Genomic DNA, 57,671 nt, shown 5'->3' with positions numbered 1-57,671 from the left:
CCCATATGGATATGGATTGTTATAACCTATCTTTCTTGAAATTTCCGCTGCTGCTATCCACAGATCCCCAATAAAATCATGAATTTTCCCCTTTGGAAGACTAGTAGAAAAACCGGCAATACTTATGGAGTACTCAACATCCCCAAAGCGGTTAAAAATCGGAACAGCAATAGAGGCCGTCCCATCCTCTAATTCAGAATCACTGTAAGCAAAGCCATCTTCTCTAATTTGCTTGACTAAACGAAGAACTTCCTCTTTCGTTGCCGGTGTTTGGCTCGCATACTTAATGATTGGCTCTTCTAAAACTTCTTCGATGAATTCATCATTTAGAAAGGCAAGGATGACTCTAGAACATGCCCCAGCATATAAGGGAGCATGGCGCCCAACCCTTGTATATAATCGAACAGGACGTGTGCTTTCTACTTTTTCAATGTACACACCCTCGAACTGTTCTCTCGTGATGAGCTGAACGGCTTCATTAAACTGAGCCTGAAGTTTCTGCATATAAGGAAACGCTATATGGCGGATTTCAAATCGGGCTGCCACGCGTTCTCCCATTTCTAGGAACTTAATGCCGAGCCCGTATACCTCGCCATCAATGACTAGCCCCTCATGCTGAAAAGACATTTTTTTTAAGTATCCAAGCTCCACGAAGGTTCTTAAAAGTCGAAATACAGTTGGTTTTGGGACTCCTGTAAAATTCGATATTTCATCCAATTTCCAATATGGCTTTTCCTCCGTGAAAATATCCAATAGCTGAAGTGCCTTTTTAACAGTCTTGCTCATATAAATCTCCTAAGACCGCTTGATGTTCATTCGGTTCGTGATATAAATGACAAGAAACCATATGCTGGCTGTTAGCTGGCTGAAGTGAAGGCTTTGCCGTTTTGCAGACATCCATGCATGAGAAGCATCTTGGGTGGAATGTGCAGCCACTTGGCGGATTAGATGGACTTGGGACATCTCCTTTTAAAATAATCCGTTCTTTCTTCTGCAATGGATGCGGGCTTGGCAATGCGGATAAAAGGGCTTCAGCGTAAGGGTGAAGCGGCTTATCATATAAACTTTTCTTATCCGCAACTTCCACCATTTTTCCTAGATACATAACCCCGATTCGGTCGCAGAAATGTTTGACGACGCTTAGGTCATGCGAGATAAAAATATAGGTCAGGCCAAATTCCTTCTGCAAATCTCTCATTAAATTGAGAACCTGTGACTGAATGGATACATCAAGAGCGGAAACCGGCTCATCGGCGATAATTAGCTTTGGCTTTGAAATTAGCGCCCTCGCGATGCCTATTCTTTGCCGCTGGCCGCCTGAGAATGCATGGGGAAACCTTTCAAGCTGTGCCTTTGACAAACCAACTTGGTCAGCTACTTCAAGCACTCTTTTTTCCCGTTCGCTTCTGTCTGTTATACCGAAATTAATCAATGGTTCTTCAATCGTTTCTTTCACTTTCATTCTTGGGTTTAATGATGCATAGGGATCCTGAAAGATGATTTGGATATCCTTTCTTAACCTTCTCATCTCTGTTTTATTTAGTTCTGTGATATTTTTCCCTTGAAAAACTATTTTTCCGTTTGTCGGTTCAAGCAGCCTAAGAATGGTCCTGCCTGTTGTGCTTTTGCCGCAGCCGGACTCGCCAACAATACCGAATGTTTCCCCTTCCTTTACATCAAATGAAACTCCATCAACCGCTTTAACATGCTTCAAAGTCTTTTTGCCGAAAATCCCTCCCTTTATCGGGAAGTATTTCATTAAATTTTCTACCTCCAGGATGGTTCTTTTCTCCTCTATCACACGACCACCTCCGAATCCCCTTTTTCATAAAGCCAGCATTGTACCTTTGAGCCATCCGCTTCAAATAATGGCGGGTCGCTTTTGCATCGGTCATGCACAAGTGCACAGCGAGGGGCAAAGCGGCAGCCTATCGGCATTTTTCCTGGTGCTGGAACGACGCCCGGAATGGAAGAAAGATATTCCTTTTCTTCATTTACGTTTGGAAGTGATGATAGAAGGCCTTTTGTATACGGGTGCTTCGGAATATCGAAAAGGTCAACTGTAGATGCCTCCTCCACGATTTCACCGGCATACATGACGATGACCCTGTCACACATTTCAGCAACAACACCAAGATCATGGGTAATCAATATGATCGACATATTAAGCTGGTCCTGCAGGCTCTTCATCAATTCAAGAATTTGGGCTTGAATAGTTACGTCCAGCGCCGTGGTAGGCTCGTCGGCAATTAAGATCTCAGGATTACAGGAAAGAGCAATAGCGATCATCACCCTTTGCCGCATTCCTCCAGAAAGCTGGTGCGGATATTCATCAAGCACTTGCTCAGGTCTAGGAATTCCAACAAGCTTTAACATATTTAGCGCTCGTACCCTTGCTTCACCTTTGGATATATTTTCATGGCTTAAGACCATTTCCATGATTTGTTTTCCAATTGTATAAACAGGATTTAGAGAGCTCATTGGCTCTTGAAAAATCATTGCAAGTCTTTTCCCTCTGACTTTTCGCCATTCCCTTTTTTTGAGATCCTTAAAGCTGAGGTTTTTAGCCCGGATATCGCCATCCAGCCACTGGACACCTGGCGGAAGCAAACCCATAAGGGACAGCGAGGTCATACTTTTTCCGCAGCCCGACTCACCGACAATCCCAAGTGTTTCCCCTTTATCGAGATGAAAGCTTATACCGTTCACAATGGCAATTTTATGATCATCATCTACTATCCCGACTTTGAGTTTTTCAATCTCTAAAACTGTATCAGCCATTATGACACTCCTAACGATTTCATTTTATGAAATGCAATTTCATTTTTTATGTTAATTAAAATAATATTAAATAATTAAAATATTTTCAATAATTTTATTATAAAAATATTTTAAATTGTCGAATTTCCAGAAATGGTGACGTGTTGTATATCCATTCTTTTAATCGTTTCGGCAGGAATAAAGATAAGATTTTACAGGAATGGAATGACATCACGAAGAACATCCATGCTGAGATTGTGTTTTTAGATATGCCATTGCTCTTCACCACACAATATAAAGATAGTTTAGGAATTTTTTTGCAGATCTTGTTTTGCAGATTCTTTCTTGGATGGAGGAAGTAGAAAGGGAATGAATTCGAAAACGACAGCTTAAGGGAATTGATTTAGCTTTGCAAGATGGAATTTTAGTTAAAGAAAACTCACCGATTGGCGAGCCTTGGAAAAGTGAAGACAGAGGCTTAGTTGCACTTATCGCGTTCATACATGACACGTCCTCCCAAAAGCTTCTCTTTTGGTCGTGCGATGTGAATGCTATTGAAGCCCTCCTTGTCCTGTCCGTCGTACTTAGTTCCTAAGATTGGCAACTATGTCGAATCATCTTCTGCGCTGGCAATTTATATTTTCTTAAGTACGAAAAAAAGTCGAGCAAGGATGCCCGACTTTCTTTATTCCGATTCTTTTACTTTTGCATTAAAACTTCGAATTTTCATGATGGATCTGATTAAGAAGTACAAAATAAAGCATCCTAATAAAATTACTCCTGCCAAACTTAAGTTGATAAGCTTAAAAACAACGCTGATTAACGTAGCAATATAAATGCCGCTTAGAAGGAGGCTTATTTCTTTATTTTCATAATATCTTGTCAGCTTAGCACCAAAGGAAGATCCGATTAATCCCCCTGCTACAAGCAATAAGCTTACTTTATAATTAATAGGAACAGTGAAAGCATAGGATAAAAAGGCTGCTGGAACGATGAGAAAAATCGTAAACAAGCTCGTACCAACTGCTTTCTTTGGCTCAAAGCCTAAAAAGGAAACTGAAAGCGGCACAATAATAAATCCTCCGCCTACCCCTAAAGTTGTAGACACAAATCCTGCAAAGGCACCGATAAAAATCATTTTTATGGGAGATAGAGAAATAGGCTCCTCTACGATTGCGGTTGTCTTTTTCCCTTGTTTAAACATTTTCAACGCAAAATAAGATAATAACATGATATAAAATATCGGAATAACCAATTCATCCAATCCACGTTTTTCAAGAAAAATGACAAATGGACGTGCAAGCTGAGTAGATACCATACCACTCACTCCGAGGATCAGACCATTTTTCCAAAGAATATTCTTATAGCGAATATGAGTCGTAATTCCTGAAAATGATGTCCCTAGCGTAAATAATAAGCTTGTCGTCACAGCCTCAATCGGAGAAAATCCAAGCAACATGAGCAAAGGGGTCAAAATAAATCCCCCGCCTACCCCGAAAAAACCCGATAATACACTGATACACGCACCCAATAAAAAAAACAACATGATAGTCATATAAAGACTCCTAACTGAATCTGACCTTTCCTTCTATTGTAGATGATAATTTCACATTATGGGCTATTTTTTTAAGAGCCCCCTCGGACATCACTTGAAAATGATAATCTTCACTTAGTTTATTAAAAGAGAACATAATTATGTCTGAAATGATTCATGCTATTGAAGAATGGTTGATTATGTTTCCTTGATTTTTTTATAAATAATATTAATTTATAATTATTATAAATTAATATTGATTTTAATTTTATATTTGTTATAATAACTATATAAGAAAGAAAAATGAACTTAGGAGGAATTAAGAATGGAAAACTTATATTCAGCATTAAATGTTCAAATTGCAAACTGGAGTGTCCTTTATACGAAGCTGCACCGCTATCATTGGTTTGTAAAAGGTCCATTATTCTTTACACTTCATGAAAAATTCGAGGAACTTTACAATGAATCTGCTACAGTAGTTGATGAAGTAGCCGAGCGCCTTCTTGCAAGTGGCGGAACTCCCGTTGCGACAATGAAAGAATATTTAAGCATAGCAACGATTCAAGAATCCAATGGTGAAACAAACGCTGATGAAATGGTTTCTAGCTTAGTTGCAGACTATAAGCAATTAAAAGCTGAGCTAAAGGAATTAGCTGAGCTGGCAGATCAACATGATCATGATGTCATTAATGATCTTGCTGTAGGATTACTCGTAAAGCTTGAAGGACATATCTGGATGCTTAATGCTTATTTAGGAAAATAAGAATAAAAGCGCAATTGCCTTAATCGAGCCGCACGCCAATGGCGCTCATAGCTAGATTAATAAAAAATGCTAGAAGAGTCAGTGAGTTTAATCACTGGCTCTTCTTTATTAGCAAATAGGAAGGATAAAGTTAATTAGCGTTGATAAAATTTTTTTGGAGAAATGAAAAAGCTAAAGAGGAATTTCATTCTATATAGTGAACTAAATAAATATCTATTATATAGGATGTGGTGCTTTGAAAAATAATATTGTTCTGCTTGATATCATTTTTTACGTTGTCTTTCCGTTAATGGTGTGGAATTTTGGTCGGGATTGGATTGGGGATTACTTAGCCATGATCCTTTCAACTGTTCCGGGCATTCTTTACAGCCTCTACCGCTTCTTTGAGCTTAAGAAAGTAAATTTCTTCGGGATTTTTTTACTAACTAATTTAATCATCACTTTCCTTATCGATGTTCTTGCCGGATCCGCCATACAGCTGCTATGGAATAATGTTATTTATTCATTTATTTTAGGCTTCATTTTCATTGGAACCATTTTGGTAAGGAAGCCAATTTTCCTCTATATGGCGCTTGATTTATCCGAAATGCAAGGCAATGACCGTAATGAAATGAAAGCTCTCTTCTTTGGAAAAAAAATATTAACGATATTCAGATGGATTACTGCTGGTTTTGCTTTAAAATTTATTATTCTGGCAGCGATCAAAACTTGGCTTATTCAGCAATACGGAGTGGAAGCCTTTGATAAAGGAATTATCATAAGACAGATATTAAATTGGGGCTTTACCATTGTATCTTTGAGTGGCTTTTATTTTATCAACAAGGAGCTAGGAAAGAACTCTCCCTTCGAAAATAAAGAAACACCAAACAGTGAAAATTCGGCTTTTAGAAAGACTTAGCCTTCGCCAGGTCCTTTCGGTGAATGCTTAGTCTTTCTTATACGATCTTTATAGCAGATACAAAATCGATATTGCATTTCGATTTAATGGTTAATAGACCCAGACTTTCCAATTAGCCAAAATAACCGCCAAGGCTCTTTAAAAAAGTGTTATGATATTCTCATTGAACATCATTTTTAAGGAGCCATGAAAAAATGAACAACTTCAAGTATACACTATCGATTTTCATCGGTGCCTGCAGCTATGGGGTTTTGGCTTCAATTGTCAAAACGGGATTACAGGCTGGTCATACTGTTTATGAGCTAACAGGCAGTCAATATCTTTTCGGATTTTTGCTACTTTTACTTACTATTCCTTTTATCAAACGGGTAAAGATCTCCTTTAAACAGGCTGGGGCACTCATGATGACTGGTACTGCCTTAAGCTTAACTGGGATTTTTTATGGATTAAGCCTTGATCGTGTTCCTGCTTCGCTTGCCATTGTCCTCTTGTTTCAATTTACTTGGCTGGGAATCTTAATTGAGGCACTTTTTGAAAGGAAATGGCCGAGCAAAAATAAGATTATTTCTGCGATCTTTCTGATTCTCGGTACCATTTTCGCTAGTAACCTAATTTCTAGCAGCGGCCAGCCTATTCAATTTGATGGGCTGATTTATGGACTGTTATCTGCTATTACGTATGCCATATTTATTTTTGCAAGTGGGAAAGTGGCAACTGGAGTGCCTAGTATTCAGCGAAGCATTTTTATTACTTTGGGTGGCCTTCTGATTCTTGTATTCATTGCTGGCCCCATTCTTTTCAAAACTGGCATTCATTTAGATGGTTTATGGAAATATAGCTTATCGATGGCCTTTTTTGGCGCCATTTTCCCGATTGTTCTCTTTGCTATTGGCACACCGAAAATTGATGCAGGTCTTGCTACAATTATTGGATCAGCAGAACTCCCTGCAGCGATCTTTGCCGCCATGCTCATCTTAGGTGAAGAAATATCTAGAATCCAAATGTTTGGAATCGCACTCATCTTAATTGGGATCTCCATTCCACAGCTGCGTTTTCAAAAATTTTCTCGAAGTAGACTAGAAACATAATAAGTTCATAGGAGGGGAATTCCCTCCTTTTCTTATATATTCATTAGGAGGGGAAAAATCATGTTATTTCATGAGATCATTACATCCGAAGAGGAGCTTCGTTCCTTATTAGGCACTCCAGGTAAGAATGCCGCCAATAAAGTAATCAATCATTTAGATCATCACTGCAAAGAGTTTATTTCAAAGTCTCCGATTGTTTTTGTTTCTACCTCTAATGCAGATGGGCATTGTGATACATCTCCTCGCGGGGATTTCCCTGGATTTGTACATATAATGGATGACCATCATTTCGTTATTCCAGAACGGCCAGGAAATAAGCGAATGGACACACTAAGAAATATTTTAGAAAATCCATATATTGGCCTTCTATTTGTGATTCCAGGATTAGAAGAAACACTGCGAATTAACGGGAAAGCGGGCGTTATCAAAGATCCAGACATACTTGAAAATATGACCGCTTTCGGAAAAACTCCTTTACTAGGTGTTGCTGTTCAAGTTGAAGAATGCTATATCCATTGTGCGAAAGCCTTCAAGCGTTCCAAGCTTTGGCAGCCAGAAACATGGCTTCTACAATCAGACCTGCCCTATCCTCCCCAAATCCTCGCTGATCACATTAATATACAAGGAGTGGACGTTGAAAACGTGAAAGCTTCTTTGGAGGAAAGCTACGAAAAGAGATTGTATTGATTTCTATTTAGGAAACCTAAAAAATTTGTTCTTTTCCATCTGACAAATTTCTATTGACATTCTTTCTTAACAGGAGTAATTTAATAAAATCAAAAATAAAAAAATCCTTGCTGAATCTTATTTTCAGAACGGGGGAACCAATATGATAAACAGATTGTTTATCAGGGGTGAATCTTAGCATCTTGTTAAGAAGGGATCTCTCAATCCCTAATCCGTCAGCTAACCTCGTAAGCATATTGAGAGAAGGGCATCGCATTTGTGCAATGACCATTCTTACCTCTGGCCTAAGAATGGTTTTTTTTGTTTTCATTTTTGGAATTTTTAATCGGCATATTGGAGGAGTCATGATGGGGAAAGAAAAGGGTTTTATCGCCATTACAAGGAAGTATTTGAAAATTAGTCCACCCCAGCTTCTAGTACTTATTTTTGCTTTTTTTATTGTGTTGGGAACATGTTTATTAAAGCTTCCTTTTGCAACGGAAAAGTCCATTTCATGGGTTGACGCCCTTTTCACGACTACATCTGCTATGACAGTGACAGGCCTAACAGTAGTAGATACAGCATCGACCTATACCCTATTCGGTGAAATCGTGATTATGTGTTTAATTCAAGTGGGCGGACTTGGAATCATGTCCTTTGCTGTACTCATTTATTTGATGCTTGGGAGAAAAATCGGTTTTAAAGAACGACTTGTGATGCAGCAGGCTTTAAATCAGACCTCATTAGGAGGAATCATAAGCCTTGTACGCAACTTATTTTTATTTTCGTTTGCGATTGAAGCCTGTGCCATGCTACTGCTTTCCCTTCGCTGGGTTCCTGAATACGGTTGGGCAAAAGGTCTTTACTATAGCCTATTCCATTCTGTTTCAGCCTTTAATAATGCAGGGTTTGGACTTTGGGAAGATAACTTAATAGGATTTGTTGGAGATCCAGTCATTAACCTTGTTATTTCACTATTATTTATTACTGGCGGTATAGGTTTTACCGTATTAATTGATTTGAAGAAAACAAAGCGTTTCCGCGAACTTTCTTTACATTCCAAGCTCATGATCGTAAGCACATTTGTTATTAATCTTGTATCGATGATAATCATTTTTCTTCTTGAATATAATAACCCAAATACACTTGGCCCGTTGTCAGGATGGGAAAAGTTCTGGGCCACCTACTTTCAGGCAGTATCCCCAAGAACGGCTGGATTTAATACCATTGATTTAAGCGGATTAGAGGATACTACTGCCTTCTACATGATTTTTCTCATGTTTATAGGAGCAGGCAGTGCTTCAACAGGCGGCGGAATTAAATTAACAACCTTTATTATTATCATCCTAGCCGTCATCACCTTTATACGAGGGAAAAACGACATCGTCATCTTCAGAAAAACAATTAGTGATTCCTATATTGTAAAAGCATTAGCGATCACAATCATTAGTCTCCTTTTCATCATAATCGCTATTTTTACGTTGAGTATTACAGAGAATCAGCCTTTTATAAAAATTGCCTTTGAAGTCATGTCTGCTTTTGGCACGGTCGGTCTGACAATGGGACTTACAGGAGATCTAACTGAAATCGGCAAAGGAATCATCATATTCATTATGTTTCTCGGTAAACTAGGTCCTCTAACGCTCGTATTTTCATTTGCTCGCCGACAACAGGAACAAAAGATTCGATATCCGCGTGAGGATATTTTAACGGGGTGACCTGAAACTCCCACAGCTAAAGCAGTGAAAGACTTAGTGCTCATTAGTTTGCGATAAAGTGAAACTTCCATCAGTGGGGGTTTTTTGATCCCCCACTGATGGTTAGTTGCGGCCCACAGGAAGTGGGTCACGCAGACGTTGCCACACGATGTGGCGCTTTTAGTCTGTGTTCATTTTACGGGCTTTTACGGGCAGTTGTTCCCCACCTATCTTCCTCGCTTCTCTCTCAATCTTGAGGTGGGGGTCTTACTGCCCGTTAATGCGGGATAATTTGAACAGTTTGAGGATTATAGATTGGACACAAAACAGACAGAGAGTAGGTTCTCTGCCTGTTGGCATACTGGCCAATGGAAATTAAACTGGAATTAGTGGAAATAAGAATAGGTCAAACTGGAAAGCTGCTCGGACTGGATCTGTTGGATAAATGGCATTTACTCGTTGGAAAACCCCAGTGATCCCTACTTGTGTTCCAGGATGAATGGTGTGAATGATGGCATCTTCAAAATTTTCTCCTATCACTTGGACATCAAAGGCATTGACTCCGTTGTTGATGGCGAGAATAGTCCCAAACGGAAGGACGAAACCCGTTTGTTGAACGGCTGCCTCTCCATTAGATGCACCAGGTGTACAGGCAGGTTCATAACCATTGGCTTCATAAACCGTAACCGTAGTTTCTTGTGGAAAATTAAACTTATGTTTCAGTGTGAATTGCTGATGAATCAAACAACAATCTCCACATTTACAGCAAGATTGAATGTCATTATGAAATGGATTTTTTGCTTTATCGTTTTTAAAAGGAAATATTCCCAATAACTTCACCTCCTTTTCTAGTACTTGTTTCAATGTATTCAAGGCAAAGAGTAGGGTATAGATAGAAGTAATGGTATAGTTAAAGATTTTGTCATTGTCTAATTTGTTATTGAACAAACAGGTCCTTTTATGAATAAAACAAATAAAAAATGGTAAAGAGCTTGGAAAATTCTCCAAGCTCTTTTTTCAATGCTCATTGTAGTTTAATTCCTAAATCTTTCTATTTACTTACTAAATTTCATAGTATACACATGCTGGCTTTACTCAAAAAGGACACCCCATCCATTAAGATAGAGTGTCCTTATCCATTTACTAAATGCCGTAAAATCAGCTTGCCAATCTGTGATAATATCTGCTTTCCTTCATACGGATCCTTCAGCTGATCGATCAAAACTGCCGAATAGATGGTTTTATCTCCATAACGGATGATGGCACAATCATGCTCGACCCCTGGCAGTTCCCCCGATTTACTAGCGACTTGCAAATCTTCTAAATCGATCGTATTGAATAGCTTTTTAAATTGTTGTTTTTCCATAATGCTAAAGGCTTTTTGAGAGCTCTCTTTAGATAAAAAGAATTGCTGATCGATAATCTTCAAACAGGTAACCATATCATGAGCAGTTGTCCAATTATCCATTCCACTTTTTATTGCTTCAAAATCCATCATCTTTCGGTTTAGTTCCGTCCATTTTAATTTTATTTCTTTCATGCACTTATTAATCTCATTTTTTCCTACTCTATCTATTAATAGATTTGTAGCTGTATTATCAGAGACAACCATCATAAGTGCCATTAAATCGATGATCTTTATTTTCAAATCAGCCGATAAGGCTTGCAATACCCCTGCACCACCCACTTGATCTTTCGGTAAAACCGTAATTTCCTCTTGAAGGTCGAGCAGCCCTCTATCATTTTGTCGAAATCCTTCTATTAAAATAGGTATCTTAATCAAGCTTGCTGAAGAAAATTTTACTTCACTGTTTCTTTCTATTCGAGAATTGCCTGTTTCTAGTACGAAACCGATTCTTCCTTCACAGCAAGCAGCAACCTTCTCCATTGCTTTTTCCAATAAGGCAAAATTCATCTTAGTCTCTCGAACGGATCGTCACAGCTACTTGGGATCTGTTCGAATCACCTGTCACATTTTTATTGTATAGATGACATGCTACAAAATGATTTTCTTCAATTTCCTGGAATGAGGGCTTTAAGGTTGAGCAGGCATCCATTGCATACGAACAACGTGTTCTAAAAACACAGCCGCTTGGCGGATTAATGGGACTCGGAAGCTCCCCTTGTAAAATAATTCGTTCGCGTTTATCCTCTACATCCGGATCCGGAATCGGAATGGCTGATAAAAGGGCCTGTGTATAAGGATGAAGAGGGTTACTGTATAGATTAGAGCTTGCCGTTAATTCTACAAGATTCCCTAAATACATGACGCCGATCCTGTCACTAATATGCTTTACCATGGATAAATCATGGGCAATAAACAAATACGTTAAACCGTTCTTTTTTTGCAGGCCTTTAAGCAGGTTCACAACTTGAGCTTGGACGGAAACATCAAGTGCTGAAATTGGCTCATCTGCAATAATAAAATCTGGATCTAATGACAAGGCACGGGCAATGCCTATTCTCTGTCTTTGCCCGCCGCTAAATTCATGCGGATAGCGGTTCGCGTGGTCTCTATTAAGACCAACATCCTCCAATAATTGATAGACCTTCTCCATCCGCTCCTTTTTATTTGGATATAATCCATGTACCTCCATCGGTTCTGAAATAATCTCCCTTACGGTTGAACGTGGATTTAGCGACGCATATGGATCCTGAAAAATCATTTGCATTTTTCTATGGAAGCCAAACTTTTCTTTTTCCGTCATCTCGTGAACATTTTTCCCATCATATATGACCTCTCCCTCTGTCCGATCATATAATCCGATTATGGTACGTCCAGCTGTTGATTTTCCACAGCCTGACTCTCCAACAATCCCAAATGTTTCTCCCTTTTTGATATAGAAAGAAACATCATCAACTGCCTTTAAAATTTGTCCTTTCCCTAAAGTAAAATGCTTCTTGAGATGCTTCACTTCTAACAATGCTTCATTTGCCATGATTATTCCCCCGTCTCTTGCCAGTAGCGCCTTGCTGCACATAATTCCTTTTCATATACAGTATTTTTCAAGTCGATTATTTCAATGCTTTTGCCTGTATTGGGCGAATGAAGCAGTTTGCCTTCCCCATAGTAGATGCCGACGTGATGAATTCTCCCCTTCCCTTCTTCGTAAGCAAAGAAAAGTAAATCTCCAGGCTTTATTTCTTCCAATTCGACTCTTTTCCCAGAGTCAGCCTGATCATGGGCATCACGGGGAATGATATAGCCGTTTGCTTTGCACATAGAGTAGCTGAAGCCAGAGCAATCATAGCCATAGCTGCTCATCCCACTCCATAAATAAGGTAAATGAAGAAATTGTTCCCCGGCAGAAACGATCGCTTTTCCATCCCCTTTAGGAAGGCTTTGCAGTGAGTCATAAACACTCACTTCCTCCACTTTCAAGATGCCCTCACCTGTTGGGGTTTGAACTTGTACCCATTGTTCGTCCCTGCTAATTAGCGGGAGAATCGTCTGGTAGCTTAAAGTGATTTGGGGATTACGATAATAGTCATAAAGAAAAGATTTTTTGGCTGTCACAACAACAATTGGACGATCGTTTATCTCCCAATCCTCTCTCTGCATTAATTGATCCTTTGGCAGCCAGCCTGGATATCCTCCAATATCCTTAGAAGAGGACTGAGTAGGTACTAGAACATGAACCCACTCTTCTCTCTCTTCCAAAATGTGTACTTCCTCTCCGTACAAAACCTGTGACTGTACTAAATTTTGATTGCACAGCTCTAAGCTGGTCTCATACGTTAAACCCTTTAGCCAAAGGTCCACATCAGCTGGATTGGTGATAGCGAGCTGATCCAATTCCCTTGCTGAATCGAATGACGTCCATAGGGTAGCAACCGGAACAGCGATTAGCCATTTATCATTGATTGCCAAGTGAAACGCCTCCTCCTATATGAACATTCGTTATCCCCAAGCCAGGTTCTTTTGGAAGGGTAATTTTCCTTCCACTGTATCTTATTCCTCCCTCAACGACTTCCTTTGCCAGCATTAAAGGAGCATCAAAATCAAAACGAGTAATGTTTTTCTTACTTGCAGCAAAGTGAGCAGCAGCCGTAATGCCAATTCTCGTTTCGATCATACTTCCTACCATACATTCCATTCCGCAAACCTCTGCAAGCTGATTAATAATTTGAGCTTGATAGATTCCCCCTGATTTCATCAGTTTAATATTGATTAAATCAGCACTCCTTGTTTTAATGACTTCAAAGGCTTGCTTAGGCGAAAAAACACTCTCATCAGCCATAATCAGTGTATCAACATGATCCGTCACTTGCTTAAGTCCTGCGATATCCCATGCTTTTACAGGCTGTTCAACGAGTTCGATATTTAGATCTAGTTCTTCCATTTTCCGTATCGCTTGAATGGCTTCCTTTGGTTTCCAGCCCTGATTGGCATCAAGACGAATCTTTATTGCTTTTCCAATTCGATTTCTAATTTCGCGAATTCGTTCGATATCAGTTGCTATTTCATCTTTTCCAACCTTTACCTTTAGTACATCAAAGCCTTGCTGGACGTAGGAAACAGCATCTTCTCCCATCTCTTCAGGTCCATTTACACTTACGGTATAATCCGTCTCAATTTCCTGTTTATGCCCCCCTAAAAACTGATAAAGAGGGAGCTTGCATTGCTGTGATATACAATCAAATATCGCCATATCCACTGCCGCTTTAGCACTTGAATTGCCAATTAGAATCGATTGAATTTCTTGAAAAATAGACTCATAATTTAAAAGGCTTTGTTTTTCTAAAAATGGCTTTAATACATCATGAATAGCAGATTCAATACTGGAAAGGCTATCACCTGTAATAACAACGGTTGGAGGAGCTTCCCCCCAGCCGATAATCCCGTTATCACATGAGATTTTGACAATGATCGCTTCAGCTGTATTGACTGTCCGTAATGCTGTTTTAAATGGTTTAATAAGTGGGACTGCTACCCGGTATGTTTCTATTTTGTCTATTTTCATTTTTACCATCCTTTTTGTCCGCTTGCTCTACTGAATCCCACTTTCAATGATTAATTGTTTCTTTTCAGTGTTCATTTCCGCCTGAACGCCAAGAGGAATGGACACATGTGGTGAGCAATGTCCAAACTTGAATCCCTTCATTGCCGGCTTGTTTGCCAATTGAGTATAATGATCGATTACTTCATCTAAGCTCAAGGAAAGTTCTCTTTCGGGAACACAATTATTAAAATCTCCAATAATAAGGCCTGCTGCATCATAAAGCTTTCCAGCCATATGCAATTGATTCAGCATTCTGTCTATCGAGCGAGGCTCTTCATTAATATCCTCAATCAACAGCAGCGCGCCCTTAGTATCGATCTCAAATGGAGTTCCAATCGTACTTGCGATTAAAGACAAATTCCCTCCAGTAATCCTTCCGCTTGCTTCTCCTTCAATCAATGTTTCCAATGGCGAGATTTCATTCGTATATTGAATAGCGGTTGGCTCAAACAATTGCTTAAAATATTCCTTTGATAAAGGATGGACATCTTCTTTCCCAATATCTGATGCAAGCATAGGGCCATGAAAGGTGACTAGTCCTGTTTGCCCATGAATAGCTGTATGCAAAAACGTAATATCACTGTAGCCCCAAAAGATTTTGGGGTTATGCTTAATCAGCTCATAGTCAATGTTTGAAGCAATTCTGCCTGTTCCGTATCCACCGCCTGCACAGATGATGGCCTTAACCTCTTTATCCATAAACATTGAATGTAAATCTGTTAATCGATCTTCATCATTTCCTGCTAAGTATCCATATTGATCATATACATGCTTACCGATCTTTACCTCTAAACCTAACTCTTCAAGGAACGAGAAGGATCTCTGCAAGTTTTCTTGATTTGGAGGGCTTGCAGGAGCAATAATCCCAATTGTATCCCCTTTTCTTAGCCGCTGTGGTTTCATTAACATGCTGTCACATCCTTTTGTGAGAAAAGGGATGTTCGTTGGAACACCCCTTTTATTTTTAGTCTATGTTAAACTTTTCTGTTGATTTCCACTGCAGGCACTTAGCGATCGCGGGCGGTCCGGAAGCCTCCTCGTCGAAGAGCGCTCCTGCGGGGTCTCCCTTTGACTCGCTTCTCCCGCAGGACATTGAATAAGCTTCCTAGAATAATCAACGCACGAAGGAAATGCGAATGCATTTTCGAGGATCTCGCGCCTGCAGCGAGAATCAACAACTAAATAGCATTATCAACACTGAGCTTTAATACAGCCTATTTTTAAAAATTACAATTATAATAGACTTCTGGCTTAAGGTACTGCTGCTTTTAATTTTTATCTGCCCATTTAAGCTCCGTATATCCGACTGGGTGACGGACGATACCTGTAACAGCTTCATTTTCTAAAGTAACTTGGTTATAGAAATATAGAGGAACGATTGGCATTTCTTCAAATAAGATTTTCTCAGCTTTGTACATCATTTCGTAACGCTTTGCTTCGTCTGCTTCATTTTTTGCATCTTTAATTAATTTGTCGTATTCAGCATTACTCCAGCCTGTACGGTTCATAGAAAGGCCAGTTTGGAAATTTTCTAGGAAGTTAATTGGGTCTGCATAATCAGCAAGGAAGGAGCTTCTTGAAAACTGGAATTTTAAAGCCTTCTGTTCTTCACCAAATACATTCCACTCCATATTTGCAAGCTTCACTTCAACCCCTAGGTTATCCTTAAACATTTGCTGAAGCGCCTCAGCAATTGACTTATGTGTATCACTTGTGCTATACGTTAATGTTACTTCTGGAAGCGTAGTATAGCCTTCTTCCTCCATACCCTTTTTAAGAAGAGCTTTTGCCTCTTCCACATTTGTTTTCACAAGATCACCAGAAGTTTCACGGAAATCCTTTCCATTCGCATCATTAAATCCATAGGCAACAAAACCATATGCTGGTTTTTCTCCCTTTTTCGTTACAAAGTCAACAATTTGCTGCTGGTCAATGGCCATTGCAAAGGCTTTACGGATATTAACATTTTGGAATGGCTCCATTGTCACGTTAAAGCGGTAGAAATAATCTCCTGCTTGGTCCTCTACTTTTGGCTTTCCTTCTTTAAATAGCTGCTCACTTAAATCAGCTGGTACCGCAGATGTGTCAAGATTACCCGTTTGGAACATTTGGTATTCTGTATTTGTATCATCAACAATTGCCCAGTTGACTTTGTCTAGCTTCACTGTTCCTGCATCCCAGTATTGATCATTTTTCTCCATGACAAAATGACTGTCATGCTCCCATTCCGTTAAGTTGAAAGGACCATTTCCAACGAAGGATGCTGCTTCAGCAAACCATTTTGGATTTGCTGTTGCTACCTTCTCATTAATTGGGAAGAATGCTGGGTTCGTAATGACACTTAAGAAATATGCTTGAGGGCTTGTCAATGTTACTTCAAATGTTTTTGCATCCACTGCTTTTACCTTTACATTATCTGCAGGGCCTTCACCATTATTAAAGGCTTCTGCTCCTTCAATAAAGTAACCAAGGAACGCAGCAGGCGAGCCCGTATTAGGATCTAATAGCCGTTTCCACGCAAATACAAAATCACCAGCCGTTACATCGTCACCATTTGACCACTTCGCATTTTCACGAATATGGAAGGTATATGTTTTTCCATCATCTGAAACTTCCCATTTTTCAGCCGTTGCTGCTTCAGGATCATGGTTCTTGCCAAGGCGTGTTAAGCCTTCCATCAGGTTATTCAATGGACTCCATGAAACGGAATCAAAACCAATTGGCGGATCAAATGAGGTTGGCTCCATACTGTTGTTTAAATATAGAACCTTTTCGGCTGCAACCTCTTCTGTTTTCCCTTCGTCCTTATCCTTGTCTTTATCCTTTGGTTCATTCCCTGCATTCTGATTCGCTGTACATGCAGCAAGCACAAAAACCAATAGTCCCGTCAACAAAAGCGATAAAAACCTTTTCATTTCATTTCCCCCTTTTTTCCTAAAAATATCATGCTAGTTTTTTACTATCACAAGCTTATGATGACATCTGCTAGAAAAGAACTTTCACTGGATTCACTGCCCTAAACCCCGTATTTCAGGAAATCTCATCGTCATCTCTAGCTTATAAATACCTTCACTATTTCACACTTGTCAGTCTATTCATGGCACGTTCATCCTGAAGCCAGCAATCGACATGATGATCCTGACTTAGATGAGTTTTGAACGGATATGCCCGGTCACAGACTTCCATGGCATAGCTGCATCGTGCTGTAAAAGGACAGCCTGCCGGCGGAGAAAATAGGTCAGGAGGTGTACCTGCAATTGGCACTAATTCAGCACCCTCTAAATCGAGACGAGGAACTGAATTCAATAGACCCTTTGTATAAGGATGCTGGGGCTGGTAAAAAATCTCTCTCCTCGAGCCAGCTTCAACAATTTTACCTGCATACATCACGGCTATTCGATCTGCAACCTGAGCGACTACTCCAAGATCATGGGTAATAAGAATAATCGATACACCCGTCTTCTTTTGTATATCTTTAAATAAATCTAGAATTTGCGCTTGAATCGTAACATCGAGCGCTGTTGTCGGCTCATCGGCAATCAATACCTCAGGCTTGCAAACGAGAGCCATCGCAATGACAATCCGCTGCCTCATTCCACCGCTGAACTGATGGGGATGATGCTTAAATCGTTCATGCGGATTTGGGATGCCGACAAGGTCTAGCATTTCAAAGGCAACTTTTTTTGCCTCCTGCCTTGAAATCGATTTGTGCTGCAAAATTCCTTCTACAAGTTGTTCCCCAATTGTAATTGTAGGATTCAGTGCAGTCATTGGATCTTGAAATATCATAGAAATATCTGCACCACGAATGCTTCTCATCTGTGTTTCCTTTAATTTTGTTAAATCCTTTCCTTTAAATAGGATTGATCCATTTGTTATTCGTCCTGGCGGGTTCGGTATCAAGCGCATAATACTTTGCGAGGTGACACTTTTCCCACAGCCTGATTCGCCTACAATGGCTAATGTTTCGCCTTTATATAAATCAAACGTAACACCCCGAACAGCCTTCACTTCTCCCCCGTATGTTTTAAATGAAACATGGAGATCGATTACTTCGAGAACTTTTTCCATGATGTTTACCTCCTTAACTTCGGATCAAGTGCATCCTGGAGTCCATCTCCAAGCACATTAAATGAAAACATCGTCAGAGAAATAAAGAGCGCAGGGAAAAAGAGCCTCCACCAATGTCCTGATAGAATAGTAGATAAACCATCACTTGCCATTGATCCCCAGCTTGCAAATGGAGGCTGAATCCCCAAGCCAAGGAAGCTTAGAAATGCCTCTGCAAAAATAGCGGATGGAACGGTTAATGTCATTTGCACGATGATAGGACCCATAGTGTTTGGGAGCAGGTTTTTCCTTATAATTCTTGATGTTTTCGTTCCAAATGTCTTGGATGCTAATACAAATTCATAGTTTTTTATTTGCAGAACCTGACCTCTCACAATCCTTGCCATCCCGATCCATCCGGTTATAGTAAGGGCAAAAATGATGGTAAACAGTCCTGGCCCCATAACAACACTGATTAATATCACAATGAGCAAATACGGCAGTCCGTATAAAATCTCCACGATCCTCATCATGACATGATCTGCTTTGCCGCCTTTATAGCCAGCGACTCCCCCATAAACAACACCGATGATGAAATCAATCAATGCAGCAACAATTCCAACAAACAAAGAGATCCGAGCCCCAAACCATGTTCGGGAAAATACATCCCGTCCCAACTCATCTGTTCCAAACCAATGCTTGCTGGATGGAGGCAGGTTCTGATTCACAAGCTTTTGTTCGGTCATATCATGAGGAGACATCATCGGTCCAAAGATGGCCATAAAGGTAAGCAGAATAAGAAAAGCTAACCCCGCCATGGCTAATTTATTCTTTAAAAGACGCAGCCAAGCATCCTGCCAATAGCTCAAGCTTGGCCGAACAACTGCCTCCGCTTCTGCCTGATTACTCGCTTTCGCAACAAACCATTCATCAGGGATATCTGGTGCTATATGACGTTCTGGCTGTTTTCTTAATTCCATTTAGATTCCCTCCTTTTTATGCAGCTTAATTCGAGGGTCGAGGATGCCATAAGCAATATCTACTAAAAATAGCATCATGATTAAAATCGTGCTGTAAAAAACGGTTGTCCCCATGATAACTGGGTAGTCGCGTTGGTTAATACTCTCAACGAAATACTTTCCCATTCCTGGAATCGCAAATATTTTCTCAATCACAAATGTTCCTGTTAAGATGCTGGCTGCAAGAGAGCCTAGCACCGTAACAACTGGCAATAATGCATTTCGCAGTGCATGTTTAAACACAATTTTCACTGGTGATAAGCCCTTTGCTTTCGCTGTTCTTATATAGTCCTGTGTTAATACTTCGAGCATGCTCGCACGAGTCAGCCTTGCTATAATCGCCATTGGACCAGTTGCAAGTGCTAAAGTCGGGAGAATCATATGCTTTGGACTTACCCATGTAGCGACCGGAAGTATTCCCCATTTAACTGCGATTACTTGAATAAGCAGTGTGGCCATAACAAAGTTTGGAATCGATATACCAAGAACGGCTATCGTCATCGCTACATAATCGATAATGCCATTATGGCGAAGAGCTGCAATAACACCGAGTGCAATTCCTGAAATAACCGCAACGATTAAAGTCACGATGCCAAGCTCGAATGAAACCGGAAATCCCCTTCCAAGCATTTCATTGACAGTTTGCGATGATTTTTTAATTGATGGTCCAAAATCAAAGGTTACGACAGATTTCAAATACATTCCGTATTGAACATAGAGCGGTTTGTCGAGATGATAGAATTTTTCCAGGTTCTTTTGAACGGTTTCGTTTGTTGCCCTTTCCTCGTTAAAAGGAGAACCTGGTACGGCATGCATGAGGAAAAAAGTTAACGTAATGATGAGCCAAAGTGTGATGAGCATGGCAATGAGGCGCTTTACAATGTATGTAGTCATCAGATAACACTTCCTAACAGAATGAAGTTCTCATTGCTAATTCAACCATGACAAGCATTGCTCTATAAGCTTCAAGAATGTCCTTTGCCTGATAACGAACAATCGTTGTGTTTTCCTCAATCTCCGTTCCAGGCATGAGACCTGCCCATTCCGCCTGTCCGAAATTGGCAAATTCAATTCTTAATAGTGGATGATCAGGTGGAACAAGCGGTTTGACGAGATTTTTATTGTTTAAGGCTTCAGCTGTTTTTTCCTTTAAAAGCTCACCAGCCTTTGCAGGTGTTAAAGATTTAACCGCTGAACGAGTAATCGTTTCCTTTACAACAGCTGTCGTTACATTCGGTATAAGCTGTTTGGCCTCCATTGCCGCCCGGTCATCACCTGCTACCATTAATACAGGAACACCATAGTAGCCGGCAACGTATGCATTAAGCCCCATCTCACCGACAGCTACATCATTGATGTACATGTTTCGGACACCAAAAATCATCGAATGGGACATAACTCCTCTCATCGAAGCTCTAGCATGGTAGCCTATAAACATAGCCCCCGTAAAAGTAGAATCCAAATTTTGCACCATGGAATACGGCTTCACATCTCCTACTATTACTTGAGCTTCAGGGTGAAGCTTTTCTATTAACAGATTATTCATTTTCGAATGGCTATCATTCACAACTACTTCTGAGCATCCTTGATCAAATGCTGCTGTTATGACATGATTCGCTTCTTCTGTCATAATCATGCGGCTTCGTTCGTAGTTATGCTTAGAAGAGTCAACATGTGTGTGATCAGCTAAGCCCGTAATTCCTTCCATATCGACAGATACATATAACTTCATATTTAGACCCCCATTTTTAAATTTTTTACTTTGTTAAACTCCCCTGTTGATTTCCGCTGCAGGCACTCGCTTTCCGCGGGCGGTCCGGAAGCCTCCTCGTCGCTATCGCTCCTGCGGGGTCTCCCTTTGACTCGCTTTTCCCGCAGGAGTCTCGCGCCTTCCGCTCCAATCAACAACAAAATAGCATTATTAACACAAAGCTTTAACACAGCCTAATTTTTTCCTTGTTAAACCATAATGCTGTTTTTAGAAAAGCCTATGAGGCAAGCGTTCAAAAAATGCTCCAAAGGGCGTTTCAAAAATTTGTCCGTACACCCCACAGGCAATTTCAACAATAGACTTAAAGCAAAGTTATTTTTCTAGCGGTTTTTAAAGAAAACTCGCAGATTGGCGAGCCTTGGAAAGGCGAAGACAGAGGCGTAGTTGCACTTATCGCGCTCATACATGCCACGTCCTGTGGCATTCGCCCGACTAGGACATCCTCGTAAAAGCTATCGCTTTTCCTTCGTGCGATGTGAATGCTATCGAAGCCCTCCTTGTCCTGTCCGTCGTACTTAATTCCTAAAATTGGCTACTACGTCGAATCATCTTCTGGCTGGCAATTTATACTTTCTTAACGTGTAAATGTAAAAAATCCAGCTGTCAGAGAAAAACAATCAATCTCTAACAGCTGGATTTCATCTGCACCAAACAGAAAAAGCAGCTTATTTATTCAATATTTGTGTATATTTAATATTTGCATTCTTAAATGCAACCATTAAAGCCTTTTGCGATGAGCCAAAATAACGGTGTTCAATCTCCTCGATCATCCGATCCACTTCTAAAATGGATTTCCCAACGAACAATGATTTAATAAATAAGGAGGTCAAAGCAATCGTTGCTGAGCATTCTGCATCGACAATTCTATCTGTATCCCTATCAATCACAAGCCCGATAAAGAAGCCATTATACTTTTGCATGATTGGATTATTCAAGGATGTTTTACTATCTCCAATAATATAAACCGTATTCGGCTGAAACATAAAAAATGCCTCCTGCAGAGCAAGGATATTACATGAGGTGTTTATGTGGATAACATAAACATTCATTGTAATGCATAGCCCTTATATGGATTGTAATACAACAGAGGCAGGCTGACAACTACTTTATTTGATTTTTCTAAATATTTTATTAATTATTTAAGCTCCTGCTTTACCTTCTCAAGTGCATGTTGAAGAAGCTCCTCACCTGTTATCAGCGCTTCTCCGCCACCTTGTACAAATATGTCGTTTCCTCCGCCTTTTCCATTAATCAAAGGCAGCAATTCGCCGCTTAGCTTCTTCATACTGATTGGGGGATTGGACCCTTTCGCACAGACAAATTGAAGTTTTTCATTTATTTCATTAACTAAGATTACTAATACTTCAGCAGAATGAGCCGTAATGGAACGCCCTAGCTTTTGAAGCTCCTGAATGGACCGATTTTGAAAAACCTCACTAATCATTTTCCAGCCATCTGATTGTCGAGCTTTCCCAAGCAGCTCCTTCGCTTCATACTCTAGTAGGGCTCCCTGTAATTCTTCTAGTGATTTTTCAATATTTTTCCCATGGTCAATGAGCCGTTTTGCTGCTGCCGCAAGCTCTTGTTCCGGTGCATTTAATAGCTCTGTTAGACTTTTCGTTACTCTTTGCTTTTGATGAAGCTGAGTTAGTACACGCCCTCCGCAAACAAACTGAATACGAATTTTCTTTTTCTGTCTCTCCCAGTCCAAGATTTTGATAGATCCCACTTCTGCCGTTGATTTCGGATGTGTCCCACCGCATCCGTTATAATCAAAATCAGGAATGATAACAAGACGGATATTTTCGGATACTGCCAGCTGCTTCCTCAGGCGATAGCTGGAAATCTCGTCTTCTGTTACCCATTTTGTTTCAATTGGCCGATTTTCTAAAATTATTTGATTCGCTAATTTCTCCGCTTCCCAAGCTTGTTCTTCTGTAAGCTCTTCGCAATTTAAATCAATCGTTAAAAATTCTTTTCCAAGATGAAAACTAATCGTTTCCATTCCGAATAATTCTACAAAAGCTGCCGTTAAGATATGCTGTCCCGCATGCTGCTGCATATGGTCAAAGCGCCTGCCCCAATCAATTTCACCAGCAATTAAGTTAGCAGAATCACTTAAATTTCTCTCTACATAGTGGCGGATTTCACCGTCTATTTCTTCCACATCGAGGACCTTCACATCATTCAGAGTGCCAGTATCATAGGGCTGTCCTCCTCCAGTTGGATAAAATGCTGTCTTATCCAATACAACATACCATCTGCCTTGGTCATCCTTCTCCTGTTTAAGTAAATCTGCTGTGAAAGACTTTATATATGAATCCTTGTAAAATAGCTTGCTATCCAACGATTTAATCCCCTTTATCTTGATTTTGAAACAACTAACCGATTGTTCGTTTTCCTCTTTCATAGTACTGCTTCATTTCTCTCTCAGGAACCATGCTTCCACCTGTTCCCCAGATGATGTGTGTTACATTTTTCAAATGAGTATCCAGAATATGATTTCTCAAATACTCCTTCCCCGCCTCCGAGCTGAATAATTCTACATAGCTAGAAAAACCCGCAAGAGCTGATGGCTCTAGGAAAATTTCCTCCGTATCAGCAAGTATAGTCAAGAGAGTAAATAGTTTTTCATCCTCGACAGTGCTAATGCCACTAATCTTATTTTCAATTACTTTTCCAATAAATGCAGATGGTCGTCCTACTGCAAGTCCGTCTGCTTCCGTTTTGTTATCAATACCAAAGTCCTGAACCGCTACTTCATCATGAAGCCCGGTCATTAAGCCTAGCAGCATACATGGAGAATGGGTTGGCTCTACGAAGAAGCAATGGACGTTATCTCCAAATACAAGCTTAAGTCCGAATGTGACTCCGCCTGGTCCGCCTCCTACTCCACAAGGCAAATAAACGAATAAAGGATGCTCTTCATCCACCCTCCTATTCTGTTCCTCTAGCTGCTTCTTCAAACGGAGAGCTGCTACTGAGTAGCCAAGGAAAAGATGCTTCGAGCTTTCATCATCGACAAAATACATATTAGGATCGTCACTAGCCTGCTTTCTCCCTTGAGCAACAGCTTCACTAAAATCCGATGCATGCTCTACTACGGTCACACCTTTTTCTCGCAGCAAATCTTTTTTCCACTGTTTGGCGTCAGCTGACATATGAACAAACACCTTGAAACCAAGCTTCGCACTCATAATGCCAATGCTTAACCCCAAATTCCCTGTGGAGCCGACAGCAATGGAATAGCCCGAAAAAAATTCTGTAAAATCAGGCTCGGCTAATCGGGAATAATCATCTTCCAATGTTAGTATTTGATGCTTTAATGCCAACTCCTCGGCGTATTTCAATACCTCATAAATTCCGCCTCTTGCCTTGATCGAACCTGAAATTGGGAGATGACTATCACATTTTAATAATAATTGACCGGGTAACTCATTTAGATAGAATTTCTCTATTCTTTCTTGCATCTTTGGAATGGAGACAAGCTGTGATTCAATAAATCCATTATCTTTTGCTGTTTCTTGAAAAACCTTTGCTATATATGGAGCAAATCGAGCAAGTCTAGCTTCTGCATCCCTGACATCCTCCATCGTTAACGAAGAAGGATCTTCAGTAAATTTATACTTCGGATTCATCCAAAATACTTCTTTTAGCTCCGTCATATCAGATAGCAACGGAAATTCATTTTTCCAGTCATCTATCGATTTCCCATGAATAACGTCTGTTTTCATCTAAATCATCTCTTTTCTGCATTTTTTTAATTACTCAATGTTTAAAAGAAAGGACCTAATTCTCAGTAACGATCTGGCCTGCGATCGTCAAAAACAGGAATTCTGTTTCGAATCGAATCGATTTCATCTAAGTCAACCTCGCCAGTAACAAGCTCTTCTTGATCGCTTCCCTCTGCGATGACCGCTCCCCATGGATCGATAATCATAGAATGGCCAGCAAATTTGTTGTTCTTGTCCTGACCACTTCGATTACAAGCAATGACATAGCTCTGATTTTCAATTGCACGAGCCCTTAATAGCGTTCGCCAGTGATCCAATCTTGGCTCTGGCCATTCGGCCACCACAAACATCATTTTTGCTCCTTTTAAAATCGGCTTTCTCATCCATTCTGGAAAGCGAATATCATAGCAAATAAAACTCGCTGCCCCTTCGCCCTCTATCATAAACAAGGCCTCATCTTGCCCTGCTTTCAAATATAAGTGCTCATCCATCAGCTGGAATAGATGAAGCTTGCTATATTCATGGACAAGCCTGCCCTCCTTGTCTACTACGTACATCGTATTTAAAACTCCATCAGCCGTTTGGTTAGCTACAGACCCGCCAATAATATGCATTCCATGCCTTTTAGCTTGCTGCTGAAGGAATTGAATAATCTTCTCTCCCTTTTCATGAGCAATTTCATTTAAACGTGTTAGGTCGTATCCCGTCGTCCACAGTTCTGGGAGAACGACAACCGTGCAATTCTCACTGGCTGCTTTCTCAAACCATTTTTCAGCGAGCTCCATATTTCGCTTTGGCTCACCGAAAATAATATCCATTTGGATACATCCAACCTTCCACTTCATGTTTAACCACTCCTCCTTTAACGCTATCAACCTTATCTTTCGTTATAACATTTTCTACTACAGTTGAAAAGAAAAAGAGGAAGCTGACTTTTATAGCCATCTTCCTCTTTCTGTTAAATTCTTTTATAAAATCAAATATGCAATCGGCGTTACGAAAATAATGGTTAAAATAACTCGCTGTATCCAAATCACAACAAGCTTTGGAATGGAGATTGGAATCTCAGTTGAAACGATACACGGAACAACTGCTGAGAAAAAGATAATAGAAGAAACGGATACAACGGCAATAACGAATTTAACAATTAATGCTGACTCCGTAACTAATAGGGCCGGTAAAAACATTTCTGCAATTCCAAGTGCACTTGCTTTTGCTGCCAGCATAGGTTCTGGCAATTGAAGCAATGCTGTAAAAGGATAGAAAATATAGCCGAGCCAATCAAATAATGGTGTATATTCTGCAAGGACTAGTCCTAATAACCCAATAGACAAAATGGATGGCAAAATGGCCATTGCCATTAGCAAGCCGTCCTTTAAATTTGTCTTAATATTATCAAACAAGGTAGGCGAAGCAGCAACTGTTGCCTTTGCTTCTTCCCATGCTCTTGCAAATCGACGGCCGCTTACTTTTACCTCTGGCTGTGGTGTTGACCCCTCATAATATTCATCCTTCATTTTAGATAAAGGCCAAATTCTTACCGTAACGGCTGTGACTAAAAATGTAACAACAAGCGTCACCCAAAAATAGGTGTTCCACATATCCATTAAGCCTAATGTTTTGGCAACAATGACCATGAATGTAGCGGAAACGGTTGAGAATCCTGTTGCAATAATGGCCGCTTCTTTTGCTGTGTATTTTCCTTCTTTATAAATCCGGTTCGTGATTAGCAATCCAAGTGAATAGCTGCCGACGAATGAGGCAACTGCGTCAATAGCTGATCTCCCCGGAGTTTTCCAGACAGGGCGCATAACAGGCTGCATAAGGACGCCGATAAATTCCAACAGACCATAACTGACAAGAAGTGCCAGAAACACTGCGCCAATTGGCACTAGCAAACCAACTGGTACCACAAGCTTATTGAAAAGAAACGGTCCCATTGAAGGATCAAATAACCATGCTGGTCCGAAATTAAATACAAGCATAATCCCCACAAATAAACCAATGACCTTAAACATAGAAAAAATGATATTAACCGTCGACTTTTTCCATGTTCCAGATAGAAATGGATAGATAGAGCCTGCTGCAATAATGATTAAGGCATAGTATGGCAATGCCGGTGCAGCATGTGTTTGAATATAGGAAACAATGTGGTCAAGCATAATGGAGTTTTTCTCCCCAATGGTGACAGGAACGAAAAACATAAATGCTCCAATAAAACTATAAATGAAAAATTTCCACATATCAGGAGATTTTCGTAATGTCTGTGGGTTAGACCCTGTTGCTTGCATACTCACCTGTTGATTCGCATTCATATTTAATCTCCTCCCCATTCCCTTTTTCGTGTATGAATAATGGCTTATGTTGTTTTTTGGCAAACTCGACCGGTGACAAATTGCAGCCATGCATAGACACCAGTTTTAACAGTTTCTGCGACGCTTGAATCCTTGCTTGGATCCAAACAGACGAAATCGATATGTTTAACCCCTTTGTGCTTGCCGATTTCAAGTAATGCATCGAATAATTCTGTTGCTGTCATGCCACCTGGAGTGGATGCAGGAACACCTGGAGCCATTGAAATATCAAGTACATCCATATCAACAGTTACGTAAACACGATCAACTTTTGTTGATAGATTTTTTAGCGCTTGTTGAATCGTTTCAACCACTCCATGCTTGCGTGCTTGCTTCAATGTCACCATCTGAATTTGATGCTCTTTTGCATAATCAATTAGAGGCTTTGCATTGAAATAGCCGTGGAGCCCGATATTAATGACATGTTCCCCTTTTACAATGCCACCATCTATCAATTGTCGGATTGGCGTCCCATTCGCCGGCCCTAACTCAGCAGGATCCCTTACATCTAAATGAGTATCTAACTGCAGGATCCCTATCGTTTCGTTCGGAAAAGCATCCTTAATTCCGCGGACAGAACACGCTGTTGTTGAATGATCCCCCCCGATCATACAAGTCACAGTCTGTGCATATTCCGTCACTAAAGAAGCTGTTGCTTCTTGGATACGCTGATGAGACAACATTATATCCGTTGTATGCATAGCGACATCCCCTGCATCCGCAATTCGATGAGGAGACAAGTCCACATCTTCATCTAAATTGTAGGTGGCAAAACCTTTCCACATCCGCCGAAATTCAGATGGATATAAGGATGCACCCGAGACACTTATAGAAGACCGTGAAATCGGCGCTCCGTAAAGAATTAGATCAGGTATGCCCTCTATTTCTTTAAGGGGGCGAACCCAATTATGAACATAGGTTGGTTCCCCCTCTGATCGATTCCAAGACCATTCCGGTTTTTGAAGCCAATTTTGTTTCATGATTCTTACACCACCTGAACACCTTTTTTCCATACTGATTTAACGTGGTTAACGCCAAATAAATATTGTAATTCCTGATAGCTTTTCACATTCCAGAGGACTACGTCTGCTTTCTTGCCTACTTCTAGTGACCCGACTTGGTCTTGGCGATTAATCGCACAAGCCGCATTGTAGGTTGCAGCCGTTAAGCTTTCAGCAGGTGTGAGTCTCATAGATATACAGGCTAGATTCATAACAAGCGGCATAGAAGTTGTTGGTGACGACCCCGGATTACAATCTGTTGAAATCGCTACAGCGACTCCACTATCAATCATTTTCCTTCCAGCAGCAGCCTGTTCTCGTAAATAAAGGGCAGTTGCCGGAAGTAAACAAGCAATTGTTCCGGATGTTGCCATTGCCTGAATTCCCTCATCTGAAGCCTTTAATAAATGCTCAGCTGAAATCGCACCTACTTTTGCCGCTAATTCTGCACCACCATATGGTTCAATTTCATCTGCATGTATTTTCGGAGTCAGTCCAAGTTTTTTTCCCGCTTCTAAAATCCGCTCAGATTGCTCTGGTGTATACACACCCTTTTCACAGAAAACATCATTAAACTCGGCCAAGTTTTCCTCAGCCACGATTGGCAGCATATAATCAATTAAATAATCTACAAATTCATCTTCTCTTCCTTTGAAATCAGGTGGAACAGCGTGAGCACCCATGAAGGTTGGAACTAAATCGATAGCATGTGCATCCTGCAGCTTCTTCATGACCCGGAGCTGCTTTAGCTCGGTTTCAAGATTCATGCCGTAACCGCTTTTTCCTTCTACGGTTGTCACACCATGTTGAAGGAAAGAATTCAGCCTTTTTGTCGTTTGCTCGATCAGCTCTTCCTCTGTTGCTTCACGGGTCATGCGAGTGGTGGCATGAATCCCGCCGCCCGCATTCATAATTTCCATATAAGTTGCACCCTCAAGTCGCATTTCAAATTCGCGTTCACGGCTTCCACCGTAGACAACATGTGTATGAGGATCTACTAGTCCTGGCGTTACTAAATGTCCAGTTGCATCAATGATTTCGGCTTCATGAGCTCTTGCTTCATAAAGATTCTCTAGCTCTGTTGATGTGCCCACTGCCTGAATGATGCCATCCTCAAGCCATAAGCTCCCATCTTCGATTAGTCCTAGTTCAGACATTGCTTCTTTTGCTCGAGGACCTTTCATCTCCGAAGCAAGTGTGGCTAGCTGTGTAATATGTTTAATCCAAACTGGTTTTGTCATTCTTATTCATTCCCTTTTTTTAGCATCGGAATATTGACGCCTTTTTCACGTGCTGTTTTTTCTGCTAATTCGTAGCCTGCATCAACATGGCGTACAACGCCCATTCCTGGGTCCGTTGTTAATACACGTTCAAGACGTGCTTCCGCTTCCTTCGTTCCATCTGCAACGATAACCATACCTGCATGTAAGGAATAGCCCATGCCAACTCCTCCGCCATGGTGAACAGATACCCATGTTGCTCCGCCAACGGCATTAATCATCGCATTCAAAATTGGCCAATCAGATACAACATCAGATCCATCCTTCATTCCTTCTGTTTCACGGTTTGGAGAAGCAACAGAGCCAGAATCAAGATGGTCACGGCCAATAACAATCGGCGCTTTTAATTCACCGCTTGCAACCATATCATTGATGATTTTTCCAAAGCGAGCACGCTCTCCATACCCTAACCAGCAAATACGAGAAGGCAGACCTTGGAACTGGATTTTCTCTTGTGCCATGCGGATCCAATTGCATAAATGAGTGTTATAGCTAAATTCACGTAAAATCACTTCATCTGTTTTATAAATATCCTCTGGATCTCCTGATAGTGCTACCCAGCGGAAAGGACCTTTTCCTTCACAGAATTGCGGACGGATATAAGCTGGAACAAATCCTGGGAAATCAAATGCATTTTCTACTCCTTCATCCTTTGCTACCTGACGGATGTTGTTACCGTAATCAAATGTGATAGCACCCTTTTCCATCATTTCTAGCATTGCTTGGACGTGTTTTGCCATTGAAGCTTTAGAAAGCTTTACATATTCCACTGGATTTGCTTGTCTCAATTCTGCCGCAGCTTCCATTGACATGCCAGAAGGAACATATCCATTCAGCGGGTCATGTGCTGAAGTCTGGTCAGTTAGTACATCTGGAATAAAGCCTTTCGCAATCATTTCAGGAAGAATATCAGAGGCGTTACCAATTAAACCAATCGATAAAGCTTTTCCAGATTGCTTCGCTTCTTTAGCCCATTGTAGTGCTTCATCAAGTGAGTTCGTTTTTACATCTGTATAACGAGTTTCAATACGACGGTCTATCCGTGTTTCGTCCACATCAATACCGATACAAACTCCTTCGTTCATCGTGACAGCAAGCGGCTGAGCACCACCCATTCCACCAAGTCCAGCTGTTACAGTAATGGTGTGCTTAAGAGTATTATTAAAATGCTGCTTCGCAAGCTCAGCAAATGTTTCATATGTTCCTTGGACAATCCCTTGAGAACCGATATAAATCCAGCTTCCTGCTGTCATTTGTCCATACATCATTAAGCCCTTTTTATCAAGCTCATGGAACGTATCCCAATTTGCATAAGCAGGCACAATGTTAGAGTTTGCAAGAAGAACACGCGGTGCATCAGCATGAGATTTAAAAATAGCCACTGGCTTTCCTGATTGGATAAGTAATGTTTCGTCGTCCTCAAGTTCCTTCAATGATTTGACAATCGCGTCAAAGCATTCCCAATTACGGGCAGCTTTTCCGATTCCACCGTATACAACAAGATCCTCCGGGCACTCTGCAACTTCTACGTCTAGATTATTCATCAGCATACGAAGTGCCGCCTCTTGAAGCCAGCCCTTTGTATTCAGTTCTGTTCCGCGGTAACGTACAACCTTTTTATTTGAAATCGTTTTCATTTTAAATTACCTCCCTTTGTCTATAAATTTATTTTATAAGGAAATTTCAGATTATTATTTATAAAATATTGATTATTTTATAAATGGTTTTAATTTTATTTAATGATTTGATATTTTTTATAATTTGTTTCAAAACAAAGAAAAAAACCGTCATTTATGGACGGCTTGAGATGGGGATTTATTATTTATTGGCAAAACCAAAGTGTCTATGTCGATAGTTTTGTTTTGATTCCCTTAGTTGGTTCTCTCCATGAAACATTAAGCGACTATTTTCATATTATTAGTCCCCTCATCTGGCATTCTAACCATCTGGGGATGATTTTTATCGAATAGTGGTCTATTTAATGGGTATACTGACCACCTTTAGCTTGTTTTCCTCAATCAGTGGTCTATTTAACTATCTTTCTGACCAACTTTAGCTAGTTTTCCCCAATCAATGGTCTATTTAACTTGCTTTCTGACCATCTTTAGCTGATTTTTTTCAGATGATGGTCTATTTACGGTCACTCTAACCTCATTATTTATTGTTGTAACCAGATCGATAAACAGACGGCGTACACCCTTCAAGCTGTTTAAACTTAGCGTTAAAGTAAGTCTGATGCGAATAGCCTGTTAATCTAGCGACTTCTTCCAACATTAAATCAGTTTCTTGAAGCAGGCGTTTTGCTTCTCTTATCCGTACTTGATGGAGCACGTCACGAAAAGATTGGCCAGATTCCACTGAAAAGCGGCGGCTAAGCGTACTTTTATTTATCCGAAGAGCATCGGCACAAGCAGCTAAATTCCATCCCGCATCCCAGTAATTTGATTCTATTAATTCCCTCGCCTTTTCTACAATTGTACGCGGACCTTCCTGCAGCTGTTCTTCAACCTGATGAAGCAAGCGGATTGTAAATGCAAGAAGCTCTTGTACAATTTGATGTATAACGGGCTTATGAATAATTTGATGAAAGACCTCATGATAGGCTGCTTCCATTAAAGCACCTTGGAGATTGTATGACTTCATATGCCTACGAATTTGTGCAAGTACACTTGTTAGGCGGATGCGGACCATCTCAGGATCAGGAAACGGCGGTTCATAGGTTAAAAATTGCCGTTCAACCCACTCCTTAATCGCCTTAATATCTTGTTTTTCAAGCATTTCAATCCACTGCCGCTGCTCAAGAGGTGTTAGAAACGGATCCATTTCCTGTGACGTCATTTGCTCATTTTCCGCTAAAATAATATCGTATCCTTCAAAAAAAATCCTCTTCGTCAATTGCCGCGTTTCCTGGTATTTCTCCTTCAAAGAATTTCCGGAGGGCTCGATATTGATAACAACGGCCAACGGCTCGTCCATTCTCTCTTTCCAACGTAATAAAAATGAATGATAGACCTCACGTAAGATTTCAATATTCTGAGTTTCCTGCACACATAAAATAAAATCAGATAAAGCAAATAATCGATGCTTGCTAGGAAGCGGGTATCGATGCAGGGCATCGTATACAAGCCTAAGCGTTTCCATTTTCGGTGTTAAGAAAGCAACCATTGTAATTGGCATCGTGTAATCTTGATCGATCAAGAAAAGGTCTGGGTAATCAATTGGATATTCATCTGCAGCATCTTCGGTATTTTGCAAAAAAGAGGGCTGTTCATTTCGTATTTGGAAGCGAAGCTGTCGAATATGTTTGATTAGTTCATCAGCTGAAAATGGCCGAAACAGCACATCTTCCGCCCGAAATTGAAGCGCACGATACGCAGTTTGGAAAATTCGTTCAGAAGAAATCCCCAACCAGCGAATTCTCCGCCTCTGCAGAATTTCACAAAACTCCTCGCTGGCATGCCCCCATTTATCCATATCTAATATGATAAGATTCGGCCTTTGATTTGGCACAATATTTGAAAGCTCATCCATTGAATCCCATAAAGTCAGCGTAACACCTGTTAAATGTGATTCAATGATCCAGCGAATCCCCTGGGCCTCTAAAGCATCCTTCGCAAGTACATGAATATCCAAAGCCCCTACCTCCTAAATCACGAACAAATAGCTTTACCTTATTATATCATCGCTCGGCCGACTAGCATCCAAATCAATATCAACAAACCAAGATAAAATGGTCGAACTATCACGGACATTCTTTTCCTTAATCTCTCGAAGCAAAAGCTTTACGCTATCCTCATTTGAATTATTTTCAAACGGCTTAAATATTTCTTTAGGGTTTTGAAAGTTGGTGTTCGGACATTCAATCAGACCATCCGTTGTTACAAACAAATGATTTTTTCCTTTTCGCAGCTCCTTTCTGCCTACACTGTAACACGGAGCCTCTAAATCAAAGGTATTCACTCGTCCAACCCATTCATAAAAGCTTCTTTGGTTTTGCTGGTATTCATTTAAGGCTGAGAGCTCCGGGTGATGAAGATAGAGGATACAGTCTCCGATTGATAACCACGAAAGAAACTTTCCTTTCCTCACAACAAATAAGCATGCCGTTTCTCCTTGAATTTTTTGACAAGCTTCTTTAAAATGCCGGCTTTGAAAAGTAGAGACGATCATTTCATTTAAACGGTTGAAGGCTTCGGAAATAGATAAAGATAAAATGCTTTGAATGACATCTTTCTTTTCTATAAAACTTGAAATAACTAACTCCGCGCTTTCAGCCGACTGATGTGCATCCAAAAGGATAACAAATTCCCAATCCATTTTTTCATCTACCCAAACAATACACCCATCTTCATTCTTATATTGACCAGCTGAAGAGTTCCCTCCAAATCGCCCCAAAACAATATGATGAATCCGTTTGGTATTGATTTCGTCCACAAAATGCTCCTGGCTTCCAACCCAACTTAATCCGTGTACGCTACCCATATGGATTCATTTCAAGAAAATTTTTTATCCGATTGCATACATTTATTACTTCGGTATTATCACCCATTCGGGCATTGGGAGAGTCATATACGGCAAACGGCCCCCAATATTGTTCAGGGGTATGAGGATAACGAGCAACTAGATGCATATGGAGATGAGGAACGGAATTACCTGATACAAGAGAGTAAATATGTTCGGCTTCTTCCGTTTCTTTTAATGCTTTACTCACTCTTGCCATGATCATTCCGAATGCTTTGGCCTCTTCAGGATTCAATTCAGCTAGAGTTGGGACATGCCTCTTCAAATCAATCATAATATGTCCTAAATAATTTGGCTTTCCGTCACTATCAATATGCCCTACGAAAACATACTCATCTTCATAGATTCGCACTCCTGATGTTTGAAGCTCTCCTGCATGCTTTTTACAAATAAAACAGTTACTCAACATCATCACTCCTTTTAAACTTCATAATGAAAAGAAATGCGCAAGCGCCTTGGTCACCCCCGACAAGCACAAGACAAGCCTCCCGGAAAGGTGTTCTTTGCCTTTCTGGGAGGTTTGGCTTGTGACCTCGAGGGGGTAGACGCTGGAGCTGGACAATTCTCAAACTCGAGAAAGGTTATACTTATTCTTAAATAAAATAAGCCTATCATCTCATAAAGAGACGATAGGCTAACCCTAACGCGGTACCACTCTTCTTAGCTTGCAAAAATATCCGCAAACTACCTCAAAACTTGATGACGGAAGTTAACCGTTTAGACCTACATTTCGGCCCAACCACTCCTAGGCGAGTTCGAGAATTTTATTGACTGCATTTCACCAAGCTGCAGCTCTCTATACAATAAGAATTCCTTAATACTCCTAATCTCTGTGTTTTTTATAGAAAACTTTTACCTATCATATTAATTTTAGAATTTTTTGTCAAATCATCTATTTATCCTTGTCCCAAATTCGCATAACTTCCTTAAGCTCATTTTTTTCAAAAGTTAGTTTATATATATCGGGCATATCAAGTTCTTGCCAGAATTGATAATCATATTTTTTATCAAAGTGATTCATAATCAATACCATAATATTTCCGTGAGTCCCTACAACAATATTTTCCCCTTCATACTTCTTTAGAATTCGATTGGTTGCCTCAATCCCTCTTTCTTGAGCAAGGATATTTGACTCTCCTCCATCCCAAGAAAAATGAGCATCCTCCCATACCTTTGCAATTGCTGCATGAAAGTCCTCAACAGGCTTCTCAGACAATATCCGTTCCTTAAAGCCGTCCTCGAAGAAAATCTCTTTTTTTATCATTTTAGCAATGCCCTCGACCGTTTGAATGGCCCTCTTATACGGGCTTGAAATGACAAGATCTATGTTTTCATTTTGAAGTATTTGAGTAATTCTTTCCGCATCAGCAAAGCCTTGCTCAGATAATGGCCTACTAAATTCATCAGGTGTATAGATGGAATGGGCATGTCGTACAAGAAATAAATGAGTCCGCAAATTTTATTCTCTCCTTAAATCCTTGATTTTTATAAAACTTGTACACTTTTATTACCTTAAAAATTTTGTTGATTAATAGGATTGAATTAGACCATTTATCAGATAAAAATAGCTGCTGATGGTCAGATTAGTACCGAATCGGACCACTTTTACGATTAAAATCACTTGCGATGGTCCGATTAGCATTAAATTGGACCACTGTTCCGTTAAAAATCACTTCCGGTAGTCCGATTAGCATCGAATTGGACCACTTTTACGATATAAATCACTTCCGGTAGTCCGATTAGCATCGAATTGGACCACTTTTACGATAAAAATCACTTGCGATGGTCTGATTAGCATCGAATTGGACCACTGGTCCGATATAAACCACTTGTGATGGTCCAATATAAATCACTTGCGATGGTCCGATTAGCATCGAATTAGACCACTTTTACGATTAAAATGACTAGTGATGCTCCAATTTGCAGTGATTTTGACCATTATATGTAAAAAAGCATTTTCAGTTTTCATACAAAGTTTTAGCGACGAGTATCTTTTTATATCAATAGAGAGATGTAAGAAACAAATAATCAGTATCCCCTCATAAACAAACCCCAAGCGAAAAGAATAAAACCACCAACTAATTAATCAAAGAAAAAATCAATATCGCATAAATTAAACCTAATACTGAAATAATAATTGTATGGATATATTCTCTTGAATTCGTCAGATACTTCCATTCTATGAATGCTTGGAAGCTAGATTGCATGACCAAACAAAGAATTATAGATACTTTAAATAGAATAATATTCTCATTAAAGATGATTATAAATAAGAAAGAGAGCGCTATAAAAATACGTGTTCCCCATTTAAGAATGTGTTTTCCCACAGGTGATGATATTTCCTGCTTTTCTATTCGAAGCCATTTTCGCAGTAATTTATCAAGGATATAAAACATACCCATGAAGATTAGGGTCAACATAATAAATTCAAACAATGTTCCACCCATCACCTATCATTTACTCAATACTTTCTTTAGTTTTTCTAACTCTGCCAATGCACCAGCTGCAGTGTAGTATTCCATTTTTTTGACTAATAGTTCCTTTTCATCTTCTGTAGATAATTCACTAATTTTTTCTAATACGCTCTTAATTGAATCAAGAGTTTCTGCCTTAAAAGCCGTGAGTTCCCCTATTCTTTTATTAACGTAATCATTTAAATTAACATTCATTTTTCCACCATCCATTTTTATCAAAATAAACACTTTTCGAAAGATGTAAATATTCTGTAAACTAAGTATAATATAATTGAAATATAGATGGGGTGGAATCAATGAAATTGATTAATGATCATGTGAAATGTAATACCAAAATTATCCCCTATTCACTTTTCAAGCAAGAAAAACAAACAAATACTTTAGCCATTCTGTTACCTGGTGCAGGGTATACAAACAAGGCTCCTCTACTCCACTATTCAACTGGAGTATTCTACACAAGGGGCTATGACGTTTTACATGTAAATTACGAGTTTTCAAAAGAGGAACTGTCCTCTCTTAATGAAAATGAGTTTACATCTGCTGTACAAACGGTAATTGACAAAGCCCTAAAAGAAAATCATTATACAGATTATTATTTTATAGCAAAATCATTAGGAACTATCACACTGGCACACCTTCTAGAAAATCCTAGCTTCCACTCTGCAAAAGCTATTTGGCTAACGCCTTTGTTACAGAAAACAGATGTTTACAATGCTCTATTAAAAAGTAAAAATCAAGGACTATGTATCATTGGCGATAAAGATCCTTGTTACATTGGTGATAGATTTGAAGCAATAAGCCATAATAAAAATTTAAGTCTTCGTTTAATAGAAGGTGTGAATCATGCATTAGAGTTTAAGAACAATGTTATGGAATCTATCGATGTTCTGAAAAATGTTATTAGAATGATAGATGAATTTTAAACAGAGTGGAAGAAAATCCACTCTGTTTTTCTATATAAATCAACCCGAACACGCTTTAACAATCAACACAGCCACAATAATCATGATCAATGAAAGTATATTAATTAAACAGCCACCGTCCGGAGACCCTGTCATTGCTCTGGACATTGCACTATTCAATGTTCCACCTGGGTTTTTCCGCTGCTCTTTAGCTTCTAATCGTTCTCTTTCCTCCTTCGACAAATGATCACATCCTTTTTGAATGTTAATTAATAATTGCCTATGGGGTAGCGTTCAAAAAGATGAACGCACACTCGTTCCGATTTCGGGACGAGGATAAATCCTTAGCCCCACCTCATAGACACTACTATTAAAATGGATATACAAACGGAATAAAGATAATCATGACAACGGCTAATATCAGCTGTAACGGTAGCCCGACTTTGACATAGTCTTTAAATTGATAGCCCCCTGCAGACATAACCATTGCATTGGTCGGCGATGCGACCGGTGTTGAAAAAGCCATGCTTGCAGCAACAGCAACTCCCATTAGCAGCGGATATGGGCTAATGTCTAATGCTTGTGCAGCTGCAAGGGCGACAGGGGCAAATACAACAGCAGTTGCCGTATTACTAATGAATTGGCTCAGTGTCATCGTTAAGAAATAAAAGCCCGTTAAAATGGCGTATGGGCCATAGTCACCGAGAGCATCAATAATGATCTTACTAATAAAAGTAACACCACCTGTTTTTTCTAAGGCCGTGGCTAATGGAAGCATGGCTGCAATTAAAACGACCGATTCCCAGTTTATTTTTTGATATGCATCATTCATAGAGCGAACACAGCCCGTAACGATCATCAGAAAAGCTGCAATCATAACAGCAATAGCTGGTGAAATCCACTCTGTGGTCATAAGAACAAGCATGAATAACATGATTAAGCCTGCAATAGAAGCCTTTCCCGCTGCAAATGCTGTTCCCGCTTCATCTACCACTTTTCCAACTACAACAATATTACTCTGATCTTGGTCAATTAATTCAATATCCTCCCATTTTCCGTGAACGATAATCGCGTCCCCTACCCGAAACTTCGTATTCGCGACATTCTCCTGAATATACCTCCCTCTGCGATTAATCGCGAGCGTATTACAGTGATACTTCGAACGAAAATGAACATCCTTTAACGTCTTTCCCACAAAAGATGATTGCGGCGTAATTAATATTTCCGTTAGCCCGAATACTCTTGAAAAGAAATTGGCGTGAATATCCTCTTTATTCTTCCATTCTAGCTTCTGCAATTGATAGTCCTGACTTATTTTTTCAATCGCTTCCTTCTCCCCGAAAGCTAGAATTAAATCCTCTTCCTTTATCTGTTCCTTCGGAGTTAGCAAATGAGGAACTTTCGACTGAAATGGGAATCTTTCATTTCCTTTACGCTTTATTGTAATGACAGTAACGCCGTATTTTTCCGGTAAATTAATCTGTGTTAAGCTCTTGCCGCTTATACTGGAGCCCTCTAGAACTTTTAATAGAAAAAGATGATCGTATATTTTATAAAAACCAGCTAATTCCCGAGATGAGAGATTTGTTGATTCCTCACTTGAAAAATCGGCACCGCTCGGCAAAAGCTTTCTTCCGAAAAACACCATGAATAAAATTCCTGTAATAAGAGCAACGATTCCGATAGGTGTAAATCCGAAGAAATGAAACCGCTCCAAATCTTGTTCTTTTAAGATTGCATTCACAACTAAGTTTGGAGGTGTTCCAATCAATGTGATAACCCCGCCTAAACTACTCGCATAGGCAAGCGGAATAAGAAACTTCGCTGGGCTTACCTTCATTTGCAATGCCATACTCATTACGACCGGCAGCAAAATGGCGACAGTGCCAGTATTACTCATGAAAGCACTAAAACAGCCCACCGTTAGCATGACGATGACTAACATCCTTATTTCACTTTTTCCACCTAGCTTGATGAGTTGCTTTCCAATTTGATTCGCTAAGCCAGTATTAAAAATGCCCGCCCCCACAATAAATAGCCCTGCAATCATAATGACGACAGAGTTCGAAAAACCTGCTAATGCTTCCTGCGGAGTGACAATTCCTGTTATAGATAAAGCAATTAATGCTGCAACCGCAACAAAATCGGACCGCCATCTTCCAAAGACAAAGGCGATCGTTGTGACGATTAAAATAATAAAGGTAAGTATCATATCATTCATCATTTTCCCTCCACTTCTACAATATCAAAAGCACTATTGGAAAAGTGGATAAAATTTGTCAATTTTAAAAAAAAAAAAATTGGATCTTCTTTCCGCTGATTGTCTATTGAATTTTACTAGATAAATAGACAGCAATATTATGTTTTATCCAATTTTCTACAGGGTGACAGTAACTCTACTAATATGATATAAACAAAGAAAGACAGCTTATAGGGGTGGATTGGTATGGAAGATCGTCAAACCCAAGCTATTTTACTAGATAACTTTAATGAATTAGAACAATCTTATAGAAAAGATGTAAGTAAATCTTTAGCTACTGTAAAAGAAAATACAGAAAGAATCCAATTCGATCAGCAGCTTTATTATAATGAGAAGCAAGATGCGAAAGATATAAAACACTACTATTCATCCGTCGCCAATATAGGGGATTCAATTCATCTCTTTGCTCATTATCATGAACTAGTCAAAAGAACTCATCAACAGCAAATCCCCTATTTTATTAGTAAGGATCAATTTCTATATACTTGGGTTGATATGCAGCCTGACGGTTCTGTTAAAAGCATATATTCCGGTGAGCATAAGGATCCAAAAACGATTATTGAAGAGGACTTCGAAACGATTCGGAAAAAATATGGCGAATTTCTAGGACTCCTTAAAAATAAGAAGTATTTACTAGATGAACTGCATAAAAAAATGGCCCATATTGAATCTACCTTTAAATTTAATACAGAGCATATCGTCCCTCAATCTTGGTTTGGCGGAAAAGAACCAATGAAAGGAGATCTGCACCATCTATTTGTGTGCCAGCCCGAATGTAATACAGCCCGTTCAAATTTCCCATACGATGATTTTGATTTTTATGTCCCAGAATCCTCTGAAGAAAAAATTCAAAATCACTGCGGAGTGGCGAACGAAGGAAAATTTGAGCCAGAAAATGGGAAGGGTGTTGCTGCAAGGGCCATGCTATATTTCTTGCTTCGCTATCCAAAGGCGATTCGGAAACCTTTTTCACAACAAATCGATTTAGGTCTCCTTATTAGCTGGAACCATCAATTTAACGTCACCATCCACGAGAAACATCGAAATCGAGCCATTTACCGCATTCAAGGCAACCGAAATCCGTTTATTGATTTCCCGGAGCTTGCTGAGGAAATGAGGTTTCAAATTTAATAAAAAGGCACTCCATCATTGGTGGAGTGCCTCTTCCTTTTAGAAAATGGTTTTATCTAACCTTACACTCTAAATTCCCCTACCAACACTTGCAATTCCTCTGCCACTTTTGAAAGTGCATGCGAGGATGAGGATATTTCTTCCATAGATGCTAGCTGTTCTTCGGTGGCGGATGAAACTTCTTCTGTACCTGTAAAAGTTGCTTCTGCAACTTCATTTACTACATGAATGGTTTCAAGAATGTATTCTGAACTAGCTGCAAATTGCTGGATAGCTGAAGAAACCTCTAAAATATCATTTGCTACTTCTTTAACAGACCCTTGAATTTGCCGGAAAGACTCTCCTGCAGTATGCACCATTTCGATTCCTTCTTTCACCTCAACAGAAGCTTGTCCCATCGAAAGGATAGCAGACTGTGTTTCGCTTTGAATAGAAGTGATTAAAGATGAAATTTTTTGCGCAGAGACGGTTGATTGTTCAGCAAGCTTTCGAACTTCATCGGCAACGACAGCAAACCCACGGCCATTGTCTCCAGCTCTAGCCGCTTCAATAGCAGCATTTAATGCAAGTAGATTTGTTTGAGCAGATATATTTGTAATGACCTCGATGATCGATCCAATTTCTTTGGAGCGTTCACCTAAACCTTTCACCGTCTCACCTAATAATGAAACCGTTTGATCAATTGAGTTCATTTGTTGAACAGCATTTAAAATCGTTTGATTTCCTTCAGACGCTTTTTCCGATGTGTGTAAGGCCGTTCCTGATACATTATGTGTATTGCCAGCAATTTTCCGGATACCTTCAGACATTTCATTCATTATTTTCTTCGCTTCACCAACACTATGAACTTGTTTATCTGTTCCAGTGGCTAATTCTTCGATTGTTTTTGCAATGTGCTCGGTTGCTTTATTTGACATTTCAGCACTTGCAGTTAATTCCTCTGCAGAAGCAGCAACATGTTCAGATGTTTGAGATACTTGCTGAATAAGTCCCTGTATCCCCGTCACCATACTGTTAAAGGACGTAGACAATAATCCCACTTCATCCTTAGAATGAACCATTCCTCTAATAGTAAAATCCCCTTTTTCAGCTTTAGCCATGTGAAGCTGCATTTCCTTCAGCGGAACTGTAATCATCTTAATAATCGCAAATCCTATTACAGTAAAAATCACTGCTGCTAGCAATGAAACAGCTATCATAATGATCGTAGCTTGATTCTTTTTCTCGACATTGGTTTTATTTAAATGGTCTGCTGCTTTAATATTACTGTCACTAAGGACATCGGAATATCCACTTACTGCAATGCGAATATTACTCAACTTAGTTGAATATAGAGAATAAGCATCTAGTGATTTACCTGCCAGTGCCAGCTTCATAATCTCTTGAAGTTCGGACTCATAGGCTTGTAGTTGCTCTTTTAAATGACCAAAATTTTGTTTGACGTCTGCATCAAGACGGATGGATTCGTATTCTTTTATTAATTGACGATTTTCCTCAAATCTCTCATTCATTCTTGTCTCTAACTCTACTTGTTTCGCTCTGTCCGTTGTGATCATCAACTCTAAAACAAACGAATCAAGCGCTCGATTGTTATTCCGAATAAGATTAATATTTTTTATTGGAATCAATCGTTTTGAATACATTTCCTCCGTATTTTCAGACATTTGGCTCATATAAACATAACCAATTGCCGTAACACAAGTAAGAAAGATGATGGACGTCATGACTAATAGAAATAATTTATTTTTTATTTTTAAGTTTTTAATAAACATCTCTTTCAGACCCTTTCTAAAATCAAATTATTCACATAATTCACTTAATAATTAGAATAATTCGACAAAAACAGAAACTATCCTTCTTCTTTCTACATATTTCATTCAAATGCTCATTAGGTCTACTATTTTGCAGAAAAAAAAGATTGAAAGCCTGCAAGAAATCTTGCCTACTCTCAATCTTTTATTGAAAATTAATAAGAAACATATTTAAGTGGGTTCACTGCATTTGTTCTGCTTCCGTTCCATCCACCATGATGAATTTCGAAGTGTAAATGCGGACCCGTTGAATTCCCTGTGCTGCCCATATATCCTATCATTTGGCCTTTTTCAACACTTTGACCATTCGAAACATGAAGGCTTTCCATATGACCATAAACGGTCGTCATTACTTGACCATCGATCACGTGGGCAATCATCACGACATTCCCATAGCTTCGATCATAGTTGGCACGGATAACTGTACCCGATGCAGCGGCGACGATCGGAACTGCTCCTGTTCGCCCGCCTTTTCCAATATCAATACCTGAATGGAAAGTTCCCCATCGTTGACCAAAATGTGAAGTAAGACTGCCAGTAGTCGGGTTCATGAATGCACCACTCGTTACCGGCGGTGTTGCACCAACCGAGCCGTTCGCTGCTTGCTTCCTCCGTTGCTCTTCAAGCTCTCGCTGCCTTTTATTCCATGCTGCAATTTCCTGTTTAACTGCCTTTTCCTGAGCAGCAAGGATGGCATCCTGATCCTCAAGTTCATGAAGCATCTCATGCATTTCTTCTTCTTGTTTGTTTAATTGAGCTAATAGCTTATTTTTATCAGCACTTTGGTTATCTAGTTTTTTCTTCATTGCTACAAGCTCTGTCTTCTTTTGATTCAATTCATCTAACTGCTTTTGAACCTTGGCCTCTGTTTGATCAAGCATTGCTTTATCCTCTTGGTGAGTCTTAAGCAAATCTCTATCAGCCTGCATAAATGTAGTTACTGCACTTACCCGATTAATAAAATCTCCAAAGCTTTGTGCTCCTAGTAATACTTCTAAATAATTAATAGCTCCGCCGTTTTCTTGAATAGACCGAACACGTTCTTTCAGAAGCTCATCACGTTTCTTAATTTGCTCCTTTAGAACGGCTATTTCCGCTTGGAGTCTTTGTATCTCTTTCTCTGCCTCTCCGATTTGAGTCTCTTTTTCTCTAATTTTGCTGTTTGTGTCAGATATTGCAAAATCTAGTTTTTTAATTTCATTTTCAACGACGGCCTGTTCAGCATTGATATCATCCACTTTATTTTGTGTGCTGTTAATTTCTGATTGGACGCCTGAACGCTTATTTTGAACATCCTTCTTTTTATCCTCGAGCTGCTTATTTGCAGCATATGCAGTATCAGGAACCGTATAACTCAAGCTGCCATAACCTACAATGATTCCAATTCCTAGAATAAGAAGTTTTCGTTTCACTTTCTCAGCTTCTCCCTTCTATTTAACTAGTGGCTGCTAATAATTTTTTTAACGGGCTAGTATGTATGTATTTGTTGCTTCTACTAATCTATTATTTCTAAAAACTAACATCATACAATTACAGTTAAAGTCGTTTGTTGTCCGGTTATGTTGAAATCGATCATGTTAGATATTGATGCAGATTGTAGAATTAAATAATCTTATCATGGAAAAATTACGCAAAATTGGTCAATTTTTGTCCGTTATGCGCACATTTTTTATTATAACACTGTCCTATCAAAAATTAATCATCAAAATTATTACAAATATATTTCAAAAGATAGAGATACATGTCGAAAAAACGGTGGGGTTCTAGTTATTTTGGAGTATACATTCGAGGTTTTTGGAGGGACTATCTTTCAACCTTTTAAGGAATTTTAAAAGGCATACTACCTGATAACAACAGATTAGTATGCCTTCTATTATTCATTTTCGATTTTTCCAAGGGGCGCTGTTGTCTAAATAGTTTCAGCTCCCCTTTTTTAATAATCCCTACGAGCAAGAGAACAAGTCCGACCAAAAATAGAAGTGGAAACATGAGCATCATTAATGCCACCCCTGCAAATCCTTCCCCTTCTTTTATTGCATACTGGAATGAAACGATTTACCGCGACTTAACAGGTTAGCTACTACTAATGTAATAACCAAAATGATTGCAATTCCAATTGTCAGCTTTTCTCCTCCTCCCAGTAATTTATTTTTCTTCCTCTACTAAACCTGCAAAATATTTTAAAAAGATTTCTTCGACTTCGGTATACGTGGCGCTAGCCGTGGATTGGATTTCCTTATTTTCACTTTGCGAATTAATATGCTCAATACGCGCAGCCTCTTCCTTAGCCCAAAGAAATTTACATTTTTCAACTAACTCTATTGTCTCATCACACCATTTTAAATAATACATTTCTTGTTCAATGCCGCGCTTTAGAACCGCGGAACTCATTAAAATCCGTGACTTCATGACATTTCTTTCTTTTATACTATTCAACCTATCTTGCATAATAATCTTTATCTGCTCGAGTCGTTGTTGTCGTTCTTTTTTATACATTCTTAGTTTTAAAAGAACTTCTTCAGCAGGGATATTGTCCATAAAAAAGGTCTGCATAAGGAAAGTATCTTTCATTTTAAGTGTTTCAGGAGGAGTGAGCAGCCAGTTCATTAGCTCCTTTCTTCCCTTATCGGTTATTGAGTACACCTTTTTATCTGGTTTTCCAACTTGTTTAACTAGCTTACTGCTAATTAGCTCGTCTTTTTCAAGTTTATTTAACTCTGGATAAATTTGTGAAAGATGAGAATGCCAGAATATACTCATATATTCATCAAATTCTTTTTTGATATCATAACCGCTGGCTTCCCATTTACTTAACATCCCCAGTATTCCATAACGCAAAGACATATAGCTTCATCCTTTCAGTATTAAGCAGTATTTTCATCACTAAACTCTGTTAAACGGCCTTTCCCTAACTGAGGAATTAAGTAGATTCCGAAAATGCCAATCAAAAGTAAAATTCCTGATAAAACAAGAATCGTATTTAAGACCCCAATCCTGTTTAATAATGCTCCCACTAATAGTACTCCTGGCAAAGCCATCGAGCTTGCAATCATATTGTATAAACTAAAAGTTCTCGTATAATTTTCACTTGAAACCACATCCTGCAAATAGGTAACAAACGTAACATTAAAGCATCCTAAAGCAATCCCTTGCATAAAGAAAAATGGAAGTATCATCACCCAATGTGTAATAAAAAATAAACTTCCAATACTTAAACACAAAGCAAATAAGGGCGGTATGATTAACCACTTTCTTTCAATTCTTTTATACCATTTTGGAACAATCGCTGCCCCAACTGCAATCCCTAATAATGACGAAGTCCCAATAAAACCTAAGTTCTCGACCCCTACAAATAATACTTCATTTAAAAATGAGATTAATACTAAATCCACTGAAGCAACAAAAAACATCGCCAAAGCTAATATAGAAAATAAGGGCTTGAGTTGAATATGTTTCGTGATATAGCGTATACCTTCCTTCATTCGTTCCCACTGACTTTGTTCTGTAACCTGTTCCTTCTTTACCAATGGTTTGATTTTTTTAATAAAAAATAGCGAAAGTAGAAGAAGTATAACTGAAGCGATTAATAATGTAGAGGGTAAAATAGATAATTTAATCATGAAAGCTGTAAATACTTGTCCAAAAATTTTGACTGCAGTAAAACCTAATTGTAGCAAACTGTTAGCCGATGGACGATATTCAATTTCAACGATATGAGGCAAAAGAGCTTGATTAGCCGGAACAAAAAATAGCCCTAAAATACTTACTATGATTAGTAAAACATATACCCATTGATACGCTAAATAAGGCATCGCTGCTAAAAAGATGATTAGCATGACGACTCGAATGGCAGTGGAATAGGCCATGACTTTTTGTAATGTTTTATTATCTAGCCACGCACCAATTGGGAGTGCGAAGAGAGTAATTGGAAGATAGAAAGCAACATAAAAAAGAGTAAAAGCACTACTTTCATTCGATTGTATTTCTATCCACTTTAATAAAGAAAAAAACATTACAGAATCCGCAAACACATTGAAAATTCTCCCTAAAAATAAATTACGAAAAGCATCATTGTGTTTAAGTAACAAATCATTACCACCCTTCAATACATTTTTCATTTCATTTAGTTTATCCCTTCTGTTTTAATATGTAAATATTTATATATAAAAATTTACATATTAAATAAAAAAAAGACCTCATTATTGAATGAGGCATTGCATGAATAATATTAGACAAAATTATGTAGTCCTAACATAGTCATCGTAAATTATGTATCATAAATCATTTATCCCTCTTACTCAGTAAATTAATGATTAGTACAAATAGGACTATACCCATTGCCGAGCCAACAGCGAAAGACCAAGAAAAGAAATCAAAGAAAAAATAAGTAATGAGCATGCAAACAATATATCCTGTCGAAAAGCCAATAACATACTTTTTTAATTTCATAATATTTGTCCACCTTTTAATTATTGAGTGTTCAATATTAGAACCTTAGTTGAACTATTGTTTATATGAAAATATTATTATCGATCAAGCTTTATATCGTGACCGTTTTATGCCTCTTTTCAGTTTTTCAGGTACAATGGAGCTTTCTTTGTGACCGTTTTACGCCTTACCCCTGTTTCTCGGGTTCATTGGAGCTTTCTTTGTGACCGTTTTATGCCTCTTCCCTGCTTCTCGGGTTCATTGGAGCTTTCTATGTGACCGTTTTTTACCTTTTCCCTGTTTCTCGGGTTCATTGGAGCTTTCTTTGTGACCGTTTTATGCCTCTTCCCTGTTTCTCGGGTACATTGAAGCTTTCTTTGTGACCGTTTTTTGCCTTTCCCCTATTTCTCAGGTTCATTGGAGCTTTCTTTGTGGCCGTTTTTTGCCTTTTCATCCGCTTAAAAAGAAAAATCCCTTTTTCCTCAACTATTATAAAAAGCTTTTATCGTTTTATAATTCTGTTGATAAATCTTTGGAGAACTCCAATGTTTGTAGATGTTAGGTAACTTAATTTCTTCATTGCTGTTGCTATCTCGTGCAAGGGCAGATAAATCATTAATATAAGTTATTACCTCTGAAAGATTTTTTTTCGTTCCAACTGAACCATGTCCTGGAACTGCAATCTCAATTTCCATGCTTTCTACCTTTTTCAAAATCTGAATCCATTTATCCGGGTTTGAGTCTTCAAAAATTGTTGGATGACAATCGACGAATAATAAATCACCCATGAATATGACTTTATCTTCTGGAATATAGAGAATGGCATCGCAGCATGAGTGCCCTCCACCTAATGTGAAAAGCTTCGCACTGCGATTCGTTCCATGTAAAGCGATTTCTTCTTTAAATGTTTGCTGCGGTAATACTAATTCTAAAGTTGGCAATGAAACTTCCAACTCACCTAAAAAGCTTATTTGATTTTCTAAATTGGTATTATTCGAATGATCGATCTGCTCTTTTAAAGATTGAATATAATTTCTCAGACCATCGATATCATTTTTCTGGTTATTTATTCTAGATGGATGAACTTCCTTCATTTTGTCGTATGTATTTTGGCTTGAAATAATATGACAATCCTTAAATGTTTGGTTGCCTCGAATATGATCTCCGTGCCAATGGCTATTAATAACCCAGGTAACTGGTCGATTCGTTATTTTTTCAGCTATATCCTTTAAATCCTTAGCGGCCTGCTGTGTGTTAAATGTATCTAAAACGATTGTTTTATCACCTAAATCGACAAAACCTGCATTCGCTACAGCTCCACCTCCTTCTTTTGCGATTGCAGCGTATATTCCTTCCCTAACTTTTTCAAGTCTAAAATGTTTGCTAAGAAATTCCTCACTCATCTGCCTTCTCTCCTTGCATTTTTGTTTTACCTATCTTTTCGATGTTAAAGAAAAAAATTCCTTTTATTGACTTTACACCAACAAAAAAAGCACTTCTCCTTTTAGAAGAAATGCCATCCATCCGGTTAAAGAGAATTCAATTTTTTAATCGCAGCATTAATAGAAAACTAACCAAATAAGAAATACAGGTAACACCAAATAAAGCAAAAATACCGGGTGTCATAGCAAAATATAAGCTAAGCGGCAACGACCAGATAAAAGCAATGAACATTAATTTTATTTTAGCCCTTAATGAAGAATAGATCGCTAAACAAGCTGGCAGAAACAACATTAAAAATGTGCTTATCATTGGACCATAATCTGTTAGATTAGCATAAGGGTTTAAAAAATTGAAAACAAGCCATAAAATTAAACTGGATAAACCCGCTAATATTCCTATGGCAGATGCTATTTTTACTATTTTGATGCACCTCCGTAATTCAAGTAAAAGTTATTCATTAAAAAGACTAATTGAATGCATATTCCCTTTAAATAAGTTTTTTATTATTTTCTTTAGGACCCTTGGTTCCCGTAGTTCTTCATCTTCAAATTTCATAAGATCATTTACCTTGATCCACTTACTGTCTATAATCTCATCTTCTTCAAGATTTAATGATCCGCCAGTAACCTCACCAGTAAAATGAAACAGAATAACTTGGTCGTTTGTGCTACTAATAAAATTATAAACACCAGTTGTACTATTAAGTTTTACATCAAAGCCTGTTTCCTCTTTTACTTCCCTACAAGCGGTATAGAGAATGTCTTCACCATTCTCAATACGTCCACTCGGAAAGTTCCATTTATCGATAGCGGTTGGTTTGTTTTCTTTTATGATTAAGACTTCATCATCTTTGAAAATTGATACACTCGCTACTAAAACAATCCCATTTTGAGTCATTTTTTTCTCCCAAAGTTTTTAATATTAAATTTATCTTTAAAAGAGTTTTCAATTTCACTCTTATTTCTCGCAACTACTATCTTGTCATTATATATTCCAAATTTATTATAGAAATTGGGCTTTCCGACTTCCTCAAAATACCTATTCCATTTAAACATTTTAAAAAATATTTTTATTGTTGGTTTATAGTTTGACTTTTCAAATCCAAGTTTTTGCAGGGCAAATCTTTTTATTATTCGATAGGTTCTCACCGAATAATTTGTATCTAAAAAGATAATCAATTCAGCATGAGGAAAGCTATTTGCTACCCATTCTTCGGTATGAACTCCCTCTACAATCCAAGCTTCAGAATGAATAATAGTATTAAGATATCCTTCTCTTTCTTCTTCCGTTCTTCTTATATCGCCGGATTTATGCCTTTCCCAAACAACATTATCTAATTCATAAAATGGAATATTCAACTTATAGGATAACTCTCTAGCTAAACTTGTTTTTCCACTTCCAACTGAACCTATAATATGTATTTTAGTAGGAATTATTTTTTCCAACTAGACCACCACTATCATTAAAGTTCTCTAGCACACTTCTCTCTTTGAAGAAGTGCATCCATTAGTATAATAAGAAACTAGCTTTTGAGATTAAAAAATTGTTTGATAAAGTAAATTGGGTTTAAATATTCTCCTGTAGCCTTTTTTATTTTCTCATTCCAATGCAGAGAAGCACCGTATTTGAAGAAGTTTTCTTTTATATACATACCTACTTCGGGTTTAAATAAGTCAGAAGAAATATGAGTTTCCATATAATTTTGAAGCTGAGATGCTGTTAATTCCCCTAGTAGATAGTCCTGGTAGGTGCCTGGAGCTAAAGAAAAGTGCATTTTTGAAGCCCAATCAGGATAGCTTGAATCTTCAGGAGAATTAATAAATTGAATATCTTTCACTAATTCCCACCATAATTTATTTAAATCCTGGTCAGGATTTTCGTATAATTGTCTTTCGAAAAAGGTAAAAGTCATAATCCATCTTGCAGAAACTAACATTTGACGCTGCAGCATTTTTTCGATGGCTGGAATTTCATTTGTTAGGTGTTCTTCTTCTAATCCTAGAAAACGTTTTTGCCATTCAAAATTTTTATTCAATCGCCCAAAAAACAAGGCAATTGCTTCGGTTGTCAATGAGTGCGAATGAAAAAGCAAAATAAAAGGTAAGCTTTGATCAATATATTTAAAATAAGCAGCATGGCCGAACTCATGGAGTAGAGCAGTTGCCCAAAATACACTTTCATCCATATTTACTAGAACTCTTATATCCCCTTTACGATCAATATTCGTACAAAATCCAAATGGATTTTTATTCTCACGAGGATACAGATCACTCTTTTTAAGGATATCTTCAATATCTAATCCCATGGAACTGAATGTATCGATAACAACCTTTTCTAGATTCTTACCTTTATAAAATTTGTCTAAATCTACCCCTCCTACTGAAGGAGCTTCTTGAAAAAACGGGTCAGCATAATGCCAAGGGCGAAGTTCGTCTTTTCTTATATTCATTTTTTTGGCCCGTTCTTCGTCTATTTCATCTTTAATGATACGAAATGGTTCATCTGATAAGTCTTTTAATTGTTTAAACGTATCAAAAACAGTATTAATATCCAATTCTTGAGTTGATAAGCTCATTTGATAAAAATGATCGAATCCCAATGCTTTTGCATCTTTATTTCTTTTATGTATTAACTTCAAAAGGTTCTTTTCAATTTTCTTTCCGACTTGCTTACTCGCAAGCCACGCTTCTTTTCTTTGTTCATTTTGATCACTGTTCTTAAGAATATCTAATAGCTCGTTATTTGTTACTTCTTTCCCTTCAAAGGTAGGTCTAAATGTATTAAATACATACGAAATCTCTTTTTCAAGTTTTAAGGTTTCAGCCAGGTCACTTTTATCAAGCTGGTTTTTAACCATTTTATTATACAAATCGTCTAATTGGCGTAATTGAATATGAGTAAGATTTTGCTCTTTCCTAAGCGATATTACCTTATTAAAAGTTGCCTGCTCAGAAAAATTAGCATAGTAATCACTTAAAGACTTTTCATGCTTTTCGCTCCACTCTTTTTTGCCTGTTGTTGCAGACATCCAATTATTCAATACAACCGGTTTATAAAGTGCCTCCATATTTTTATTTTGTTCGGTTAAAAATTCATCTACTGCTTGGGATGACATTAGGCTCATTACCTCCTCAATCTGAATAAGTCTAACTATTCAAAATTATACCATGGATTTTTCTTCTTTAATGAGCCTTGTAAATAGTTGAACTACAAGTTATCGTATAAATTCTCGTGTTTTCATGATAATTGGAAGGAAAATTGAAATATTTAGCGAAGTGGTTATTTAAAAAACTTAGGAGGATTTTTATGTTCACAACCATAGATCATTTTTTAAAATCTTGGGGATATGAATCAGTGGCTACTCAAAAATTACTAAATAATTTAACTGATGACTCACTTAAACAGGAAATTACTTCACAGAATTGGACTTTAGGACGTATAGCTTGGCACACCGTTTCTTCCATTCGCATAATTACCTCAAATACAAATTTAACGTTTGAGGCCCCAACAAAAGATTGGCCCGTTCCTGATTCGGCTCAGTTTATAGCAGACAGCTACCAGCAAGCCAGTAATTCATTTATACAGTCATTAAAAACTCAATGGAACGATAAAAACTTAGAAGAACGTATAGACTTTTTTGGTCAAAAAATGCCAAATGGATCCCTTTTGTTGTTTTTGATTCAGCATCAAAACCACCATCGTGGACAAATGACGATTCTAATGCGACAAGCAGGTTTAAACGTTCCAGGTATTTATGGCCCGTCAAAAGAAGAATGGGCTAATTTTGGTATGGAAGCTCCCAAAATGTAATCTAACAAGTATAGAATTAATATAAAGAGGTGAAATCAATGACGGCAAAAAACAATGTCAAAGCCAACATTCGTACTGTTTGCTTAGAGGATGCGACAGCAGTTTTAGATTTGCAGCGTGAAATTGTTAGTGAAGGTGAATTTTTTATTTCTGTTATAGAAGAATACAACAAAACGCTTGAACAACATCAAGATTGGATTCGAAAAATAATAGAGAACGAAAGAGAAGCAATATTAGTAGCTGAAATGGACAGTAAAGTGGTTGGATTAATCGTGTTCTCCTCTCAAAATCTAAAACGATTATCCCATACGGGTTCTATTACCATGATGATTGGAAAAGAACACAGAAATCTGGGGATAGGTAAGTTATTGTTAAATGAATTGTTAACTTGGGCACAGCAAAATCCACTTATAGAAAAAGTTAGCTTAGGCGTGTTCTCAACAAATCAGAGAGCGATCGCTTTATACAAAAATATGGGATTTGTTGAAGAAGGACGTAAGATTAAAGAATTCAAGTTAAATGACAATGAATACATTGATGATATTCTTATGTACAAATTTGTTTAGATGTCATCTATATTAAGTAAAAAGGACCACTCAGGTCCTTTTTCATTTATTTTTTTTATATCCATCATTTATCGCATCCCAATCAAGAGGCCTAGCCATTCTATTTTCAACGTAATCTAATGGCTTAAAGCCATATTGAGCATAAAGAGAGTGGGCATCTCTTGTGGCAAGTTGAAAGCTTGTTCCTTTCAAATTAGGGTGTTCTGTGATCACACTCATTAACCATTTACTAAGTCCTTGGCCTCTATATTCTGGAAGTATAAAAACATCACCAAGCCAAGAAAAGCGAACAAGATCGGATACAACCCGTGCAAAGCCAACCTGTTTTGGAGAACCAATTGTTGGATTTCCTTCATAAATACCATAACAAATAATTGAATTATCAATGGATGCAATAACTAATTCCTTGGAAATACCCTCATTCCAATAAGACTCATTACTTAGGAATTTATGTATTACTTCTATATCCAAAAGGCTTTTGTCCGTACTTATATAAAAACCATTATTACTTACCAACTCTGCGTGTTTATTCTTTAACATTTCATTTACCCCCAGCCAAGTGAAGAAATTTTAACAGATTGTTTTTAAGTATTGTAATAATAGATCTGATCGTTCGGCCATTGTTATATAATCATTTAATTCCTTTTATACAAATCCACCTTTTATTTTCATAAAATTTCACAGTGTTAAACCCCGCTTTTTTAAACAATTGCTCCATTTCTTCCCTTGTTTTATAAGATTTCATATGATAATTGATTTTGTAGATTTCGGCAATAATCAAGAAGCATCCTTCTGATTTCAATACTCTAAAAGTTTCTTTTACACCTTTTTCTAAATCCGTCCAAAAGTAATGTGTTTGAAAGGCAGTTATAATATCAAAGACATCTTCTGGAAATGGGATATCCGTCACACTTGCTTGACGAATGTCTACTTTGCCTTTTTCTACATCTAGTTTATTCGCTTTTATGGAATCTTTTACTGCCTGATCCGAATAATCTATACCGTATATTTTCCCGTTTGGGTTCCTTTTGGACAATAATTGTATAGCTTTTCCCCCTCCACAGCCTATGTCCAACATGACCGCTTCATTCCTAATTTTTATCTGCTCCAAAGCCCATTTATTCATTGGAGAATGAGCAGTATTCATTATCCTCAACATGAACGAACCTAAGGCTCCATTTGGATTCTTAGCTTGTTCTATCAATCTATCTAGCAAGTTCAAAACTATACCACCTTTTTACGCTATATTACTATTACTTAATCCCTTTTCCTTGCTAGTAGGGATTAATAAAGAAAGAACTCTGTGCATTTACTTTATTTATTCGAGGTATTCGTTACTTTACTAAAAATCCCTGTATAGATACAAAAAAAATAAATAAAGAAACGATAATACATAAATAGCCAGGAAAGCCTTTTTTGTCTTTTTGAAGCTCTATTATTCCTGTCATCAACATAGTAACACCTAATAAAAACATAACATACGGTGTGAGGTTATAATTTTGAGTTATTAGACTAAAAGCTGATAAAGCGACAGTACTTAATGAAAATATTATTCTTAATATTTTTAGCATATTCTGTTCTCCTACATCATGAATAAATTAATTAAAAACAACAAAAGAAAATCAACTAGAATTATAGATATAGAAAAGAAGAAATTATTAAAAAGAGTACTGTCGAAAACAACACTCTAATCCATATTACTTTTTTACTTACACCTGCTTTTTTTTCCAAATATTCGATGTAGCTAATGGTCAGTAGCAAGCCGATAAAAGTAAGACTATTCCCTTGCCAATCAGCCATTTTAAAATATTTCATTGCTCCCAATAATATTAAAAACTGTTCCAATTGCTCCTAAGAACATATTAAAGTAAGAAATCTTTTTTATTTCCATTGAAGAGTTATCCCCCTTACTAACTCATTAGAACTCAACTAAATTGTTTAGCAATCCAGCCTCTAAAAAAAGAATGGGAATTAACAAACATCTTCCTTATTTATATTTCCACTTCATAATTACCATTATTTTACCATAATCTCCATATCCCTTGTTTAAATTAACTAGAAATATTACTTGAATAAAAAAGCTTTACTCCATTAGAAGCAAAGCACCATTTGTTAAGTAAATCATCACCCTTTATTAAAAAAGAAATATTCCATTTTTTCTTCACCAGACAGCATATCTTTAACTTTATATTGATTATTTTTCACTTCCACCTCTCCAATGATAATGACGCTGCGAATATTTTCCTTGTTTGCTTTATCTAAAGCCTTTCCTATCTTTTTGTTCCCCATTTCAAACTCAACCTTGTATCCTTGACCTCTTAAGTATTTTGCGACTAATAGTGACTCTTTTGGGGTATTTAAAGGAATGACATAATAATCCACATCTGGACGATTTGCGTTTTTTTCCTTTGATTTATTTAATGCAGTATAGATCACATCTAATCCAAATGATATTCCCACTGTTGAAAAGTTCTCGTTTGTTCCGATCAATCCACCGATTGCATTATCATATCTTCCACCACTGCCAATGCTGGACTTAATCGTTTTATTAGAAAGAAAAATTTCATAGATCGTGCCGGTGTATATTTCCAGCCCTCGTGCTAAAAAGGGATTAAATACACACTGATTATTAATACTTAAGGCTTCCAAGTATGCTTCTAACTCTTTGAGTTCACTTAATCCTTGCTTAACTTGATCGTTTTGGTCAGAAAACGGCTCAAAATAACGATAGTTTGTATTATTTTTATCGGTTAAGAACTGATTAATTAATTTGACCGTTGCAGATGGAAGCCCCTGCTCAGTAAGCTCTGAAGTAACAGCTTCCAATCCTACTTTTTCGAGTTTATCAAGGATTAAAACGACTTGATTGATTTTCTCCGCTGGTGTTCCAAGCACTTCAAGCATTCCAGTCAATAATTTTCGATTGTTATATTGAATCGTGACGTTCAAATCAAGTTTGGCGAATGCATCTAATGCCATCATCATTAATTCTGCCTCAGCAATTTGAGACTCAATTCCTACGATATCCACATCACATTGTGTAAATTCACGAAACCTTCCCGTTTTGATTGGACCATCCCTGAATACTTTACCGATCTCATACCTTTTAAACGGCATCTTAATCGTTGGATTCATGGCAACTACTTTTGCGAATGGAATCGTGAGATCGTATCGCAATGCTAAATCTCTTTCTCCCCTGTCTGTCAAGGTATACATTTCCTCTAATATCTCTGCACCACCACCATACTTAGACGCAAGCAGCTCTGTATAATTAAGAATCGGTGTTTCCAAGGGCTTACATCCGTATTGGATAAATACGTCTTCTAATGTTCTTCTAATATTTCTTCGAACAACCTCCGCTTCTGGTAAATAATCCTGTGTTCCTTTTACATTTTGATAATCCATTTTTTTCATCCTTCTTCGCCTCCATAAAAAATAAAAATAAAAAACCGCACTCGATTTAAGTTTATAAACTTAATCAATGCGGTTTCATGATAAATAGCCATCCTATTTACGATTTTTAAAAATCGAATAGCACGGCTATCTGATATGATGATGTAATTGTGACAGGGTTAAAATATTTTTAAAAGACTTCATGTTTGCCACCTCAAATTTCCATTTAATGTATCATATTTCAACTTAGATTTCAAATACTATTTCAAAAATTTCTTTTTATATGGTTGATATAAGCTAAAAACCTCGTCCCAATTCCAGTGTTCATAATACCAAGTTCCAGGATTCATATTTTCAATCCAGATTTTCTGGTTTAATCCATCTGAATCGGCAATCCAAACTTTCGCTTTTTCTCTATCTGTTCTTATCCAGATTAATTTATTCTCATTATTTATAGATTGTGGGCGAAAGTCTCCTTCCTTTATTGAAGGTGAAGTTATTTTCTGTGCAGTCTTTGTTTTCAAATCAACCTTATATAGAGAAGGCAGTGGTCTTTGTTTAACATCTACCCATTCACTATCAATAGAACGCGAAACGAAGATTGAATCATCAGTCCGCCATGTCAAATCACGATCAACAAATCCTTTAGGTGTATATTCGGAAAAACTACTTTTATCTACATTTGCAACTTTTAATTTCTTATTTGTTATAGCCATTCGGCTGAATCCTTGAATATACCCTAAGAAGTTTTTACTTGGTGCCCACTGAAACCATTCATCATAATCTAACATCTCATCTATTTTATAAAAACTCTGCCCATCATTAGAAAGAACACTCAATGTATTACTATCAGCCGATAAAGAGGCTGTCGGAACTAGCTGAAATGCAATCCACCTGCGGTCATTGGACCATTTAAACTGGCTTGTTCCATAAAAATATTCATTCTTTCCAACAGCGATTGTGTAAAAATGTTGAGATTGATACTGTTTCTTATTGTGGTTAATTAATATTTTGGATAACACTATATCTGAAAAAACACTTTCACCAGCTTTAGAAGAGGTTAATAAGCCTGATCCATCAGGAAACCATGAAAAATTTATAATTCCAGAAGCAATCTTAAGAGATTGCTTTAATGATGTAACATCTATTATTCTTAGAGATTGATCGGATTGAAATCCAAGAGTATTTTGATTTGGAGCCCACTGAAAATTCGCCCTCACATTTGAATAAACTTTAAAATGTCTATTTGATTTTACATGATACAGCCACAAGTCCCCTTCTTGATATTTTGAATCTCGAATATAGGCAATCCAA

General features: G+C 38.2%; 55 protein-coding genes, 1 pseudogene, 1 riboswitch and 1 other annotated feature (2 of these 58 only partly in view). Of the genes and pseudogenes, 10 read left to right on the top strand and 46 right to left on the bottom strand.

The genetic code is table 11. The features are described 5' to 3' along the window. The 3 genes in view from FSZ17_RS02965 to FSZ17_RS02955 are tightly spaced (at most 38 nt apart) and all read right to left on the bottom strand, a layout consistent with a single transcriptional unit that may run on beyond the window. Positions 1-786 carry the 5' portion of an IclR family transcriptional regulator gene (locus FSZ17_RS02965; RefSeq protein ID WP_057775689.1) on the bottom strand. The gene continues 3 nt to the left of window position 1, outside the view, so the window shows 786 of its 789 coding nt (coding positions 1-786); the start codon lies at positions 784-786; the stop codon falls past the left edge of the window. After that, complete coding sequence (locus FSZ17_RS02960) at positions 770-1,759, bottom strand: ABC transporter ATP-binding protein (protein ID WP_057775743.1); 990 nt, start codon at positions 1,757-1,759, stop codon at positions 770-772. Before FSZ17_RS02960 ends, FSZ17_RS02965 begins: the two co-directional genes overlap by 17 nt. A 38-nt stretch (positions 1,760-1,797) precedes the next feature. Further along, complete coding sequence (locus FSZ17_RS02955) at positions 1,798-2,781, bottom strand: ABC transporter ATP-binding protein (protein ID WP_057775688.1); 984 nt, start codon at positions 2,779-2,781, stop codon at positions 1,798-1,800. Positions 2,782-2,888: 107 nt separating this feature from the next. Between FSZ17_RS02955 and FSZ17_RS23610 the strand changes: the two are divergent. Next, positions 2,889-3,130 (top strand): annotated as a pseudogene (locus FSZ17_RS23610) (recombinase family protein); the annotation flags it as partial. A 315-nt stretch (positions 3,131-3,445) separates the two neighbouring features. Here FSZ17_RS23610 and FSZ17_RS02945 read toward each other — a convergent pair. After that, the gene (locus FSZ17_RS02945) at positions 3,446-4,315 is read right to left on the bottom strand and encodes a sulfite exporter TauE/SafE family protein (RefSeq protein ID WP_057775686.1); all 870 of its coding nucleotides are present in this window, start codon (positions 4,313-4,315) and stop codon (positions 3,446-3,448) included. Between the two features lie 304 nt (positions 4,316-4,619). Between FSZ17_RS02945 and FSZ17_RS02940 the strand changes: the two genes are divergently transcribed. From FSZ17_RS02940 to FSZ17_RS02920, 5 genes are all read left to right on the top strand, one after another. Next, positions 4,620-5,057 (top strand): Dps family protein, encoded by a 438-nt coding sequence (locus FSZ17_RS02940; RefSeq protein ID WP_057775685.1) that lies wholly within the window; start codon positions 4,620-4,622, stop codon positions 5,055-5,057. Positions 5,058-5,292: 235 nt separating this feature from the next. Next, positions 5,293-5,955, top strand: a complete 663-nt coding sequence (locus tag FSZ17_RS02935; protein WP_228460272.1) for a VC0807 family protein — start codon at positions 5,293-5,295, stop codon at positions 5,953-5,955. A gap of 194 nt (positions 5,956-6,149) precedes the next feature. Then, entirely contained in the window at positions 6,150-7,043 is an 894-nt protein-coding gene (locus FSZ17_RS02930; protein WP_057775684.1) for an EamA family transporter, read from the top strand. Between the two features lie 60 nt (positions 7,044-7,103). After that, the gene (locus FSZ17_RS02925; RefSeq protein WP_057775683.1) at positions 7,104-7,730 is read left to right on the top strand and encodes a pyridoxamine 5'-phosphate oxidase family protein; all 627 of its coding nucleotides are present in this window, start codon (positions 7,104-7,106) and stop codon (positions 7,728-7,730) included. 98 nt (positions 7,731-7,828) lie between these two features. Beyond that, a riboswitch (cyclic di-AMP (ydaO/yuaA leader) is annotated at positions 7,829-7,978 on the top strand. A 99-nt stretch (positions 7,979-8,077) separates the two neighbouring features. Further along, positions 8,078-9,427 (top strand): TrkH family potassium uptake protein, encoded by a 1,350-nt coding sequence (locus FSZ17_RS02920; RefSeq protein WP_057775681.1) that lies wholly within the window; start codon positions 8,078-8,080, stop codon positions 9,425-9,427. A 354-nt stretch (positions 9,428-9,781) separates the two neighbouring features. On the opposite strand, the gene FSZ17_RS02915 is transcribed toward FSZ17_RS02920, so the two are convergent. The 26 genes from FSZ17_RS02915 to FSZ17_RS02790 form a co-directional block, all read right to left on the bottom strand. Continuing rightward, positions 9,782-10,237: a hypothetical protein gene (locus tag FSZ17_RS02915; protein WP_057775680.1), complete on the bottom strand. Its 456-nt coding sequence runs from the start codon at positions 10,235-10,237 to the stop codon at positions 9,782-9,784. A 301-nt stretch (positions 10,238-10,538) separates the two neighbouring features. After that, positions 10,539-11,321, bottom strand: a complete 783-nt coding sequence (locus FSZ17_RS02910) for a serine hydrolase (protein WP_057775679.1) — start codon at positions 11,319-11,321, stop codon at positions 10,539-10,541. Position 11,322: 1 nt separating this feature from the next. Then, entirely contained in the window at positions 11,323-12,345 is a 1,023-nt protein-coding gene (locus tag FSZ17_RS02905; RefSeq protein ID WP_057775678.1) for an ABC transporter ATP-binding protein, read from the bottom strand. 2 nt (positions 12,346-12,347) lie between these two features. Then, complete coding sequence (locus FSZ17_RS02900; RefSeq protein ID WP_057775677.1) at positions 12,348-13,277, bottom strand: C40 family peptidase; 930 nt, start codon at positions 13,275-13,277, stop codon at positions 12,348-12,350. Then, positions 13,264-14,370 (bottom strand): dipeptide epimerase, encoded by a 1,107-nt coding sequence (locus FSZ17_RS02895; RefSeq protein ID WP_057775676.1) that lies wholly within the window; start codon positions 14,368-14,370, stop codon positions 13,264-13,266. Before FSZ17_RS02895 ends, FSZ17_RS02900 begins: the two co-directional genes overlap by 14 nt. A gap of 27 nt (positions 14,371-14,397) precedes the next feature. Further along, a complete protein-coding gene (locus FSZ17_RS02890) occupies positions 14,398-15,318 on the bottom strand; it encodes a S66 peptidase family protein (protein WP_057775675.1) in 921 nt (306 codons plus the stop codon). Positions 15,319-15,677: 359 nt separating this feature from the next. After that, a complete protein-coding gene (locus tag FSZ17_RS02885) occupies positions 15,678-17,324 on the bottom strand; it encodes a peptide ABC transporter substrate-binding protein (RefSeq protein ID WP_057775674.1) in 1,647 nt (548 codons plus the stop codon). 157 nt (positions 17,325-17,481) lie between these two features. Next, positions 17,482-18,480, bottom strand: a complete 999-nt coding sequence (locus FSZ17_RS02880; RefSeq protein WP_057775673.1) for an ABC transporter ATP-binding protein — start codon at positions 18,478-18,480, stop codon at positions 17,482-17,484. A gap of 5 nt (positions 18,481-18,485) precedes the next feature. After that, positions 18,486-19,439: an ABC transporter permease gene (locus FSZ17_RS02875; protein WP_057775672.1), complete on the bottom strand. Its 954-nt coding sequence runs from the start codon at positions 19,437-19,439 to the stop codon at positions 18,486-18,488. Continuing rightward, entirely contained in the window at positions 19,440-20,372 is a 933-nt protein-coding gene (locus tag FSZ17_RS02870; RefSeq protein ID WP_057775671.1) for an ABC transporter permease, read from the bottom strand. It abuts the gene before it with no gap. Positions 20,373-20,385: 13 nt separating this feature from the next. Continuing rightward, positions 20,386-21,210, bottom strand: a complete 825-nt coding sequence (locus tag FSZ17_RS02865; RefSeq protein WP_057775670.1) for a M55 family metallopeptidase — start codon at positions 21,208-21,210, stop codon at positions 20,386-20,388. Positions 21,211-21,914: 704 nt separating this feature from the next. After that, the gene (locus FSZ17_RS02855; protein WP_057775668.1) at positions 21,915-22,232 is read right to left on the bottom strand and encodes a DUF3870 domain-containing protein; all 318 of its coding nucleotides are present in this window, start codon (positions 22,230-22,232) and stop codon (positions 21,915-21,917) included. 152 nt (positions 22,233-22,384) lie between these two features. Beyond that, positions 22,385-23,605, bottom strand: coding sequence for an alanyl-tRNA editing protein (locus FSZ17_RS02850; protein ID WP_407643439.1), 1,221 nt, complete (start codon positions 23,603-23,605; stop codon positions 22,385-22,387). A gap of 25 nt (positions 23,606-23,630) precedes the next feature. Then, positions 23,631-24,983: a D-serine ammonia-lyase gene (locus FSZ17_RS02845; protein ID WP_057775666.1), complete on the bottom strand. Its 1,353-nt coding sequence runs from the start codon at positions 24,981-24,983 to the stop codon at positions 23,631-23,633. Between the two features lie 62 nt (positions 24,984-25,045). Then, the gene (locus FSZ17_RS02840) at positions 25,046-25,828 is read right to left on the bottom strand and encodes a carbon-nitrogen family hydrolase (protein WP_057775665.1); all 783 of its coding nucleotides are present in this window, start codon (positions 25,826-25,828) and stop codon (positions 25,046-25,048) included. A 123-nt stretch (positions 25,829-25,951) separates the two neighbouring features. Continuing rightward, a complete protein-coding gene (locus FSZ17_RS02835) occupies positions 25,952-27,274 on the bottom strand; it encodes a YjiH family protein (protein ID WP_146846596.1) in 1,323 nt (440 codons plus the stop codon). 68 nt (positions 27,275-27,342) lie between these two features. Next, positions 27,343-28,317: an agmatinase family protein gene (locus FSZ17_RS02830; protein WP_057775664.1), complete on the bottom strand. Its 975-nt coding sequence runs from the start codon at positions 28,315-28,317 to the stop codon at positions 27,343-27,345. Positions 28,318-28,322: 5 nt separating this feature from the next. Continuing rightward, complete coding sequence (gene hutI, locus FSZ17_RS02825; RefSeq protein WP_057775663.1) at positions 28,323-29,579, bottom strand: imidazolonepropionase; 1,257 nt, start codon at positions 29,577-29,579, stop codon at positions 28,323-28,325. Between the two features lie 2 nt (positions 29,580-29,581). Next, positions 29,582-31,255, bottom strand: a complete 1,674-nt coding sequence (gene hutU, locus FSZ17_RS02820; RefSeq protein WP_057775662.1) for a urocanate hydratase — start codon at positions 31,253-31,255, stop codon at positions 29,582-29,584. A 517-nt stretch (positions 31,256-31,772) separates the two neighbouring features. Then, entirely contained in the window at positions 31,773-33,251 is a 1,479-nt protein-coding gene (locus FSZ17_RS02815; protein ID WP_057775661.1) for a response regulator transcription factor, read from the bottom strand. A gap of 33 nt (positions 33,252-33,284) precedes the next feature. Then, positions 33,285-34,100, bottom strand: a complete 816-nt coding sequence (locus FSZ17_RS02810; protein WP_057775660.1) for a PP2C family serine/threonine-protein phosphatase — start codon at positions 34,098-34,100, stop codon at positions 33,285-33,287. Continuing rightward, entirely contained in the window at positions 34,093-34,545 is a 453-nt protein-coding gene (locus FSZ17_RS02805) for an HIT family protein (protein WP_082625366.1), read from the bottom strand. The genes FSZ17_RS02810 and FSZ17_RS02805 overlap by 8 nt, the downstream gene beginning before the upstream one ends. Before the next feature lie 213 nt (positions 34,546-34,758). Further along, positions 34,759-34,979: a binding site (T-box leader), on the bottom strand. Between the two features lie 52 nt (positions 34,980-35,031). Further along, complete coding sequence (locus FSZ17_RS02800) at positions 35,032-35,595, bottom strand: histidine phosphatase family protein (protein WP_057775658.1); 564 nt, start codon at positions 35,593-35,595, stop codon at positions 35,032-35,034. A gap of 283 nt (positions 35,596-35,878) precedes the next feature. Then, complete coding sequence (locus tag FSZ17_RS23865; RefSeq protein WP_267128894.1) at positions 35,879-36,013, bottom strand: hypothetical protein; 135 nt, start codon at positions 36,011-36,013, stop codon at positions 35,879-35,881. 204 nt (positions 36,014-36,217) lie between these two features. Beyond that, positions 36,218-36,535, bottom strand: a complete 318-nt coding sequence (locus tag FSZ17_RS24065; protein WP_407643438.1) for a DUF4181 domain-containing protein — start codon at positions 36,533-36,535, stop codon at positions 36,218-36,220. 57 nt (positions 36,536-36,592) lie between these two features. Further along, the gene (locus FSZ17_RS02790; RefSeq protein WP_057775656.1) at positions 36,593-36,808 is read right to left on the bottom strand and encodes a hypothetical protein; all 216 of its coding nucleotides are present in this window, start codon (positions 36,806-36,808) and stop codon (positions 36,593-36,595) included. A gap of 101 nt (positions 36,809-36,909) precedes the next feature. Here FSZ17_RS02790 and FSZ17_RS02785 point away from each other — a divergent pair, with 101 nt between their 5' ends. Beyond that, a complete protein-coding gene (locus tag FSZ17_RS02785; RefSeq protein ID WP_057775654.1) occupies positions 36,910-37,536 on the top strand; it encodes a hypothetical protein in 627 nt (208 codons plus the stop codon). Between the two features lie 39 nt (positions 37,537-37,575). Here the strand turns inward: FSZ17_RS02785 and FSZ17_RS02780 are convergent, their stop codons facing one another. After that, the gene (locus FSZ17_RS02780; protein WP_057775652.1) at positions 37,576-37,758 is read right to left on the bottom strand and encodes a hypothetical protein; all 183 of its coding nucleotides are present in this window, start codon (positions 37,756-37,758) and stop codon (positions 37,576-37,578) included. A gap of 127 nt (positions 37,759-37,885) precedes the next feature. Further along, entirely contained in the window at positions 37,886-39,739 is a 1,854-nt protein-coding gene (locus tag FSZ17_RS02775; protein ID WP_057775650.1) for an SLC13 family permease, read from the bottom strand. A gap of 222 nt (positions 39,740-39,961) precedes the next feature. Between FSZ17_RS02775 and FSZ17_RS02770 the strand changes: the two genes are divergently transcribed. After that, positions 39,962-40,906 (top strand): endonuclease I family protein, encoded by a 945-nt coding sequence (locus FSZ17_RS02770; RefSeq protein ID WP_057775648.1) that lies wholly within the window; start codon positions 39,962-39,964, stop codon positions 40,904-40,906. Between the two features lie 62 nt (positions 40,907-40,968). Here FSZ17_RS02770 and FSZ17_RS02765 read toward each other — a convergent pair whose 3' ends face one another. The 9 genes from FSZ17_RS02765 to FSZ17_RS02725 form a co-directional block, all read right to left on the bottom strand. Further along, a complete protein-coding gene (locus FSZ17_RS02765) occupies positions 40,969-42,678 on the bottom strand; it encodes a methyl-accepting chemotaxis protein (protein WP_057775646.1) in 1,710 nt (569 codons plus the stop codon). A 194-nt stretch (positions 42,679-42,872) separates the two neighbouring features. Then, positions 42,873-44,129, bottom strand: coding sequence for a murein hydrolase activator EnvC family protein (locus tag FSZ17_RS02760; RefSeq protein ID WP_057775644.1), 1,257 nt, complete (start codon positions 44,127-44,129; stop codon positions 42,873-42,875). Positions 44,130-44,862: 733 nt separating this feature from the next. After that, entirely contained in the window at positions 44,863-45,561 is a 699-nt protein-coding gene (locus tag FSZ17_RS02750; RefSeq protein ID WP_057775640.1) for a PadR family transcriptional regulator, read from the bottom strand. 20 nt (positions 45,562-45,581) lie between these two features. After that, positions 45,582-46,805 carry an MFS transporter gene (locus FSZ17_RS02745; protein WP_057775639.1) on the bottom strand — a complete coding sequence of 408 codons (1,224 nt, stop codon included), beginning with the start codon at positions 46,803-46,805 and terminating at the stop codon, positions 45,582-45,584. A 193-nt stretch (positions 46,806-46,998) separates the two neighbouring features. Continuing rightward, the gene (locus tag FSZ17_RS23255) at positions 46,999-47,166 is read right to left on the bottom strand and encodes a hypothetical protein (protein ID WP_156416267.1); all 168 of its coding nucleotides are present in this window, start codon (positions 47,164-47,166) and stop codon (positions 46,999-47,001) included. A 461-nt stretch (positions 47,167-47,627) separates the two neighbouring features. Then, on the bottom strand, positions 47,628-48,548 hold the full coding sequence (locus FSZ17_RS02740) for an MBL fold metallo-hydrolase (RefSeq protein ID WP_057775637.1): 921 nt from the start codon (positions 48,546-48,548) through the stop codon (positions 47,628-47,630). A 490-nt stretch (positions 48,549-49,038) separates the two neighbouring features. After that, complete coding sequence (locus tag FSZ17_RS02735; RefSeq protein ID WP_057775635.1) at positions 49,039-49,485, bottom strand: NUDIX hydrolase; 447 nt, start codon at positions 49,483-49,485, stop codon at positions 49,039-49,041. Continuing rightward, positions 49,482-50,033: a P-loop NTPase family protein gene (locus tag FSZ17_RS02730; RefSeq protein WP_057775633.1), complete on the bottom strand. Its 552-nt coding sequence runs from the start codon at positions 50,031-50,033 to the stop codon at positions 49,482-49,484. Before FSZ17_RS02730 ends, FSZ17_RS02735 begins: the two co-directional genes overlap by 4 nt. Positions 50,034-50,110: 77 nt before the next feature. Next, positions 50,111-51,703, bottom strand: coding sequence for a M3 family metallopeptidase (locus FSZ17_RS02725; protein ID WP_057775632.1), 1,593 nt, complete (start codon positions 51,701-51,703; stop codon positions 50,111-50,113). 191 nt (positions 51,704-51,894) lie between these two features. On the opposite strand from FSZ17_RS02725, the gene FSZ17_RS02720 reads away from it, so the two are divergent. Beyond that, on the top strand, positions 51,895-52,398 hold the full coding sequence (locus tag FSZ17_RS02720; protein WP_057775630.1) for a DinB family protein: 504 nt from the start codon (positions 51,895-51,897) through the stop codon (positions 52,396-52,398). A gap of 38 nt (positions 52,399-52,436) precedes the next feature. Beyond that, on the top strand, positions 52,437-52,964 hold the full coding sequence (locus tag FSZ17_RS02715) for a GNAT family N-acetyltransferase (RefSeq protein ID WP_057775628.1): 528 nt from the start codon (positions 52,437-52,439) through the stop codon (positions 52,962-52,964). 42 nt (positions 52,965-53,006) lie between these two features. Here FSZ17_RS02715 and FSZ17_RS02710 read toward each other — a convergent pair whose 3' ends face one another. The 5 genes from FSZ17_RS02710 to FSZ17_RS02690 form a co-directional block, all read right to left on the bottom strand. Beyond that, positions 53,007-53,504 carry a GNAT family N-acetyltransferase gene (locus FSZ17_RS02710; protein WP_057775627.1) on the bottom strand — a complete coding sequence of 166 codons (498 nt, stop codon included), beginning with the start codon at positions 53,502-53,504 and terminating at the stop codon, positions 53,007-53,009. Positions 53,505-53,595: 91 nt separating this feature from the next. Then, entirely contained in the window at positions 53,596-54,186 is a 591-nt protein-coding gene (locus tag FSZ17_RS02705) for a class I SAM-dependent methyltransferase (RefSeq protein WP_057775625.1), read from the bottom strand. A gap of 112 nt (positions 54,187-54,298) precedes the next feature. Next, positions 54,299-54,535 carry a DUF3953 domain-containing protein gene (locus FSZ17_RS02700; RefSeq protein ID WP_057775623.1) on the bottom strand — a complete coding sequence of 79 codons (237 nt, stop codon included), beginning with the start codon at positions 54,533-54,535 and terminating at the stop codon, positions 54,299-54,301. 553 nt (positions 54,536-55,088) lie between these two features. Further along, positions 55,089-56,378 (bottom strand): histidine--tRNA ligase, encoded by a 1,290-nt coding sequence (locus FSZ17_RS02695; protein ID WP_057775619.1) that lies wholly within the window; start codon positions 56,376-56,378, stop codon positions 55,089-55,091. Positions 56,379-56,617: 239 nt separating this feature from the next. Then, positions 56,618-57,671: the 3' portion of a PD40 domain-containing protein gene (locus FSZ17_RS02690; protein WP_057775617.1), read on the bottom strand. Its footprint extends 197 nt past the window's final position; the window shows 1,054 of its 1,251 coding nt (coding positions 198-1,251); its start codon lies off the right edge, out of view — the gene reads right to left on this strand; its stop codon occupies positions 56,618-56,620.

Origin of the sequence: Cytobacillus dafuensis (assembly GCF_007995155.1) — a bacterium.
In the GTDB taxonomy this organism is placed as follows: Bacteria; Bacillota; Bacilli; order Bacillales; family Cytobacillaceae; genus Cytobacillus; species Cytobacillus dafuensis.
This window is presented reverse-complemented; position numbering and strand designations above follow the sequence as displayed.

Coding starts and splice junctions, on each gene's coding strand:
- FSZ17_RS02960 (WP_057775743.1), bottom strand. CDS start 1,759: ATGAAATACTTCCCGATAAAGGGAGGGATTTTCGGCAAAAAGACTTTG.
- FSZ17_RS02955 (WP_057775688.1), bottom strand. CDS start 2,781: ATGGCTGATACAGTTTTAGAGATTGAAAAACTCAAAGTCGGGATAGTA.
- FSZ17_RS02945 (WP_057775686.1), bottom strand. CDS start 4,315: ATGACTATCATGTTGTTTTTTTTATTGGGTGCGTGTATCAGTGTATTA.
- FSZ17_RS02940 (WP_057775685.1), top strand. CDS start 4,620: ATGGAAAACTTATATTCAGCATTAAATGTTCAAATTGCAAACTGGAGT.
- FSZ17_RS02930 (WP_057775684.1), top strand. CDS start 6,150: ATGAACAACTTCAAGTATACACTATCGATTTTCATCGGTGCCTGCAGC.
- FSZ17_RS02925 (WP_057775683.1), top strand. CDS start 7,104: ATGTTATTTCATGAGATCATTACATCCGAAGAGGAGCTTCGTTCCTTA.
- FSZ17_RS02920 (WP_057775681.1), top strand. CDS start 8,078: ATGGGGAAAGAAAAGGGTTTTATCGCCATTACAAGGAAGTATTTGAAA.
- FSZ17_RS02910 (WP_057775679.1), bottom strand. CDS start 11,321: ATGAATTTTGCCTTATTGGAAAAAGCAATGGAGAAGGTTGCTGCTTGC.
- FSZ17_RS02905 (WP_057775678.1), bottom strand. CDS start 12,345: ATGGCAAATGAAGCATTGTTAGAAGTGAAGCATCTCAAGAAGCATTTT.
- FSZ17_RS02895 (WP_057775676.1), bottom strand. CDS start 14,370: ATGAAAATAGACAAAATAGAAACATACCGGGTAGCAGTCCCACTTATT.
- FSZ17_RS02890 (WP_057775675.1), bottom strand. CDS start 15,318: ATGTTAATGAAACCACAGCGGCTAAGAAAAGGGGATACAATTGGGATT.
- FSZ17_RS02885 (WP_057775674.1), bottom strand. CDS start 17,324: ATGAAAAGGTTTTTATCGCTTTTGTTGACGGGACTATTGGTTTTTGTG.
- FSZ17_RS02880 (WP_057775673.1), bottom strand. CDS start 18,480: ATGGAAAAAGTTCTCGAAGTAATCGATCTCCATGTTTCATTTAAAACA.
- FSZ17_RS02875 (WP_057775672.1), bottom strand. CDS start 19,439: ATGGAATTAAGAAAACAGCCAGAACGTCATATAGCACCAGATATCCCT.
- FSZ17_RS02870 (WP_057775671.1), bottom strand. CDS start 20,372: ATGACTACATACATTGTAAAGCGCCTCATTGCCATGCTCATCACACTT.
- FSZ17_RS02865 (WP_057775670.1), bottom strand. CDS start 21,210: ATGAAGTTATATGTATCTGTCGATATGGAAGGAATTACGGGCTTAGCT.
- FSZ17_RS02855 (WP_057775668.1), bottom strand. CDS start 22,232: ATGTTTCAGCCGAATACGGTTTATATTATTGGAGATAGTAAAACATCC.
- FSZ17_RS02845 (WP_057775666.1), bottom strand. CDS start 24,983: ATGAAAACAGACGTTATTCATGGGAAATCGATAGATGACTGGAAAAAT.
- FSZ17_RS02840 (WP_057775665.1), bottom strand. CDS start 25,828: ATGAAGTGGAAGGTTGGATGTATCCAAATGGATATTATTTTCGGTGAG.
- FSZ17_RS02835 (WP_146846596.1), bottom strand. CDS start 27,274: ATGCAAGCAACAGGGTCTAACCCACAGACATTACGAAAATCTCCTGAT.
- FSZ17_RS02830 (WP_057775664.1), bottom strand. CDS start 28,317: ATGAAACAAAATTGGCTTCAAAAACCGGAATGGTCTTGGAATCGATCA.
- hutI (WP_057775663.1), bottom strand. CDS start 29,579: ATGACAAAACCAGTTTGGATTAAACATATTACACAGCTAGCCACACTT.
- hutU (WP_057775662.1), bottom strand. CDS start 31,255: ATGAAAACGATTTCAAATAAAAAGGTTGTACGTTACCGCGGAACAGAA.
- FSZ17_RS02810 (WP_057775660.1), bottom strand. CDS start 34,100: ATGGGTAGCGTACACGGATTAAGTTGGGTTGGAAGCCAGGAGCATTTT.
- FSZ17_RS23865 (WP_267128894.1), bottom strand. CDS start 36,013: ATGCTAATCGGACCATCGCAAGTGATTTATATTGGACCATCACAAGTG.
- FSZ17_RS24065 (WP_407643438.1), bottom strand. CDS start 36,535: ATGTTTTATATCCTTGATAAATTACTGCGAAAATGGCTTCGAATAGAA.
- FSZ17_RS02790 (WP_057775656.1), bottom strand. CDS start 36,808: ATGAATGTTAATTTAAATGATTACGTTAATAAAAGAATAGGGGAACTC.
- FSZ17_RS02785 (WP_057775654.1), top strand. CDS start 36,910: ATGAAATTGATTAATGATCATGTGAAATGTAATACCAAAATTATCCCC.
- FSZ17_RS02775 (WP_057775650.1), bottom strand. CDS start 39,739: ATGATGAATGATATGATACTTACCTTTATTATTTTAATCGTCACAACG.
- FSZ17_RS02770 (WP_057775648.1), top strand. CDS start 39,962: ATGGAAGATCGTCAAACCCAAGCTATTTTACTAGATAACTTTAATGAA.
- FSZ17_RS02765 (WP_057775646.1), bottom strand. CDS start 42,678: ATGTTTATTAAAAACTTAAAAATAAAAAATAAATTATTTCTATTAGTC.
- FSZ17_RS02750 (WP_057775640.1), bottom strand. CDS start 45,561: ATGTCTTTGCGTTATGGAATACTGGGGATGTTAAGTAAATGGGAAGCC.
- FSZ17_RS23255 (WP_156416267.1), bottom strand. CDS start 47,166: ATGAAATTAAAAAAGTATGTTATTGGCTTTTCGACAGGATATATTGTT.
- FSZ17_RS02740 (WP_057775637.1), bottom strand. CDS start 48,548: ATGAGTGAGGAATTTCTTAGCAAACATTTTAGACTTGAAAAAGTTAGG.
- FSZ17_RS02735 (WP_057775635.1), bottom strand. CDS start 49,485: ATGACTCAAAATGGGATTGTTTTAGTAGCGAGTGTATCAATTTTCAAA.
- FSZ17_RS02725 (WP_057775632.1), bottom strand. CDS start 51,703: ATGTCATCCCAAGCAGTAGATGAATTTTTAACCGAACAAAATAAAAAT.
- FSZ17_RS02720 (WP_057775630.1), top strand. CDS start 51,895: ATGTTCACAACCATAGATCATTTTTTAAAATCTTGGGGATATGAATCA.
- FSZ17_RS02715 (WP_057775628.1), top strand. CDS start 52,437: ATGACGGCAAAAAACAATGTCAAAGCCAACATTCGTACTGTTTGCTTA.
- FSZ17_RS02710 (WP_057775627.1), bottom strand. CDS start 53,504: ATGTTAAAGAATAAACACGCAGAGTTGGTAAGTAATAATGGTTTTTAT.
- FSZ17_RS02700 (WP_057775623.1), bottom strand. CDS start 54,535: ATGCTAAAAATATTAAGAATAATATTTTCATTAAGTACTGTCGCTTTA.
- FSZ17_RS02695 (WP_057775619.1), bottom strand. CDS start 56,378: ATGAAAAAAATGGATTATCAAAATGTAAAAGGAACACAGGATTATTTA.